A 56,522-nucleotide genomic window follows, 5' to 3' on the forward strand; every position below is an offset into this window, starting at 1 on the left:
ACTGCGAGACAGACACGTCGAGCAGGTACGAAAGTAGGTCTTAGTGATCCGGTGGTTCTGTATGGAAGGGCCATCGCTCAACGGATAAAAGGTACTCCGGGGATAACAGGCTGATACCGCCCAAGAGTTCATATCGACGGCGGTGTTTGGCACCTCGATGTCGGCTCATCACATCCTGGGGCTGAAGCCGGTCCCAAGGGTATGGCTGTTCGCCATTTAAAGTGGTACGCGAGCTGGGTTTAGAACGTCGTGAGACAGTTCGGTCCCTATCTGCCGTGGACGTTTGAGATTTGAGAGGGGCTGCTCCTAGTACGAGAGGACCGGAGTGGACGAACCTCTGGTGTTCCGGTTGTCACGCCAGTGGCATCGCCGGGTAGCTATGTTCGGAATAGATAACCGCTGAAAGCATCTAAGCGGGAAACTAGCCTCAAGATGAGATCTCACTGGAACCTTGAGTTCCCTAAAGGGCCGTCGAAGACTACGACGTTGATAGGTGGGGTGTGTAAGCGCTGTGAGGCGTTGAGCTAACCCATACTAATTGCCCGTGAGGCTTGACCATATAACACCCAAGCAATTTGCTTAACGGCGAATTGATGAGTGTGAAGACGAGACCGAAAGTTCGTCAAACTCGCGCAAGACTGTCTATCACAGACCCAATTAGGAGTAGCGCGTCAGCGACACTCCAGCCGAATTGCTTGACGACCATAGAGCGTTGGAACCACCTGATCCCATCCCGAACTCAGTAGTGAAACGACGCATCGCCGATGGTAGTGTGGGGTCTCCCCATGTGAGAGTAGGTCATCGTCAAGCTTAAATTCCAAACCCCCCAGTCGCGCAAGCGAGTGGGGGGTTTGTCTTTGTGCGCCGGAAAAGCAGCGCAGCGCTGCGTCAGGCCGGGCGCCCCGTGGGGGTGGCCTGAACACGCGGAGGTCGATAGGGTAAGCGCTCCATAAACCCCACCTACAAAAAGTAGGCTCCACTGACGAAGCTATGCTCCCGATTATTTTCAGGAGTAGCCGCCATGATGCGTCCCGACGCCAAGGTCGAAAAAGTCTACCTCTACCCCAAGCCGGTGGATTTCCGAAAGTCCATCGACGGACTGGCTGCTCTGGTTGAGTTGGATATCAAGGTGGCGGTGTTCGACCCGGTGCTATTTGTCTTCCTCAACAAAACTCGCAACCGAGTGAAGATATTGTATTGGGAACGCAACGGTTTCTGCCTGTGGCTCAAGCGCCTCGAGTCCGAACGCTTCAAAACTTCGCCCGAGCCCCGTGACGAAGCTATCGTGCTGACGGCTCAGGAGTTGAATTGGTTGCTGGACGGCTTTGATCTCTGGCGCAACCGTCCGCATCAGGTTCTGACGCCTAGATTTGTCGCGTAGTTGGGTATAATCCGGGCATGAATTTGATGCCCGAAAACCTCCCTGATGACCCCGTGCTGCTCAAGCAAATGCTGCTTGAAGCGCTTGGCTGCGGATTTCGGTGAACGTGACCGCTCATTTCGCTAACTCGTGACCGGTGTTTTCACCCCGGTTGTGCGGGTTTTGGATTGTAGTCGCATCGGTCACGATGCGGCTTCTTCCTCCGTGTTTTTCCGCCGCAGTGACTCGCCTTTCATCACGATTCGATAGGCGTTGTGCACCAGGCGATCGAGCAAGGCGTCGGCCAGCGTGGGGTCATTGATCCAGCCATGCCAGTGCTCGACGGGAAGCTGGCTGGTCAGGATGGTGGAGCGGCTGCCGGCGCGGTCATCGATCACTTCCAGCAGGTCATGCCGGGCATTTTCCTCCAGCGGAGCAAGGCCCCAGTCGTCCAAAATCAGCACCTCGACCTTGGCCAGTTGTTGCAGGGTGCGCCCGAAGCTACCGTCGCCGTGGGCGATGCGCAGTTGTTCCAGCAGGCGCGGGGTGCGCAGGTACAGCGCGCTGTAGCCCTGGCGGCAGGCCTGGTAGCCCAGCGCGCAGGCGAGCCAGGTCTTGCCGACGCCGGTCGGGCCGGTCAGCAGCAGGTTGTGCTGTTGGCGGAGCCACTCGCCACTGGCCAGGGTCGCGATCAGGCGCTCGTCCAGCGTGCGGCCACGGCGGCGATCGAGGTCTTCCAGGCAGGCACTGCTGTACTTGAGCTTGGCCTGTTTGCGCAGCCGCTCCAGGCGCTTGTTGTCACGCCAGGCCAGTTCGCGGTCGAGCAGCAGGCCCAGGCGTTCATCGAAGCTCAAGCTGTGGCTGGCCGGCAGCGTCCACTGCTCTTCCAGCGCTCGGGCCATGCCGTTGAGCCGCAGGTGGTGCAACTGGCTCAGGGTGTGTTGGGTCATCATCGAACAACTCCTCTTGGGTGTAGTAATCGGCGCCACGGACGTTCTCGTGGCTGCTGGGCGGCGCTGCCGGCGTCGCGGGCTTGGGCAGTGGTTGCTGGTCGAGCCCTTGCTTGAGCAGGTTGCGCACGCTGCGGCCGTTGAGTGCCCGCAGTTGCACGGCGCGGCTGGCCGCCGCCTCCAGGCGCGCATTACCGTACTGGCGCGCCAGCGAGAGCAGGCCCAGGCAGGCTCGGTAGCCCATCTCCGGGTGCGGTTTGTGGGTCAGTTGGTGCTCGACGATCTGCCGAGTGGACGGGCCGATCCGCTCGCCCCAGTCGAGCAGGCGCTGCGGCGTCCACTCGCGGTGCGCCTTGTGCGAGGCCGGCATGTGTTCGCTCTGGGTGCTGTAGGCGCCGCGCCGCGGAAGCCGCAGGTGGCTGGCGACCCGCCGGCTGCCGTGCAGGATCTCCACGCTATGCGCGCTCAGCCGCACGTCGACGCTCTGTCGGGCTAGGGCCGAGGGCACGCTGTAGAAGCCGCCGTTCACCTCGATGTGGTAGTCGATGTTGACCTTGCAGCGCTTGAAGGTCACCACCTCGTAGGGATGCAGCGGCAGCGGCCGCAGCACCGGCTGATCGAGCCGCTCGAACCACTCCCGGCGGCAGCCATCGAGCTTCTTGAACGGGCGCTGGTTCAAGTCCTCCAGCAACTCGGCAATCGCCTGGTTAAGCGCGTGCAGGCTGAAGAACTGCTGGTGCCGCAGCCGCGCCATGATCCAGCGTTCGACGACCTGCACCGCCACCTCGGCCTTGGCTTTGTCCTGCGGCTTACGCGGCCGCGCCGGCAGCATCACGCTGTCGTAATGCCGGGCACACTCCAGCGCGGCGCGGTTCAAGCCCGGCTCGTAGCGATCGGGATGGGCGATCAGGGCTCGAGGGTTGTCGGGCACGATCATCTCGGTGACGCCGCCAAAGTAGCCGAACGCCTGGCCCAGCGCGGTCAGCCAGTCCACCTGGGTTTCACCGGGCGTGGCGCAGGCATAGGTGTAGTTCGAGGCCCCCAGCGCCGCGACGAAGATATGCGCCCGGCTGATCTCGCCGGTGGCCGGGTCGATCACCGGCAGCGTCGGGCCGGCGTAGTCGATGAACAGCTTCTCGCCGGCCCGGTGCTGTTGACGCATCGAGCGTTTGAGGGTGCTGGCGTAGCGGCGGTAGTGCTCGACGAACTGGGTATAGCGGTAGGTCGGCTGCTCGGGATGGGCGGCGACGTACTCCTCCCACAGCAGTTGCAGGGTGACGCCCTTGCGGCGGAGTTCGCGGTGGATAGTGATCAGATCCGGCAGCACCCGCTCGCCGCGAGTCTGGCGCACTTTGGCAGCTGGCAACAGTGCTGCCGCCAGAGCGATCTCATCCAGCGCGGCCAGCGCCGGCCACTCCAGGCCTGTCTCGCTGGCCGCCGTGACGTACTTGCTGACGACGCCCTTGGACAGTTGCAAGGCCCGGGCGATCTTCTCGTGAGAGAGGCCTCCCTCAAACTTGAGGCGCAGACATTCTTTGATATTACGCATGGCTACTCGCTGCGCCGCCATTCCTCCACTCCCCAAAATCGGGCGAGGGTGACGGTCGCGTCAGGTCATGCGCAACGGGGTGGAAGGATTTCGCTAAGCCGTGACCGACGGTTTCGCTAAGTCGTGACCGCCTGTTTCGGAACAGGCTGGAAATCGGTCACGTTGATAGCGAAATGAGCGGTCACGCGTTAGCGAAATGGCCGGTCACGGTGGGCCGAAATACGCACTTGGCCGTCAGGCAGAAGTTGCTCAGGCTTTTCAAGTTCAGATAGTCGATCTGAAAGAGCAGATCAAGTTGCTTCGCCAACGCTTGTTCGGACGTAAATCCGAGCAGTCAGTTGACTCAGCCACTCCACAGTTGGCCCTTTTCAACGAAGCGGAAAGTGTCGCCATGCCGGTCACCGACGAGACTGGTGAAGAGGAAGTCGTTACTCCAGCCACACGCCGTGGCAAGCGCAAGCCGTTACCTGCCGATCTGCCGCGCGTCGAAGTCGTCCACGAACTGCCCGAGCATGAACTGACCTGTGCCTGCGGTTGCCGCAAGCACAGCATCGGCGAAGAAGTCAGCGAACAGCTGGAGATCGTGCCGATGCAGATCCGCGTGATCAAACACATCCGCAAGGTTTACGCTTGCCGCGACTGCGAAGCTGCACCGGTCACCGCTGACAAACCGGCACAGCTGATCGAAAAAAGCCTGGCCAGCCCCAGCGTGTTGGCGATGCTGCTGACCACCAAATACGTCGACGGCTTGCCGCTGCACCGGTTCGAAAAAGTCCTGGGCCGTCACGGTGTCGATATCCCGCGGCACACCCTGGCGCGCTGGGTTATCCAGTGCGGTGAGCACCTGCAACCGCTGCTCAACCTGATGCGCGATCGGTTGCTGGCAAGCCCTGTCATCCACTGCGATGAAACGCGGGTGCAGGTGCTGAAAGAACCTGATCGAGACCCGACTAGCCAATCCTGGATGTGGGTGCAAACCGGTGGACCGCCAGATAAACCGGTGATCCTGTTTGACTACTCGACCAGCCGAGCGCAGGAGGTGCCGTCGCGCCTGCTCGAAGGTTATCGCGGCTACCTGATGAGCGATGACTACGCCGGGTATAACGCTTTGGGTGCGCAACCGGGTGTCGAGCGTTTGGGCTGCTGGGCCCATGCACGGCGCAAGTTCGTCGAGGCGCAAAAAGTACAACCCAAAGGCAAGACCGGTCGGGCCGATATCGCGCTGAACCTGATCAACCAGCTGTACAGCATCGAACGCGACCTCAAAGAGGTCGGTGATGACCAGCGACTGGCTGGTCGTCAGCAACACAGCCTGCCAGTACTGGAGCAACTCAAAAGCTGGCTGGAGAAAACCCAGCCGCAGGTCACCGCGCACAATGCCTTGGGCAAAGCGGTCAACTACTTGGCCAGCAACTGGAGCAAGCTCGAACGCTACGTCGAAGCCGGACATCTGCCCATCGATAATAACGCCGCCGAGCGCGCCATCCGGCCCTTCGTCATCGGCCGCAAGAACTGGTTGTTCAGTGACACCCCCAGGGGTGCGACCGCCAGCGCCCAACTCTACAGCCTGGTGGAAACCGCCAAAGCCAACGGCCAAGAGCCTTATACGTGGCTGCGCCACGTACTCGAGCGCTTGCCACAGGCCACCTCGGTAGAGCATTACGAAACCTTACTCCCGTGGAACTGCACGCCAGAAATGCCACGGTAAATAGAAAGCCCATCCCTTAAAAGGTGGGGTTTATGGATCGCTTACGCTTAAGGTGCCAGTCCATGCGATAAATTGCATGCAATAAAAAGCCACCTTCCGGTGGCTTTTTCATATCGGCTGACAGGTCAGTCGCCGCGGTATTCGCAGCCGCTGGTACAGGTCTCATGTATGCGGACACGCGAGAGCTCTGGTAGCAAGGGCTTGAGCTGTTGCCAAATCCACTTGGAGAGGACTTCGCTGGTGGGGTTTTCCAGGCCGGGGATATCGTTCAGGTAGTTGTGGTCAAGCTGCTCGTAAAGCGGCTTGAAGATCGCTTTGATCTCGGAGAAGTCACGAATCCAGCCGGTATAGGGATCGACTTCGCCCTCAATGTAAATGGCTACACGAAACGAATGGCCGTGTAGGCGGCCACATTTATGGCCTTCCGGCACATGGGGGAGGCGATGAGCCGCTTCGAACATGAATTCTTTAAACAGTTCCACGGTGTTGCGCTCTGCAAAGGTACGAAAAATAGGAGGCAAGTTTAACAGTTCTACCGCGGCTTTACCCGCTGCAGAGCTGTCCTTGAAGTCAGCAAGGAGGAAGGGGGGTCTGGTTGGCCGCGGCCAGCGAGTTACTTGAGCGCTAACCGCCTGGCGAGCCGGTTCAGATTCGCGCGATCCAGCCCCAGTTCGCGGGCTGCAGCGGCCCAGCTGCCTTGGTGGCGCGCTAGGCAATCGCTAATTAAGAGACGCTGATAATTGTCTAGCGCTTGGCGCAGGTCGCCCGTGTCTAGCTGGCTTGGAGTCTGGTGCTGTTCAGTTATGACCTCGGCGCTCGTTTGGATGCTCTGCGGCAGCTCTAGGTCGATTGCATGAAGACTGAGGATTCGTGGGCGTTCGGGGCACGCTGCTAATGCCTTGAGGGAGGCTCGGCCGATCAAATGTTCAAGCTCGCGTACGTTCCCTGGCCACTGGTAGCCTACTAGGGCTGCCAGTGCGTCTGGCGCTAGGCGAAGGCTGCGCAGGCCCAGACGTGGACGGTTCTCTTCGAGAAAATAGCCCGCTAGTAAAATAACGTCGCGCCCACGCTCGCGCAGCGGTGGGACTCGAAGCGGATAAACGCTGAGTCGGTGATAGAGATCGGCGCGGAAGCGCCCGACTCTTACCTCTTCCGCGAGATCACGGTTAGTGGCGGCGAGCACGCGGACATTCACTTGGTGCTCACGATCCGAGCCAACCCGCTGCAAGTGCCCGCTTTGCAGGACGCGCAGTAGTTTGGCTTGTATGGGCAACGGTAGCTCGCCTAGCTCATCGAGAAATAGAGTGCCGCCATCAGCAAGTTCGAACTTGCCGCGTCGTTCACTGACAGCGCCGGAAAACGCGCCGCGGACATGGCCGAACAGCTCACTCTCCACCAGGGTTTCCGGCAAGGCTGCACAGTTGAGGCTGATCAGTGGTGACTGCGCGCGGGCAGACTGAGCATGAATGGCTTGAGCGACCAACTCCTTGCCGACACCGGTTTCTCCGCTAATCAGTACGCTCAGTTCACTGTTGCCGACCAGTGCGATTTCTTCAAGTAAGCGCTTATGCGCGAGGCTCTGGCCAATCATCTCGCGTGGGCGTAGCTGACCGGCAGCCTGTTTATAGGCCTCGGCTAACTGATGTTGATCTTCGGCTCGGCGGGTCAAGGTGTGTATGCGTTCGCTCGCTTTGACTGTAGCGGCGGCGAGGCTGGCGAAAGCCTCGAGGGTATCCAGATCGGCGGGGCCGAAGCGCTCCGGGTTGAGCGCATCAAGGGTCAATACTCCCCAAGGCCGCTCGTCGAGATAGAGCGGGCAACCGAGACAATCATGGACTTCAAGATGGCCATGATGCCCCTCGACTAGGCCGTCGTAAGGGTCGGGTAGCACGCAGTCGGCGGCAAAGTGGGTTGGGCGGGGATTATCCAACAAAGCCTGCAAGCGCGGGTGTTCTGCCACTTTGAAGCGCCGGCCAAGGGTATCTGCACTTAGTCCGTCTACTGCCAGCGGTACTAATTGCTCGCCATCCAACCGCAGCAATGCCGTCGCGTCGCAGGGCAGTAACTCACGCAAGGAGCCGAGCAGACGGCGGTAGCGCTCGCCTTCGGGCAGTTCGCGCGAGAGGTCGGCAACCAAAGGAAGTAGGGTAATAAGCAATGGATTTGTGGTCATTTTGACCCTTGTGGAGTCTGTTTGACTCTGATTGGCTGCTGTCTTTATGACTCTTGTTAAAGTTAAGTCATTGAAAAACATAGGCTTAATATATGGCATGAATACTGATTGTAAGTGTAGAAACCCTAACACGATTCAGGAGAGAACTCATGCTAAGCGCCGCGCAGACTGCTCTGATTAAAGCCACTGTCCCGTTGCTGGAGTCAGGTGGCGAAGCCCTGACCACACATTTCTACAAAATCATGCTGAGCGAATACCCAGAGGTGCGCCCGCTGTTCAACCAGGCTCACCAAGCTAGTGGTGCGCAGTCGCGGGCCTTGGCTAACGCAGTGCTGATGTATGCCAAACACATTGCTCGCTTGGAAGCACTGGGCCCATTAGTCGGTCAAATCGTGAGCAAGCATGTGTCTCTGCAGATATTGCCGGAGCACTACCCGATTGTTGGCGGTTGCCTGTTGCGTGCGATTCGCGAGGTGTTGGGCGCCGAGGTGGCAACCGATGAGGTAATTGATGCTTGGGCCGCGGCTTACCAACAGTTGGCAGGCTTGCTGATCGGCGCGGAGGAGCAAGTCTACGCCGATAATGCCAGCGCCGATGGAGGATGGCGTGGTGCGCGGCAATTCCGTGTGGCACGTAAGGTCGTAGAGAGTGAGGAGATAACGTCCTTCTACATGGTGCCGGTGGATGGCGGCACGCTGCTGAGTTTTGAGCCAGGCCAATACATTGGCTTGCGCCTTGAACTAGACGGTGAAGAGGTGCGTCGCAATTACTCTTTGTCTGCGGCCGCGAATCAGCGTGAGTACCGGATCAGCGTCAAACGTGAGGTGGGTGGCCGGGTTTCGAATTTCCTGCACGATCGCCTGGCAGAGGGCGATACCCTTGATCTGTTCCCGCCGGCCGGTGCGTTCGTCTTGCGGCCTTCAGACAAACCGTTGGCGCTGATCACCGCTGGCGTCGGCATCACGCCGGCACTGGCGATGTTAGAACAGGCGCTGGACAGTGGCCGTGAGATCCACTTCATCCACTGTGCACGACACAGCGGTGCCCACGCGTTTCGCGATTGGCTGGAGACTAAGGTGGCGGCGCATCCACAGTTGAAGCGCTTTTACTGTTACAGCGAGCCGCGTGCAGAGGATCACCACGTGACCAGCGGCATCCTGACCCCGCAGTTGCTTGATCAGTGGCTGCCGGCGCAACGCGACCTGGATGCTTACTTCCTGGGTCCTAAGCCTTTTATGACGCAGGTGAAGCGGCACTTGAGTGGGCTAGGGATACCGGATGCTCAGTGCCATTATGAGTTTTTTGGGCCGGCGGCGGAGTTGGAAGCCTAGGGCCCAAGCCATCGAGTAAAAAACGCCGGTCTGCACGCGCAGGCCGGAGCTATTTAAGGCCGCGATTGCCGTAATCGCTGTCGTTCTTGCTTGAGCCAGGGGCTGACAGCTACGTTTTGCCGGCGCAATTCACGCTTTAGGGCTGGCCGCTGAAGCTGCTTGCAGTAGCCGAACGGGCGATAAAGTCTTCTGCAGAGTCGACCAGATCTTTCTTTTCCAGATACTCCAACTTCTTCTGCAAATGGGCGCGTGCTTCCTGCGGGCTGTGCTCGCTGCCGTTGCGGACAAAACTGCAGCCACTGTTTTCGACAAAGGCGAGAAGGGCACTCACCTCCCTTTGAGCTTGTACATTCAGCGCAGCGTGTGTGGTGTCACTCAGCGCAAGCAGGTAGCAACTGACACAGATAATCCGCCACATAGGCATGAAACCGGGCATCGTCCCAATACTCCAGATGGCTCAGCGGTGTGTGTCTTTTGTACCAGGGACCGACCGGCATGGCGCGGTCCTCCAGCACCACTTCGGCGTAGTTCGGTAGTGGGCGTAGCGGGTAGCCGAGGGGATCGGCCGGTGCATAGAGATTTAGCCAGCGAGCCTGTTCGCGCACTTGGCCCGTCAGGCAGTGACCGGGAAAACGGATCGGCACCACCGGGTCGTAGGCGAAGGTGAACAGTGGGATGTTGCAGCCGAAGGTGACCAGTCCAGCCAGTGTCTCAAGGGCTAGGAAGGGGTCGCGCGGGCAGCTCGGAGTGGCGTTGAGTTTCTGCTGGTCCCAGACAAAGTTGGAGAAAATATGCCCGCCGAGGGAGTGCGCGAGCACCACCAATGGCGTGCTTGGGCCAACCTTTGCCCGTAGCGCGTTAAGACCATGGCGAAGGCTCTGGTGCACTTCTTCGTAGGTGGTGTCGTAGGCCTGGCTGACTTTGCGGTAACCGCTGGCATCACCGAGGAACAGGGTGACGATACGCCGCAACCAGCGCCAACTAACCGGTTCGTTGGCGAGCATGTCGAGGTAGGTCTGTTCGCGTTTATCCAGCACGCTGGCCCAGTACAGGCTTTGGAACGCAACGTGCTCCGCCTCGGCGCCGAGACGCCGGCGCAGGCTGCCGATAAGGTTTTGGGCGAAGGTGTGTTGGCCTTCCGCATCGCGCAGATCAGGCTGCGTGCCAATGCCGTGGATTACCGCTACTGCAAGCTTCATGAGCCCCTCCCTGGTTGCGCACGCGGCAGCCTAGCGCGCGATTGTCGTCGCTTCAATCGGCTTGCGGGATACGCTCAATTAGAGTGCTTGCAGCTGTGCGTCGAGGCGATCGTTATCCACCAGTTCGAGGAACTCATCGCCGAGCCGTCGGCTTTCATCCATCGCTTTGTGCCAGTAGCGTTCGCGACCGGCGTCGTCGCCCAGATAGCGGCTGAAATCCTTACGATCGGGCAGTTTGCCGTGGGGCAGACGTGCCAGGTATTCACGCGAGGGTGCGAGTAGCAGCACGTTCTGCAGGCGGGTGATATCGGCGCGGCGCCAAGGCAAGCCTTTGTCGAACCAACCGGGGATGACCTTGTCGGTGAAGTGCGGGTAGAGCACCACATCACTGCCGCTGTAAGGCAGGTCAAGGTGATAGTCGAGCAGGCCGCCGTCGCGATAAGTCCCGGCGCCAGCACCAGGGATGTCGCGCACACCTTCCATCACCATAGGGATGGAGCCGGAAGCCAGCAGGGCATGGCGCAGGTTACTGGTGTCCAGATGCAGGTAGCGCGAGGGAAAGTCGTTGAGTGCTGCCAGCGGTGGTGGCAAGCGGGCATCGTGCAGAATCACCCGTTCGAAGTGCTTGGCTAGGCGCGGGCGCCCGAGCAGATTGTTGCCGATGACCGAGGACAACCCCAGGCCAAGTGCGCCACGCCGATCATGGGCAAGCAAGCCGAGGCTCTTCACCACCATCACATTCAGGCGGTAGTGCGGGTTGCTGAGAATATGCGAGTCCTGACCATCGAGCAGTTCGTCGAGCATCCGGCTGCAGCTGCGTGACACCTCGGCCATGCTCACGCCCTTGGCGAAACGCTGCTCGGTGTACAGCTCACCGAGGCGGCGGATGCCCTGCGCGGCGTTCGGCAGGCAGGCGCTGGCGAAGCGCCAGGAACCGATCGAGGCGCCAATCAGTGCGCGCTCGCGGGGTGCCCGTGGCAGCCAGTCCCCGAACAGCGCCAAGTCCAGGCCTTGAATACCCAGCGCTTTCGGGCCGCCGGCCGCACCCGGCAAAATACCCACGTCTGCCGGGCGCAAACCTGTATCACGGATACGCGCAAAGGCCTGTGGGCCGGCTTTCAGGGTTAGGGCGGGAAACTTGATTTGAATAGCGCTCATGCTGGCCTCCATCACGCAAGGCAGCGATTATAGAGGCCCGCGCGGTCAGACCAAGTCGCTTCAGTGCATGAATCAGCACATGAATGATGTGCGCAGGGGTTGGGCAACACGCACAGGCTGGTCAGGAAGGCGCGCCACCAGGCTTCAGGTAAATTCAGCTTGAGTTAAGCCAGGCTAGGTATCTTGGGCTCCATCGAAAGTAAACAATCGCTCAAGGAGATTCCCCATGAATACATTTACCACCCTGTTCCTCGTTGCCGCCCTTGCCTTTGCTGCAGGTATCGCCCAAGCCCGTGACCTGGGCCCGGACGAGGCGCTGAAACTGCGTGACGCCGGCACCATCCTGTCCTTTGAAAAGCTCAATGCGGCAGCGATTGCCAAGCACCCAGGCGCCACAGTTGAAGAAACCGAGCTGGAACAGGAATACGGTAGCTACGTTTACCAAGCAGAACTGCGCGACGCCCAAGGTGTGCAATGGGATGTCGAGCTGGATGCTACTAACGGCCAAATCCTCAAGGATCATCAAGACAACTAATGAAATGGCTCACCCGCTATAGCGGCATCATCGTCCTGATCCCGGCGGTCTTGGCTCTGAGCCTTGAGGCACAAGCCCGTAATCTGGATCAGGACGAGGCCCTGCGCCTGCGGCAGGAGGGTGTCATCCAGCCGCTCGAACACTTGATGCAGCCAGCCTTGGGGCGCTATCCCGGGGCGACGCTGTTGGAGGCGGAGTTGGAGGAGGAAGACGAGGTCTTCGTTTATGAGATCGAACTGTTGACCGCCGACGGTGTGGTTCGCGAGTTGGAGTTGGATGCCAGCGATGGGCGGATCCTGAAGGACGAGGAAGACGACTGATGCGGCTGTTGTTAGTGGAGGACCATGTACCGCTGGCTGACGAGTTGCTCGCCGGCCTCGGCCGTCAGGGCTACGCCGTGGATTGGCTGGCGGATGGCCGCGACGCGGTCTATCAGGGCGCCAGCGAACCCTATGACCTGATCATTCTCGATCTTGGCCTACCAGGTAAACCAGGATTGGAAGTGCTGCGCGAGTGGCGCTTTGCCGGGCTGGCCACCCCGGTGCTGATCCTCACCGCGCGGGGTTCCTGGGCCGAGCGCATCGAGGGACTCAAGGCTGGCGCCGACGATTATCTGACCAAGCCTTTCCACCCCGAGGAGTTGCAGCTGCGCATCCAGGCACTGTTGCGGCGTTCCCACGGTTTGGCCAATCAGCCGCAGTTGGAAGCCGCCGGCTTGCAACTGGATGAAGGCCGCCAGTGTGTCGTCCGTGATGGCGTGGAGGTTGAGCTGACCGCGGCGGAGTTCCGTTTGCTGCGTTATTTCATGCTGCATCCGCAGCAGATCCTGTCAAAGAGCCACCTGGCCGAACACCTCTATGACGGCGAAACCGAGCGTGACTCCAATGTGCTTGAAGTGCACGTCAATCACCTGCGGCGCAAGCTTGGCCGTGCGGTGATTGAGACGCGCCGTGGCCAGGGTTACCGCTTCACCGGAGAAGCCGGATGAGGTCGATCCAGCGGCGCTTGAGCCTGGGCTTGATCAGCGTCTTGCTGGTGGTCGTCCTGCTGCTGGCGCAAACCAGTTTATGGCTATTCGACCTGGGCCTGCGCCGTTATCTCGAGGCGGTCTTGCGCGTTGAAGCGGAGAGCTTGCTGATCGCCCTGGTGCGTGGCCCGCAAGGCATCCAGTTAGATGAGCAGCGTCTGGCGCCGAGCTATCGGCGACCGTTTTCCGGGCACTATTTCCGCATCGACTTTGCTGAAGAGGTGTGGCGTTCCCGCTCCCTGTGGGATCTGGAACTGGCACGAGCGAATTCGCCAGGCTTGCAGGCCGATCTCGAAGATGGCCCGCGTGGCCAGTTGTTGCTGGTGTACCGCGGCGATTACCGGCGCTTCGGGCAGCAGTTGTCGATCAGCGTGGCCGAGGACTACAGCCCGGTGCTGGCGAGTTTTCGCCGTGCGCAATACCTCAGTCTGGGCCTAGGTTTGGGCGCGCTGGTGCTGATTCTGCTGTTACAACGGCTGACCGTACGCAACGCGTTGCGCCCGTTGGAGCAGGCGCGCCAGCAGATCGCCCAGCTCCAGCAAGGTCAGCGTGGTCAATTGGATAGCCAGGTACCGCAGGAGCTTGAACCGCTGGTGGCACAGATCAACCACCTGTTAGCGCATACCGAGGACACCTTGACGCGCTCGCGCAATGCCCTTGGCAATCTCGGCCATGCACTGAAAACCCCGTTGGCGGTATTGCTCAGCCTGGCTTCCCGTGAGGAGTTGAACGCCTACCCCGAGTTGCAGGCGACCTTGCGCGAGCAGTTGGCGCAGATCGAGCAACGCTTGAGCCGAGAGTTAGGTCGGGCGCGGCTGGCGGGCGAAGCGTTACCTGGCGCGCAGTTCGATTGTGCCAAGGAGCTGCCGGGACTGTTCGCCACGCTGGCAATGATTCATGACCGCGACCTCAAGCTGGCTTGGGAGGCCGCGCCCGGCTTGCGTCTGCCGTGGGATCGCGAGGATTTGCTGGAGCTACTCGGCAACCTGTTGGACAACGCCTGCAAGTGGGCCGAGTCCGAGGTGAGCCTGAGTATCACGGTTGAGCCCTCGGGCTTTCGCCTTTGGGTGGATGACGATGGCCCCGGCATCCTGGCGGACAACCGTGAAGCAGTGCTTGGCCGTGGCGCGCGACTGGATGAACAGGTCGCCGGGCATGGCTTGGGCTTGGGTATCGTGCGCGATATCGTTGAGGCTTGGAACGGGCGCTTGCAGCTGCTGAGCAGCCCGTTAGGTGGTTTACGCGTCAGTATCGAACTGCCATCACGGCCCGCTCGTAGCCGAGAATCTGCGCTGTAGGTTGGTGCGTAGGTTGGTGCTGAACGCAGTGATGCCCAACAAGGAGGCGCCTTGCGACTCCCAATGCTCGATCTCAATATTTAGAAGCCCGGCCTTGCAGGCCGGTTGTTGGGCATCGCCTTCGGTTCAGCACCAACCTACGCACCAACCTACAGGGTGTTCCTTGCCTACGGGGCTTGTTACATACCGTTGGCGAATGCCGGGTTAGTCATGTCGATGGCCTCACGCACAGGCTTTAGCGCCGCGCTGTACTTCGCCAAGACGTCCAACTCGTAATCGATCCGTGCGTGCAGGCGCTGCTCGTCTTCGCTGGCCGCTTCCGGGCTGTTCAGGACTTTCTCGACATGCCGCACGATCAGGTGTTCGGGGATGTAGCAGAGGCGGCAATTCTTGTAACTGGAAGAACGTAATTCGCTGATCGGGTATGCCCCGCCGACGGCGGCAGAAACACCGACCAGCAAACCTGGCTTGTGCGCCAGTTCGGCTTTGCTGGCGTAGATAAAGAAATTCTTGATCGCCGGGCAGGCCATGCCGTTCCACTCGGGGGCGATGATAATCACCGCGTCGGCAGCTTTCAGCTGCTGCGCGTATAGGCTCCAAGGGCCGCTATCTTCACTGGGCCATAGCGGCAGTGGGACGAGGCCGAGGTCGATCACGCTGCTAATGTCTTCAGTGGTCTGTTCCAGCCGGATCAAGCGCTGCTGGAGAAAGCGTGCGACTTTGCCGGACTGGCTATTGTTACGGCTGGAGCCAGCGACTATGGCGAAGTTGAGCATTACGGACTTCCGTTTCGAGTTCAAAAAATAAGTCCGCGCAGGCTAGCGGGGGCCAGCCTGCGCGGCAAGGAGGGAGGCGCCAGTCTGGCGCTCGGATAGCGCCAGCTCAGACGCGAAACTGATCCATCAGACTCTGTTGATGGTTGGCCAGGCGGTTCAACGATTGGCTGACCTGTGCCGACTCATCGGCCTGCACGGAGATTGATTCCGTCACGTCGCGGATTGAGGCCACGTTGCGGTTGATCTCCTCGGCGACGGAGCTCTGCTCTTCGGCAGCGCTGGCGATTTGCAGGTTCATGTCGGTGATCACGCCTACCGCATCACTGATCCGCCGCAGAGCGGTAACGGCCAACTCGACCTGGGAAACGCTGCTTTGCGCCTGGCGGTGGCTACTGCCCATAGTGCTGACCACTTCACGCGTGCCATTTTGCAGGCCTTCGATGACCTGACGGATTTCCTCGACCGAATCCTGGGTGCGCTTGGCCAGGTTGCGAACTTCATCGGCCACCACGGCAAAGCCACGCCCGGCCTCACCGGCACGGGCGGCTTCGATAGCGGCATTGAGGGCCAGCAGGTTGGTTTGTTCGGCGATTGAGCGGATTACCTCCAGCACCGAACCGATCTGCTGGCTGCTGTTCGCCAAGCCTTCGACTTCCTGCATGGCGACGTTCATTTCGCTGGCCAGCAGTTCGATGGCCGAGGTGGTTTTGTCGATCACGCCAAGGCCTTCACGGCTGGCTTCGTCGGCGCTGCGTGCGGCCTCGGCGGCCTGGGCGGCGTTGTGCGCGACGTCTTGGGCGGTGGCGCTCATTTCTTGGAAGGCAGTGGCCACCTGATCGACTTCGCGATACTGCTGCTGCATGCCAGCACTGGTTTGGCTGGCAATCGCGGCGGATTGGTCGGCTGTGCCGCGGGCGTCCTGCACCGAGCGTTTGACGTCGGCAATGATCGGTTGCAGCTTGTCGAGAAAGCGGTTGAACCATCCCGCCAGTTCACCCAGTTCATCCTGCTTGGCATATTCCAGGCGGCGGGTCAGGTCGCCTTCGCCGGTGGCGATATTTTTCAGCATGGCGGCCACCCCGAGAATCGGCCTAATCACGCCACGAGCGGTCAACCACATCAGCAGCAGGCCGGCGATCACCGCGAGCAGGCCGATGGCCAAGGCCATTGAGCTGTCTGCGGTGCGGCGGCTGTCCAATTCGCTTTCCAACTGACGTGCCGGGCCGACTAGTACTTGTTGCGGCACCTCGAGCAAAACGCTCCACGGTTTGGATTCAGGAATCGGCAGTAGCGGTTGCAGCACCCGCAACATCGCACCCTGGCGCAGCATCTCGGCTTGGCCGGTGCTGGTCAAACGAACCAGCTCGGCGCCTTGTTCGGGGTAGCCGGCAGTCAGCGGTTTACCGAGCAGTTTGCTGTCGCGGCTGTGGCCGGCGAGTAGCCCGGCAGGGCTGATGATGCTGACATGTCCCTGGCCGTCATAGAGTTCTTGATTGGCCTTGCTGCTGATCTGCTGCAGGCTCGCCAGGCTGATGTCGACGCCGAGTACACCGATCACCTTGCCATTCACTTCCAACGGAAAGGCGATGCTGGTCATCAGGGTCTGCTGGCCGTTGACCTCATCCAGATAGGGATCGAGTACGCAGGCCTGACGAGTATCGCGTGGGCAGGTGTACCAAGCGTTATAGGGGGCGCCGCTGGGGCCAGCGGTGGTGTCGCTGAGCATCTTCTCGTCCAGCACCTCGGGCTCCAGCTTGCCGGGCGTGCTCTGTGACCAATACAGCGCAAAGCGGCCTTTATCATTGCTGCCCAGCTCGGCTTGATTAGCGAAGAGTTCGTCTTTGCCATCCAGTGCGTTGGCTTCAAACACCACATACAGGCCAAGCAAGTCAGGGTTAGCCTCCAGCGCGCTGCGGATTTGCCGGGTCATGTCCTCGCGCATGTCGAAGGCATCCAGAAAGCGTTTCTCAGCCTGATCCTTCAGGAACAGCACCTGCCGGGAAAAACCTTTGCCGTATTGGTAAGAGTCCATGAAGTAACGCTGGATGCGTAAGGCCTGGGATTCCCCACGGGCAGCCATGCGTAATTGTGCGGACTCTTCGAGCATGCGCGAGCTGGATGCTTTGACCAACTCGGCACTGCGTTTGGATTGATACAGCGACGCGCCCACCAGCAGGGTCACGATAGCCAGCAAACAGAGACCGGCGAGCAAGGTGATTTTCCACTGGATGGAGAGGCGGTTGAGAAACATGCGGTGTTCCTTCTTATTATTCGTCGGACTACAAGACTCATATCGGCGCATCGGAGCCTTTCTTGACTCGATCTGGCGCAGCGATAGAGCGCTACCTGGGTGTTTATTAGAGCGGCAGATATGCAGGCAATAATTATGCACAGTCTGCTCGAAATTTCGCACGGAGTATTTTGGACAGCCCGGAGCGCTCCCGGCTGAGTCTGCGTTCATTTTTCTGGGGTGCGGCTGGCTAGCCGTCACTAGCGCTTTGTTTGGAGATGGCCGTGAACGCCGTAATTGCCGGAGTCGGCATCATGCTGACCCTCAGCCTGTGCCGGGTGGCCGCCGTACCGATGTCATGTTGCCAAACAAAAAACCCGGCACTTGGCCGGGTTTCTTGTGTCACGCAAGGGGTTAGCCCGCGGCGATCAGGCCTGCTTGCTGCACCAGATCCAGCAATGGCTGGGGGTACAAGCCAAGGACGAATGCCAGCAGCGCGATAGCCAAGAGCATGATGCCGCCGGTGCGTTGACCCCAGTTGAAGGGCGCATCGTGGCGACGCAGGTTGGGCTCGATCAGGAACAGCGTGACCATCACCCGCAGGTAGTAGAAGACACCTATGGCGCTGCCGAGCACCAGAGAACCGAGCAGCCACCACTGCTGCGATTGCACGCCGACGGCGATCACGTAGAACTTGCCGATAAAGCCGGCAGTCAGCGGAATACCTGCCAATGACAGCATCATCACCGCCAGCACTGCGGTCAGGTACGGGCGACGCCAGAACAGCCCGCGGTACTCGTACAAGGCATCGCAATCGCGGCCCTTGAAAGGCGTGGACATCAGCGTGATAACACCAAAGGCGCCGAGGCTGGTCAGCACGTAGGTCACCAGGTAAACGCCAATCGCCTCGACGGCCAGGCCTTTGCTGGCGATCAGGGCGATCAGCAGGTAACCGAAGTGGGCGATGGAGGAGTAACCGAGCAGTCGTTTGAGGTTGTTCTGCATCAGGGCCAGCAGGTTGCCGATCAGGATCGAGGCTATGGCGATCACGCTCAGCGCATCGTTCAGCAGGCCGCCGCTAGCCGCCGGAGACAGTTGGAACAGCCGCAGCAGCACCGCGAATACCGCGATCTTGCTGGCGGTGGCAAGGAAGGCTGCCACCGGTGCCGGAGCCCCCTCATAGACGTCCGGTGTCCACAGGTGGAACGGTACCAGCGAGAGCTTGAAGGCCAGGCCGACCAGCATCATGCCCAGGCCAATCTGGGCCAATGCGCTCTGCATACCAGTTGCCGCGAGCTTGGCGCCGATCCCGGCGAAACTCAGGCTGCCGGCGTCGGCATACAACAGCGCCATGCCGAACAGCAGGAACGTGGAGCCGGCGGCTGAGAGCACCATGTACTTGATGCCGGCTTCCAGCGAGCGCTTGTCGAAGAAGGCGTAGGCGACCATGCCGTAGACGGGCACCGAGAGCAGTTCCAGGCCGATGAACAGGCCAGCCAGATGCTGCGCGCTGACCAGCACCATGCCGCCTGCCGCAGCCAGCAGAATCAGCAGGTAGAGTTCTTCGCGGTTACCTGGATAGCCAATCTTCGCATCACCCATATAGGCATGCGCCAGCGTCACACAGGCCAAGGTGGCGACCAGGGTCAGCGCCATGTAGAAGCAGGCGAAGTTATCCACCTGCATCAGGTCGGTGACTGCCAGCGGGGCCACTTTGAGTGCCGGGATGATCGACAGCAATGCCAGGTTGAGACCGACTACCGAGAGAATGAAGGTCTGCGAGTGGTTACGGCGCCAGGCAATCGCCAGCATTACGACGACGATGGTGGCGCTGACGACCAATAGTGGCAGAAGGGCGATGAAGTGTTGAGTGGTGAATTCCATAGCGCAACTACCGGGCCGAAGCGAGTTGAGTGAAAGCGGCGCCGAGCCACTGCTGAACGCCATGCATGGTGGCGGCGGAGGTATCGAGCACCGGCTGCGGGTAAACCCCGAGCAGGATCAGCAACACGGCCAAGCCAATCACCATGAGCAACTCGCGAGCGTTCAGGCCACGCAGTACCTGCTCGGACTTGCTCGGGCCGAAGTAGGCACGGTGGATCATGATCAGCGAGTAAACCGAAGCGAACACCAGACCAGGGGCGGCGATAACGGTGATCCACGGCACGCTCTTGAAGATACCGAGCAGGATCAGGAATTCGCCAAGGAAGTTACCGGTTGCCGGCAGTCCCAATGACGCGGCAGCGAAGAACAGACTGACCCCTGGCAAGTAGGCGATGCGTGACCACAGGCCGCCCATCTCACGCATGTCACGGGTGTGGGTACGCTCATAGAGCTGGCCGCAGATAATGAACAGTGCTGCCGCGGACAGGCCGTGGGCGAGCATCTGCAGCACCACACCTTGCAGGGCCAACTGGCTGCCGGAGTAGATGCCGATCAGCACAAAGCCCATGTGTGCGACGCTGGAATAGGCGACCAGGCGCTTGATGTCGGTTTGCGCGAACGCCAGGATGGCGCCGTAGAAAACCCCGATCAGCCCCAGGGTCATGGCAAACGGGGCAAACTCGGCCGAGGCATTCGGGAACAGTGGCAGGGCGAAGCGCAGCATGCCGTAGGCCGCGGTTTTCAGCAGAATACCGGCGAGGTCGACAGAGCCGGCAGTCGGCGCCTGCGCATGCGCATCCGGCAGCCAGGAGTGGAAGGGCACCACTGGCAGCTTGACGGCGAAGGCGATAAAGAAGCCGAGCATCAGGATGTATTCGCTCGTCGGCGGCAGTTCAGCTTTGAGCAACTGGGTGTAATCGAAGGTGATCACGCCACTCTGACTGTAATTGACGAAGACCAGGCCGAGAATCGCCACCAACATGATCAGGCCGCTGGCCTGGGTGTAGATGAAGAACTTGGTCGCGGCGTAAATCCGCGACTTCTTGCCATCCGTTGCACTGTGACCCCAGAGCGCGATGAGGAAGTACATCGGCACCAGCATCATTTCCCAGAAGAAGAAGAACAGGAACAGATCGAGCGCGAGGAACACGCCGACCACGCCGCCGAGAATCCACATCAGGTTGAGGTGGAAGAAGCCAACGTGGCGCTGGATTTCCTTCCAGGAACACATGACCGAGAGCACACCGAGCAGGCCGGTGAGCAGGATCATCAGCAGCGACAGGCCATCCAGCGCCAGGTGCACGTTGATGCCGAAACGCTCGATCCACTGGAGCTTGAACTCAAGGGCCCAGGTCGGGTCGGCGCCAGGGGCGGGGGCCAGGTTGTAGTCGCCGGTGAACCAGAGCCAGAGGCCGAGTCCCAGCAATAGAACCATGGTCAACATGGCGATCCAGCGTGGTGCGGTGGTGCCGAAGCGCTCCGCTTGCCAGCACAACAGGCCGCCGATAAAGGGGATCAGGATTAGCCAAGGCAGAATCATGACGGGCTCAATTCCTTTCGCAAATGCGCAAATTCATTTCAGACAGTGACCAGCAGTACGGCGCCCAGCACCAGTACTGCACCGCCAGCGATGGAGGCCGCATACCAGCGCAGATTGCCGGTTTCGGTACGACTCATGAGCTTGTGCCCACCCCGCGTCAGGCGCGGAATCAAGCCAATGCTGTGGTCGATAGGGTCATGGGCGAATAACTGGGTCAGCCACATATAGGGTTTGACGAACAGCTTGTCGTATAGCCAATCGAAGCCCCAGGCGGCGAACCACCAGGCCGAGAGAAAGCGTCCCGGTGCACTGGCGGCTAGTGCGCTGGCGAAACGGCGCTTGCCGAGGAACAGCAGCGCAGCCAGCAGAATACCGGCCAGCGCGATGGCGCCCGAGGCGATTTCCAGGCTGTGTTTGGCTTCGCCACCGGCATGCCCGACGCTCTGCGGCAGTACGCCGGCGAGTGGCGGGGTGATCAGCGCGCCGACGAAAGTCGAGAGTACGATCAGCAAAGTCAGCGGTAACCAATGGCTGATCCCTTGGCCTGCGTGCGCTTCGGTCTTCACTTCACCGTGGAAGGTGATGAAGATCAGCCGGAAGGTGTACAGCGAGGTCATGAAGGCCCCGGCCAGACCGGCATACAGCAGCGGCTCATGGCCACTGGCGAACGCCTCCCAGAGGATTTCATCCTTCGAGTAGAAGCCCGCGGTCAGCAGCGGTAGAGCCGCCAGTGCGGCGCCACCGACGATAAAGCTCGCATAGGCCAGCGGCAGTTTCTTCCACAACCCGCCCATCTTGAAGATGTTCTGCTCGTGGTGGCAGGCGACGATCACCGCACCGGAGCCGAGGAACAGCAGCGCTTTGAAGAAGGCGTGAGTCATCAGGTGGAAGATCGCCGCGTCCCAGGCACCGACACCCAAAGCCAGGAACATGTAGCCGATCTGGCTCATGGTCGAGTAGGCGAGGATACGTTTGATGTCGGTCTGTACCAGTGCGGCAAACCCGGCGAGCACCAGGGTGATGCCGCCGACTATGCCGACCAGTTCGAGAATGCTCGGTGCCAGGGCGAACAGACCGTGGGTCCGGGCAATCAGGTAGACGCCGGCGGTAACCATGGTCGCCGCGTGGATCAAGGCGGAGACCGGCGTCGGGCCGGCCATCGCATCGGCCAGCCAGGTCTGCAACGGTAGCTGAGCGGATTTACCGACTGCGCCACCAAGCAGCATCAGCGTCGCCAGGACCATCCAGGTATCGCCGGCAACGAACTTCTGTGGTGCCAGGATCAGCAGCTCCTGAATATTCAGAGTACCGAGCTGGACGAACAGAATGAACAAGCCGATGGCCATGAACACGTCGCCGATCCGGGTGACGATGAAAGCCTTGAGCGCTGCGTTACCGTTGGGCACGTGCTTGTAGTAGAAGCCGATCAGCAGGTAGCTGCACAGACCCACGCCTTCCCAACCGAAGTAGAGGAACAGCAGGTTATCGCCGAGCACCAGGAACAGCATGCTGGCGATGAACAGGTTCATGTAGGCGAAGAAGCGCGAGTAGCCCTCTTCCCCGCGCATATACCAGGAGGCGAACAGGTGGATCAGGAAGCCAACGCCAGTGACCACGCCGAGCATGGTCAGCGAAAGGCCGTCCAGGTAGAGGGTGAAGTTCGGTGCGAAGCCATCCACCGACATCCACTGCCAGAGCAGTTGGGTGTACACGCCACCTTCAGGCGGGGCGACGTTGAATTGCCAGATGATCCAGACCGTGGTCAGCGCGGAGAGTCCGACCGAACCCACGCCGATCAGCGCCGAGAGGTTTTCCGACCATCTGCCACGCGAGAACGAGAGCAGCAGGAAGCCGAGCAGGGGGAATAGGCAGGTTAGAAATAGAAGGTTCATCCGCGCATCTCGCTGGCAGCGTCGATATCGAGGGTGTGGAAGCGGCGGTACAGCTGCATCAGGACCGCCAGACCGATACTGGCTTCGGCGGCAGCCAAGCTCAGTACCAGAATGAACATGACCTGACCGTCAGGCTGTGCCCAGCGGCTGCCGGCGACGATAAAGGCCAGGCCGGTGGCGTTCATCATGATCTCCAGGCTCATCAGCACGAAGAGGATGTTGCGGCGCACCATCAGGCCAACCAGACCAAGGCAGAACAGCACGCCCGCGACAGCCAGGCCATGCTCCAGGGGAATTGAGTTCATCATTGTTCCTTCGCCTCGTGACGGCCGAGGTGGAAAGCCGCCACTATTGCGGCCAGCAGCAGCATGGACGCGAGTTCGACGACCAGCAGATAGGGGCCGAACAGGCTGATACCGACAACCCTGGCGTCCACGGTAGTCTGGCCGATCGCGCCAGCACTCGGGTTACCGAACAGCACATACAGCAGTTCAGCCAGCAGCAGCGCCGAGAGCAGCGCGGGGCCGCCCCAGATACCGGGCTTGAGCCAGGCGCGTTCCTGTTCGGCCGCGACTGGGCCGAGGTTGAGCATCATCACCACGAAGACGAACAACACCATGATTGCGCCAGCGTAGACGATGATCTCCAACGCACCGGCGAATGGCGCGCCGAGGGCGAAGAAGGTCATCGATACCGCCATCAGCGAGATGATCAGGTAGAGCAGGGCGTGTACCGGATTGGTATTGGTGATCACCCGCAAGGTGGACACCACGGCGACGCCTGAAGCGAAGTAGAAAGCGAATTCCATCGTTCGTCCTTAAGGCAGCAAGCTTTTCACGTTGATGGGCTCGGCTTCATTCTGCGCGGCGCCTTTCGGCTTACCGGCGATGGCCATACCGGCAACGCGATAGAAGTTGTAATCCGGATTCTTGCCTGGGCCGGAGATCAGCAGATCTTCCTTCTCGTACACCAGCTCCTGACGATTGAACTCAGCCATCTCGAAATCTGGAGTGAGCTGAATTGCAGTGGTCGGACAGGCTTCCTCGCACAGGCCACAGAAAATACAGCGTGAGAAGTTGATCCGGAAGAACTCGGGATACCAGCGGCCATCCTCGGTTTCGGCTTTCTGCAACGAGATGCAGCCAACCGGGCAGGCGACGGCGCAGAGGTTGCAGGCTACGCAGCGCTCTTCACCGTCGGGGTCGCGGGTCAGGACGATACGGCCACGATAGCGCGGCGGCAGATACACCGGCTCTTCCGGGTATTGCAGGGTGTCACGCTTGCGAAACGCATGGGAGAAGATCATTACCAGGCTGCGAACCTGGGTATAGGTGCCATGCACTATGTGAAGGATTTCTTTGATCATCTTCGTCTCCTCACTGAGCCACGCCGGACGGGCTGTTGGACAACACCAGCGCCGCGGTCACCAGCAGGTTGATCAAGGTCAGTGGTAGGCAGAACTTCCAGCTGAAGGCCATCACCTGGTCATACCGTGGGCGCGGAATAGAGGCGCGCAACAGGATGAACAGCATGATGAAAAAGCCGGTTTTGAGTGCGAACCAGAAGAACGGAATCGATGGCAGGAGACCGAACGGGCCATGCCAGCCACCGAAGAACAGGGTCACCAGCAGCGCCGAGATCAGCACGATGCCGATGTACTCGCCAACGAAGAACATGCCCCATTTCATCCCGGCATATTCGATGTGATAGCCGTCGGCCAGTTCTTGCTCTGCTTCCGGTTGGTCGAACGGGTGACGGTGAGTCACCGCGACGCCAGCGATAAAGAAGGTACAGAAGCCGAAGAACTGCGGAATGATGAACCACAGGTTCTGCGCCTGGTAGTCGACGATGTCGCGCATATTGAACGAGCCAGCCTGCGCCACGATGCCCATCAGCGCCAGGCCCATAAAGACCTCGTACGACAGAGTCTGAGCCGAGGCGCGTAGGGCGCCGAGCAGGGCGAACTTGTTGTTGCTCGACCAGCCGGCGAACAGCACGGCGTACACCGACAGGCCGGCCATGGCGAAGAAGAACAACAAGCCGATGTTCAGATCCGCGACGCCCCAGGTCGGGGTGATCGGGATGATCGAAAAGGAGATCAACAAGGCGCTCATGGCCACCACCGGCGCCAGGGTGAAGATCACCTTGTCGGCGAACGGTGGTGTCCAGTCTTCCTTGAAGAACATCTTGACCATGTCGGCGGCGATCTGAAACATGCCGAACGGCCCGACCCGGTTCGGGCCGTAGCGATCCTGCCAGAGTGCCAGCAAACGGCGTTCGACCCAGCTCAACAGCGCGCCACAGATCACCACCGCGAGCAAAATCACGATGGCCCGGATCACGGCCAGGATCACGTCAAACACTTCAGGAGTCAGCCAATTCATCATTGCGCGGCCTCCTGCAGGGAGTCGGCGGATTTGCCGGCGAGTGCCGGTGGAATTCCAGCCAGGCCAACCGGCAAGGCCACCAGGCCGGCGCACAGCTCTTCGCTAATGCGTAGCGGCAAGCGCAGCGCCTGCCCGGCCACGTTCAGGCTGAGCATGGCACCGTCATTCACACCCAGACGATCCGCCTCGGATTTAGCCAGGGCGACATACGGCTGCGGAATGCGCTCTTGTACCGGCGCGGCGCGGGAAGAGTTCTCTTCGCTGCCGAACAGGTGATAGAACGGCACCACTTGCCAGGTACCCGGAGCTGGATTGAAAGGCTGCGGAGCGCTGGCAAACCAGGATAGGCCGTCGCCTTTCGGCTCGATCAGGCGTGCGCCCGGATCACCGGCGCGCAGATGACCACCGACTTCGGCCTGGAATTTGTTCCAGGCTTGCGGCGAGTTCCAGCCCGGCGACCAGGCAAAAGGAATCTGCTGACGCGGCTCGGCGGAACCCGAATAGCCTTCCATGGAGAAGGCGAACGCGGTGTCTTTGTCCTGCGAGGCACGCGGCTCATGCACGTTGATGTCGGCCCGCATGGCGGTACGACCGCTATAGCGCAGTGGCTCACGCGCGAGTTTCATGCCCTTGATGCGGAACGAAGCACTAGGGGCCGCATTGCGGATACCGGCCAGGAGCGCTGTGCTTGCCGCGGTGGCTTCCGTCACGTGGTCAAGCAACGTCCAGTCCACCGGCTGATCCAGCAAGGTGCTGCGCAGGGCGTGCAGCCAGCGCCAGCCTTCGTGAACCATGACATTGTCGTTGTAGTAGGCCGGATCGTAGACCTGGAAGAAACGCTGAGCGCGGCCTTCCTGGCTGACCAGGGTGCCGTCGCCTTCGGCGAAACTAGCGGCTGGCAGAACCAGATGGGCGCGGGCAGTGGTGGCGGTTTGCTGATGGTCAGCCACGATCACGACTTTGGCGGCCTGCAAGGCAGCATCGACCACAGCAGCATCGGCGCGGGTGTAGAGGTCATTTTCCAGAACCACCACGGCATCGGCCTTGCCGGCGATCAGCGCTTGCAGCGCAACGTCAGCCGACTCTCCACCCAGCATGGCCAGGCCGAGGCTGTTGGCTTCGGACACCACCAGGCTCAGCGAGCCATTCTTCTCACGCAGCTTGAGCGCTTTAGCGATGTTCGCCGCCGCCTCGATCAAACCTTTATTGCCCAGCGAGGTGCCGGCGATGATCAGCGGACGCTTGGCCGCGAGCAGGGTCGCAGCAATACGTTGAGCCAGTTCGGCCGCTTCAGGATCGAGGTTAGCCACGGCCGGCGCGCTGGCATCCAGCGCGTGAGCTACGGCGAAACCGATGCGGGCCAGATCGTCCGGCGCGGAATGCACGCACTCTTCGGCCACGTCGTCGAGGCGGGTAGCGTCCAGGCTGGCTATGAACAGTGGGTTCAGCGCGTGCTGGCCAATGTTCTGCACCGCAGCATTGAGCCAGGGCTGAATCTTCATGGCGTCGGCCATGTCCTCGGCTTTGCCTTTGACCGACTGGCGCAAGGCCAGGGCCATACGCGCGGCGGTCTGGGTCAAGTCTTCACCGAGCACGAATACCGCATCGTGCTCTTCGATTTCGCGCATCGTCGGAATCGGCAGCGGGCTGTTTTGCAGTACTTGCAGCACTAGGCGCAGGTTTTCCAGCTCATTGGCGCTAATGCCGGAGTAAAAGTGCTCGGCGCCGACCAGTTCGCGCAGGGCGAAGTTGCTTTCCAGGCTGGCGCGCGGCGAGCCAATACCGACGATGTTGCGCCCGCGCAGCAGTTCGGCGGCCTTGTCCAGGGCGCCATCCAGGCTCAGTTGGACGTTACTGCCAACCAGTTGCGGCTGGCGTGGGCGGTCTTCGCGGTTGACGTAGCCATAACCAAAACGACCACGGTCGCAGAGGAAGTAGTGGTTCACCGAGCCGTTGTAGCGGTTCTCGATACGGCGGATCTCGCCGTAGCGCTCACCGGGGCTGATGTTGCAGCCGCTCGAGCAGCCATGGCAGATGCTCGGGGCGAACTGCATGTCCCACTTGCGGTTGTAGCGCTCGGAGTGGGTTTTGTCGGTGAACACACCGGTCGGGCAAACCTCGGTGAGGTTGCCGGAGAATTCGCTTTCCAGGGTGCCGTCTTCGACGCGGCCGAAGTAGACGTTATCGTGGGCGCCAAATACACCGAGGTCGGTACCGCCGGCGTAGTCCTTGTAGAAACGTACGCAACGGTAGCAGGCGATGCAGCGGTTCATCTCGTGGCCGATGAACGGGCCGAGCTCCTGGTTCTGGTGGGTGCGTTTGCTGAAGCGATAACGGCGCTCGTTGTGGCCGGTCATTACCGTCATATCTTGCAGGTGGCAGTGACCGCCTTCCTCGCACACCGGGCAGTCGTGTGGGTGGTTGGTCATCAGCCATTCGACGACGCTGGCGCGAAACTGCTTGGCTTCCTCGTCGTCGATGGAAATCCAGCTGTTATCGGTGGCCGGAGTCATGCAGGACATGACCAGACGGCCGCGTTTATCGTTCTCGTCGCTGTACTGCTTCACCGCGCACTGGCGACAGGCGCCGACGCTACCGAGCGCCGGATGCCAGCAGAAGTAGGGGATGTCGAGGCCGAGCGAGAGACAAGCCTGTAACAGGTTGTCCGCACCGTCGACTTCGAGCGCTTTGCCGTCTACGTGGATAGTGGCCATGGTTCAGGTTTCTTCTTTAATCCGCCCGAAGGTGGACTTGGCTAATGGAATGCTTTTTCTCCCCTCTCCCCTTGGGAGAGGGGGCGGGGGTGAGGGGTAATGGCGCGCAATCGGCCAACTTCCCTCACCCCAGCCCTCTCCCGGAGGGAGGGGGGGTTCTTTACGCGCTGACCACTTCGGCCCGCACGGCCGGACTGCTCTGACGGGCGATACCCGCTTCGAACTCCGGACGGAAGTATTTGATGGCGCTGCCCAGCGGCTCCACGGCACCCGGCGCGTGCGCACAGAAGGTCTTGCCTGGGCCGAGGAAGTTGACCAGTTGCTCGAGGGTTTCGATGTCGCCGGGTTGCCCTTGGCCGCTCTCCAGCGCTCGCAGCACCTTGACGCTCCACGGCAAACCGTCGCGGCAAGGGGTGCAGAAACCACAGGATTCGCGGGAGAAGAACTCCTCCATGTTGCGCAGCAACGAAACCATGTTGACGCTTTCGTCCACCGCCATGGCCAGGCCGGTGCCCATACGGGTGCCGACTTTGGCAATCCCCGCGGCATACATCGGTGCGTCCAAATGTTCCGGCAACAGGAAGCCGGTACCGGCGCCGCCTGGCTGCCAGGCTTTCAGCTTGAAACCATCGCGCATGCCACCGGCGTAGTCCTCGAACAGTTCGCGAGCCGGCACGCCAAACGGCAGTTCCCACAGGCCAGGGTTCGTCACCTTGCCGGAGAAGCCCATCAGCTTGGTGCCCATGTCTTCACTGCCTGGGCGAGCCAGGGACTTGTACCAGTCGACGCCGTTGCCGACGATCGCCGGCACGTTGCACAGGGTCTCGACGTTGTTCACGCAGGTCGGCTTGCCCCATACGCCAACGGCGGCCGGGAAGGGCGGCTTGGAGCGCGGGTTGGCGCGGCGGCCTTCGAGGGAGTTGATCAGTGCGGTTTCTTCGCCACAAATATAACGCCCGGCGCCGGTGTGGACGAATAGCTCGAAATCGAAACCGCTCCCGAGAATGTTCTTGCCTAGCAGGCCGGCGGCCTTGGCTTCCTCGACGGCGCGATTGAGGTTGGTCGCCGCGTCGACGTACTCACCACGCAGAAAGATGTAGCCGCGATAGGCTTTCAGCGCGCGAGCACTGATCAGCATTCCTTCAATCAGCAGGTGCGGCAGCTGCTCCATCAGCATGCGGTCTTTCCAGGTGTTCGGTTCCATCTCATCCGCGTTGCACAGCAGGTAGCGGATGTTCAGCGATTCGTCCTTGGGCATCAGCCCCCACTTCACACCAGTGGGGAAGCCGGCGCCGCCACGACCTTTGAGGCCAGAGTCTTTGACGGTCTGGACGATGTCGTCCTGGGACATCTGGGCGAAGGCTTTACGTGCAGCGGCGTAGCCATATTTGGCCTGATACTCGTCGAGCCAGACCGGCTCGCCGTCGTCACGCAGGCGCCAGGTCAGCGGATGGGTTTCTGCCGTGCGGGCGATCAGGTTGGCGGGGCCGAAGGAGGTCAGGCGCTTGGCTGAGGTGGATGTCATGCGTAGGCCTCCAGCAGTTGGGCCACGTCGTCCGGCTGTACGTCGCCGAAGGTGTGGTCGTCGATCATCAGTGCCGGCGCCTTGTCGCAGTTGCCCAGGCAGCAGACTGGCAGCAGGGTGAAGCGGCCATCTTCGGTGGTCTGGCCGAGGCCGATACCGAGTTGCTGCTGGATGCTGCTGACTACGGACTCATGGCCACCGATGTAGCAGACCATGCTGTCGCAGACGCGAATGATGTGGCGGCCGACGGGCTGACGGAAGATCTGACTATAGAAGGTCGCAACACCTTCGACGTCGCTGGCCGGGATACCGATGATTTCGCCGATGGCGGCAAGGGCGCCATCCGGTACCCAGCCACGGGCGTTCTGCACGATTTTCAGCGCTTCGATGGACGCCGCGCGCGAGTCTTCGTAGTGGTGCAGCTCGTGCTCGATGGCCGAGCGCTCGGCATCACTGAGGATAAAACGGTCGGTTTGAATCAGCGTGCTGTTCATGGTCTGGGGCATATCAGCGGTCCACGTCGGCCATAACGAAGTCGATACTGCCCAGGTACGCGATCAAGTCCGCCACCATGCTGCCGCGGATCACCGAAGGGATCTGTTGCAGGTGTGGGAAGCTTGGCGTGCGAATCCGGGTGCGGTAGCTCATGGTGCCGCCGTCGCTCGTCAGGTAATAACTGTTGATGCCCTTGGTCGCCTCGATCATCTGGAAGCTTTCGTTGGCCGGCATCACCGGGCCCCACGAGACTTGCAGGAAGTGGGTGATCAGGGTTTCGATGTGCTGCAGCGTGCGCTCTTTCGGTGGCGGCGTGGTCAGCGGGTGGTCGGCCTTGTACGGACCTTCCGGCATGTTGCGCAGGCACTGGTCGATGATGCGGATGCTCTGACGCATCTCTTCCACGCGGACGATGCAGCGGTCATAGGCGTCGCCATTGTGGGCCAGCGGTATCTCGAACTCGAAGTTCTCGTAGCCGGAGTAGGGGCGAGCCTTACGCAGGTCGAAGTCCAGGCCGGTGGAGCGCAGGCCGGCGCCGGTCACACCCCACTCCAGCGCTTCCTTGGTGTTGTACTGGGCGACGCCTACGGTGCGGCCTTTGAGAATGCTGTTCTTCAGGGCGGCCTTCTCATACTCGTCGAGGCGCTTGGGCAGCCAGTCGACGAAGTCCTTGACCAGCTTGTCCCAGCCGCGCGGCAGGTCGGCGGCGACCCCGCCGATGCGATACCAGGCCGGGTGCAAGCGGAAGCCGGTGATGGCTTCGATCACCGTGTAGGCGCGCTGGCGGTCGGTGAAGGTGAAGAACACCGGCGTCATGGCGCCGACGTCCTGGATATACGTACCGAGGAACAGCAGGTGGCTGGTGATGCGGAAGAACTCGGCGAGCATCACGCGGATAAAGTCCACCCGGTCCGGCACCTTGATCCCGGCCAGCTTTTCCACCGCCAGCACGTAGGGCAGGTTGTTCATCACCCCGCCGAGGTAGTCGATCCGGTCGGTGTAAGGAATGAAGCTGTGCCAGGACTGACGCTCGGCCATCTTCTCGGCACCACGGTGGTGGTAGCCGACTTCCGGTACGCAATCGACGATCTCTTCACCGTCCAGTTGCAGGATGATGCGAAAGGCACCGTGAGCCGAAGGGTGGTTCGGCCCGAGGTTGAGGAACATGTAGTCCTCGTGCTCACCGTAGCGCTTCATGCCCCAGTCTTCCGGCTTGAAGCGTGCGGCTTCTTCTTCCAGGTTTTGTTTGGCGAGCGAGAGGCTGAACGGATCGAATTCGGTGGCGCGCGCCGGGTAGTCCTTGCGCAGCGGGTGACCTTCCCAGGTCGGCGGCATCATGATTCGGGTCAGATGCGGGTGGCCGGCAAAGGTGATGCCGTACATGTCCCAGACTTCGCGCTCGTACCAGTTGGCGTTGGGCCAGATGCGGGTGGCGGTTGGCAGGTTCAGGTCGCCCTCGGATAAGGCCACCTTGATCATTACGTCACTATTACGCTCGATCGACAGCAGGTGGTAGAACACACTGAAGTCGGCGCCGGGCAGGCCGCGACGCTGGGTGCGCAGGCGCTCATCGACTCCGTGCAGGTCGTAAAGCATGACGTAAGGCTTGGGTAGCTGACGCAGGAAGGTCAGGACTTCGATGAGCCGTTCACGGGTAACCCAAAGTACCGGCATGCCGGTACGGGTCGCCTGGACGGTGAAGGTCTCAGCGCCAAAGCGGGAATTCAATTCAACGACGACGTCTTGGTCGTCGGCCTTATAAGGCGGGATGTACAGAGCGGTGTCTGCAGTCATGGTCTCGGTCGCTTTCAGTCAACGTAAAGAGTGAATCTGGCTTTCTTTTGGAAAGGGCTAGATCACACTTCGTCGGGGCTGCGCAGGTTGGTAACCTGAATACGCTGTTCGCGGCGCGCATCCTTTTGCGACGGCATGTCGGCGCGATAAACGCCTTGATCACCGACGACCCAGGAAAGTGGGCGGCGCTCCTGGCCAATCGATTCCTGCAACAGCATCAAGGCTTGCAGAAAGGCTTCGGGGCGTGGAGGGCAGCCAGGTACATAGACGTCCACTGGGAGGAATTTATCGACCCCCTGGACTACCGAGTAAATGTCGTACATGCCGCCTGAGTTGGCGCACGAACCCATGGAAATCACCCACTTGGGTTCGAGCATCTGCTCATAGAGACGCTGGATGATCGGCGCCATTTTGATGAAGCAGGTACCGGCGATCACCATGAAGTCAGCCTGACGTGGTGATGCACGAATCACTTCGGCACCAAAGCGGGCGATGTCATGGGGGGCGGTGAAGGCGGTGGTCATCTCCACGTAGCAGCAGGACAGGCCGAAGTTGTACGGCCATAGAGAGTTTTTACGCCCCCAGTTGACCGTCGAATTCAGCACGTCCTGCAGTTTGCCCATATAGATGTTGCGGTGGACCTGGCCTTCTAGCGGATCGGGAACTGTCTCCCGCTCGCCGATCGGATACTGCTCATTAGGCGCATCCGGGTCGATCCTGGTGAGTTTGTATTGCATCGCCAAAGCCTCATTGTTTTAGCTTCGCCTGCCGCTTGCGGCGACCTTCGGGAGCCCAATCGAGCGCCCCGATCCGCCAAAGGTAGACAAGACCTGCCAACAGAATTGCTATAAAAATTGCAGCTTCGATAAAGCCGGCCCAACCGCTTTCGCGAACGGACACCGACCAGGCGAAGAGAAAGAGGGCTTCAACATCGAAGATCACGAAGAGCATCGCGACCAGATAGAATTTTGCCGACAAGCGCAGACGAGCACTGCCAGTAGGGAGCATCCCGGATTCGAAGGGCTCGTTTTTGCTGCGCCCCCAAGCCTTGCTACCAAGCAGGCTGGATACGCCGAGCATGAAGGCGCACAGGCCTACGACACCCAACAGGAAAATAGCGAAGCCCCAGTTGTGGGACATAGTGACGACAGCTTCAGCAGGCATGCCGGTACTCCTTAGACAAGGAACGGCGATTTCATTTAAAAAGTGGAAGTTGCCGGTAGCTAATGCTTAGCCTGCAATCTATCCCTCTAATTTTATGCGTGTCTGCCTTAGTAAGTAAATTTTTCCTTAAAAAAAATTAACTTAGCGGCCAGGTTATGGTCTTTTTGCTCGGCTATAGCCCAGAGATGGCGGGCTTCTGCGGCGGTCTACGGCCTTAGTCGTACATTCACGAGCTATGGGCTTATGAGGAGGAGATTTCATGAGGATGATATTCATTATTATTTATAGGCTTCCGGTCTTGCTGCAAATCTCGAGTTACCGACTTGTATCCGCGTTGCAAATAGATGTTCCGGCTCGGTGCTGAGCCTCTACCCCTAATCAATGTTGCGGTAAAACTACCGTGTGGCCAGCCATCCGGGGGATGGTGTGACGTTTCCTTCTGTCGCATTCAAAGGAATGGCTGGGCTGCATAGTTGCTGCCTTCCGTGTGAGTGAGAGGTGCGACTTAGCGTTTCTTGCTCACCCAGGCCCAGACCATTTCACACTGGATAGGTTGGATACCAGTTTCGTCGGTAACGCTGACGGCTACCGTCACTTCGCCTTTGTCCTGGGTGCGGATAGCCTGGATTTGCTCCGAACTAAGACTGGCAATGGCCTGCAGGGCACCGCTGGCGCGCTTTTGGTAGTCGACCTCTGTAGGAGCGGATTTATCCGCGAACAAGAGCGACTCGGTGCTGCCCCATCGCGAATAAATTCGCTCCTACACTCAGTAATGCCATAGCCGCCGCGTGCACGCCTTTGATGTGGTTTTGTACCTTGCGCTGGTTGGTGATGCTCATGACTGCGCGAGTCTGAGTCAGTTCATGTACACGTATCTTGGCGGTGCCGGCGAATTTCACTTGCGAGCCGAACACCAAGGACAGTGCTGGACTGTGCAGGATCTTGGGGAGCTTGTAGATGGTTGCGACGACGCGACTCAACCGGTTGGTGGCGGGCATTGCGGGCTCTGTTGAGATGGTCGAAGTGTAACTGGCGGCGAATCTGTCACAGGAAAAAGTGACCGGCCAGGGCTGGCCGGTCACGCGTATTTGGCATTTCGGCCAGTCTGTTAGAGCAGGCGGCGATTGTCCTCGCGGGTGATGATTACCGTCGCAGAACGTGGTCGTTTGCCTGGGCCGTCCGGCCAGGTGCCGAGCAAGTTGCTGGCGGTCGAGCCTTCACCTGGGTGCTGGATGTTGATGAACAGCGTGCGAAAGTCCGGAGTGGCGGCGATGCCGGTCACCTCGGCGCCCTGCGGGCCGACCAGAAAGCGTTTCATCTCCCCGGTTTTTGGGTCGGCCACCAGCATCTGGTTGTTGCCGAACGGTCCGGTGCTCAACTGGCTGCCGCTCATATCGGTCTGAATCCACAACCGGCCTTCGTCGTCAAACCAGAGTCCGTCCGGGCTGGCGAGGATGTTCGAGGCATCCAGCGGCGCGCCGTTCGGAGCGCGGCTGTTCGTTTCCGGGCCAGCGAGGAGGAACAGGCTCCAGGTGAAGCGGGTGCCGGCGTGGCCGCGGCCTTGTTCGTTCCAGCGGATGATATGGCCGTAGGCGTTGGCGGGGCGCGGGTTGGCGGCGTCGGGGGTGGTGCGCGAGCTGTTGTTGGTCAGGGTGAAGTAGACCTCGCCGGTATCCGGATGCACGGCACCCCATTCCGGGCGGTCCATCTTGGTAGCGCCGACGATATCGGCGGCCAGACGGGTGTTGATCAAGACTTCTCCCTGGTCGGCGAAACTCACGCCGGCGCTGGCGCAGGCGGCCTGGAAGGAGGCATCGGCGATATCCAACGGCAGCCATTCGCCGCTGCTATCGGCGTTGAAGCGCGCCACATAGAGCGTGCCCTCATCCAGCAGGCGGCCATCGCTGCGGCCGGGGCGGTATTTGTCGCGGCTGACGTACTTGTAGATGTATTCGTTCTGCGAGTCGTCGCCGGAATAGCAGACCACGCGTTTACCGGGTTTTACCGGTGCGAAGATCAGGCCTTCGTGGGCGAAACGGCCAAGGGCGGTGCGTTTGACGGGCACGGAGTCCGGGTCGAAGGGGTCTATCTCGACGATCCAGCCGAAGTGATTGGGCTCATTGCGATAATCGCCACTGGCATCGGCGGCCTTGCGGGTCGCATCGAAGCGCTCGAACTCATCACCTGGCAAGGTATCCCAGCCGAAGCGGCTGGTACTGCGCAGGCCATAGCGCTTCAGCTCGCGGGGTAGTTCGGCATCGCGGGTGGCGAAGTAGCCGGCCCAGTTCTCCTCGCAGGTCAGGTAGGTGCCCCATGGCGTGAAGCCATTCGAACAGTTGTTCTGGGTGCCGCGGGTGGCTTTGCCTTCGGGGCTGTAGCGGGTGCGCAGCAGGGCATGGCCGCCAGCAGGGCCGCGGATCTGCATCGGCGTGGCGGCGGTAATGCGGCGGTTGCGCGCGCTGGGCAGGACTTCCCAGTCGCCGCGTACATTGCGCCGAATTTCTACGACCGAAACGCCATGGGCGTTGATTTCCTTGCGAACTTCCTCGGCGCTGACCCGCTTGCCGTTCACGCTGGTTGGGCCATTGGGGTGCAGCAGCGGCGCGTCGATGTATTCGTGGTTGAGGACCAACAGACCGTGGTCGCTCTTGTGACCGCTGCCGCGCTGAGCGTCTATCGGGAAGAAGTGCATGCCGTCGTGGTGCATGCCGATTTGTTCCGCCTGGTCTTGGGCGCTGTTACTGGCGTCATCGAGAAACGCTGGGTAGCGGCCGGTAATTGGCGTGCCCCAGGGGATAAAAGGGGTGGCCCTGTAACCCGCGGGCACCGTGATGCTGTCGGCGCGGCTAATGGCCACGGGGGTAAAGGGCAGGCGCGTGCGCGGCTTGAAGGGAAAACCTAAAGCTTTGCTGGATTGTTCGGCAGCCTGCGTGGTGCCGGGAAGGCTGACTCCGAGGAAAGCTAGAGCGCCGAGCGCTGCGCCGCCTGCGAGCACCTGGCGACGGCCGAGGTCTGCGATCAGCTCGTTGATATGTGGGTTGCTGGAGTGGTTGCTGGGTAGCTCATCACCGCTACCAAACAGCGCGGTGTCTTTGTTGTCAGGGTTCAAGATTGGGCTCCTCAGGGCAAGTTGACGGAGCCTTGACACTAACGAGGTAAAACGACGAAGTAATGACAGTGGTTGTGCGGTTTTGCACAAAAACAAAAAGCCGCGCGAAGGCAGGGTTTCTGATCAGGCTGGTAACTATTTCTGAGTCAAGCCGATTAGCGTGGCCGCTCATGGTGAATCAGTCGTCCTGGCAGGCCTCCACAAACAAGCCTCTAAGTCGTGGTCATGAGTCATCAGGCACAAAAAAGGCGAGCCGAAGCTCGCCTTTTTCTAACACCTTAAGCCGAAGCCTAATGAATCAATCCAAGCCAACTCTAAGAAGAATTAGTGGAATTGGTTCATGGTGTTGTCTTTACCGCTGGCCTTCAGGGCAGCTTCGCCGGCGAAGTACTCTTTGTGGTTGTCGCCCAGGTCGGAACCAGCCATGTTCTGGTGCTTCACGCAAGCGATGCCCTGACGCAGTTCTTGACGTTGAACGCCTTTCACGTAGGCCAGCATGCCCTGGTCTGCGAAATACCCTTTGGCCAGGTTGTCGGTGGACAGCGCGGCGGTGTGGTAGGTCGGCAGAGTGATCAGGTGGTGGAAGATGCCCGCTTCGCGGGAACCATCACGCTGGAAGGTACGGATCTTCTCGTCAGCCACTTGAGCCAGTTCGGTTTCGTCGTAGTCGACGCTCATCAGCTTGGCGCGGTCGTAGGCGGAAACGTCTTTGCCTTCGGCTGCGAACGCATCGAACACTTGCTGACGGAAGTTCAGGGTCCAGTTGAAGGACGGGCTGTTGTTGTAAACCAGCTTGGCGTTCGGAATGACTTCGCGGATGCGGTTAACCATGGCGGCGATCTGGCCAACGTGCGGCTTCTCGGTTTCGATCCACAGCAGGTCGGCACCGTTCTGCAGCGAGGTGATGCAGTCCAGTACGCAGCGGTCTTCGCCAGTGCCAGCGCGGAACTGGAACAGGTTGGAAGGCAGACGCTTCGGACGCAGCAGCTTGCCGCCACGGTTGATCACCACGTCGCCGTTGCCCAGGTCGGCAGCGGAAACTTCTTCGCAATCCAGGAAGGAGTTGTACTGGTCGCCCAGGTCGCCCGGTTGCTTGGTCACAGCGATTTGCTTGGTCAGACCGGCGCCCAGGGAATCGGTACGAGCAACGATTACGCCGTCGTCAACACCCAGTTCCAGGAACGCGTAGCGAACAGCGTTGATCTTGGCCAGGAAGTCTTCGTGCGGAACGGTTACTTTGCCGTCTTGGTGGCCGCACTGCTTCTCGTCGGAAACCTGGTTTTCGATCTGGATGCAGCAAGCACCGGCTTCGATCATTTTCTTGGCCAGCAGATAGGTGGCTTCCGGGTTACCGAAGCCAGCGTCGATGTCGGCGATGATCGGTACTACGTGAGTTTCGTAGTTGTCGACTTTGGCCTGGATCTCAGCGGCTTTGGCGGCGTCGCCAGCAGCGCGGGCTGCGTCCAGATCGGTGAACAGCAGGTCCAGCTCGCGAGCGTCTGCTTGACGCAGGAAGGTGTACAGCTCTTCGATCAGGCCGGAAACGGCTGTTTTCTCGTGCATGGACTGGTCGGGCAGCGGGCCGAAGTCGGAACGCAGCGCGGCAACCATCCAGCCGGACAGGTAGAGGTAGCGCTTGTCGGTGGTCTTCAGGTGCTTCTTGATGGAGATCATCTTCTGCTGACCGATGAAACCATGCCAGCAGCCCAGGGACTGGGTGTACACAGACGTGTCGGCATCGTACTCAGCCATGTCTTTGCGCATGATGGCTGCAGTGTACTTGGCGATATCCAGACCGGTTTTGAAGCGGTTCTGAGCGCGCATACGGGCGACAGACTCAGGGTTGATAGCGCTCCAGCTGCTGCCTGCGACTTCTTTCAGGGCGGCAACTGCTTTGATGTCGTTTTGATAAGCTGACATGGTCAATCCTTCAAAGTTGATGATTGCTTGAGCACGAAACTTCCCGTCCAAAACCTAACTGCAGAAAAGTTTTGTCGCGGGCGGTATAACCGCAGGCGCCGAAATGTCGACGGAGACGAGATTGAAACCAAGGAGGGGGATGAAGAGACGAACAGTTCGATGACGACAGCTGCTGTGGATGACCGAAGTCACTTGACGCTTACCGGCTCGTGGATGCCGTTGGGCGACTCAGTAGGCTGAATCTGTCTATCTGGCTGATACGCTAAAACGCTTCCCCGTCCCTCAGGACAACTTCGTTCCAGTCGCAATCTCGTCGAACTGCCTTGTGAGCGGTAAAACACGGATCGGATCTACGGTAAGTAGAGCTCGGTCCGGAGGCCCATGCCAGGGCCCCTGATTAGCGGGAGCAGGGCAATAATGCCCTCCGCAAACAGCTTCGTCAAACGTTTTGTAGTGGTTTTTTTTCACTACTACATAATTGCCAAAGGGTGACTGTGCAGTCAGGCGCAGGGCATCACTAATCCATCGTCTCGACCTTCAGCCGTAGCGTCATGTCTTCGCGACCCTGGGTCGAGCGATGTTGTAGAAACTCGCGTTGATCAGCCTGTGAGTCCTCGTTGACGCCGCCAATGGTTATCCATTCGCCGAGGCGGCCGGTGACCCGGGTATCGGTGCTTTGCACGTTGATCGCGCCAGGCTGGGTTTGGCTGAGGCGGTCATTGTTGTTGCTGATGCTGACATGCACCAGATCACCGGTAAGGCTGGCGGTGACGTAAAAGCCACGGGTGACATCGCGGTATTCGGTGTTGTTGTAGACGCCCCCGTAAGGGTCGGTAGTGGTGGTGGTCAGCGGTACGCTTTGGCCGACCTGAATCAGCGCCGGATAGCCCTCGGTGGTCTGTACCTGCTGGGTGCCGCCGCCACGGCTCGCGGTGCTGCGGCGAATGATGCGCACCTGGTCGCGGCCGTTGATTTCGCCTTCGCCGGCCTGGATGTCCACACCGCCGGCGCTGGCTGAGCCATTTACGGAGTATCCGCGGTCATTCTGGTAGTTCGACTCGCTGGTATCGACGCTGATAAGCAGCCGTCTGGGCTGGGTGTCCAATTGCTCGAGCAGGTCACGCACCTCCTGGATCTTCGTCGCTGGCGCGTTGACAACTAATTGGTTGCCATAGGTGCTGACCCGGCCCTCATTGCCGAGTACCGACTGCACTACGGACAAAACCTCTTCGGCGGTGCGGTAGTTCAGCGCAATGACCTCGGTCGCGGCCAGCAGCGGCAGGCTGAAGACAAGCAGCAGGGCGGCGAGTAGGGTGCGTGGGGTCATAACAGAAAGCTCCGCAGATCGGGGTCGGTGATGCTGGTGTCCCAGGCTTGGTCGAACTGCGTTTGGCGCAAGCGGACGCGAGCAGGGTCATGGTAGAGAGCGTAGCCAGCGTATTGGTCGAGTTCCGGGCGCAGTAGCAGGCCGTTGCCGTCAGCCAGCAGGAAGGCGATCTCTTCGCTTGGGTAGCTCGGGTGTAGCTTGCGGATCTGCAGGTTGCTGGGTAACCGACGCGCAAGTTGCAGCAAGCGGTGGCCTTCTTTCACTGCGCGAGTAGGGTCGCGCAAAAGGATGCGCAGACGGTTTTTCGGATGAGCCAGGAGGAAGTGTGTGCAGGCTTCCTGAACGCTGCTGTGGTGATAGAGCCAGGGTTCGAGATCAGCACTGTAGAGGCACAGCCTGCGCTGGGCCTGCTGTAATAGCGCCAGGGCATGGGCGCGGGCATCTGCCGGCTGGCTAAAACGCTCCATTGGCTGGTGGCTGCCAAGGATGAAGGGGGCAGGCTCCCTGCGTTCGGCTTCAGGCAGCGCTGTTTGCGGGTTATGCACAGTAAAACGCCCCGGTGACTGGAATTCGATGGCCGGCAGCTCTACTGGTTCGGCGTCGTTTTCAAGTGACGGGGCGTTTTCGTCGTTCATCGTGACCTCTAGGAGCCTGTCTGGCTTAGGGCTACCCTACTGCGAAAGCCTGGATATTGGCTGTTTTTCCCACTCAAGCTCGTTAAATAGAATGACTATTCGCCTCACCTGAGTGAAACAAACATCTCAATCCCAGACTTTCTCGCTACGGGCGCCAAAGTCAGACAGGCTCCTGGCTGCTGTGGCGCACCATGTCCACATGGGGAATGCCGGCGTCGAGAAATTCGCCGCTGACAATGGTAAAGCCTAGGCGTTCATAGAAGGGTGAGGCATGTACTTGGGCGCTGAGCATTTGCTGTTTCAAGCCGCAGCGCTCGGCTTCGGCAATCACTGCATTCATCAACGCATCGCCAACCTTCAAGCCGCGCCAGTCTTTCAGGACTGAAACTCGGCCGATGTGGCCGTCCGGTAGCAAGCGGGCCGCGCCTATTGCATAGTCGCCATCCAGTGCCAGAAAGTGCACGGCGCTGGCGTCTTCGGCATCCCATTCGAGTTCCGGTGGTACGGCTTGTTCAGCGATAAACACCGTTTCACGAATACGGCGTAAATCGGCTTTGTCCTTCTGCCAGTCGGCAATACGCACGTGGATTTGGCTACTCATCGGCAAACTCCAGGCTTCCCTGTTTGACTAATTCCAGCAACAGATTACGCCCCTCGTCGTCGGCCAGCCATTGGCCGAGGTTGTCGATATGCAGCGCTTCGGCGGCGCAGATCAGCTTGAGCAGTTCGCGCAGGCTGGCCGATAAGAGGCGGCTCTGGCCGCTGGCGAACAGCACCAGGTCCTCGCCCACCTCGGACCAGGCTAGGCGAGCGCTGGGGTTGCGCACTAGGACGGCGCCATCTTCCAGGCTACCGAGCAGTTCTTCTTCGCTCAGCTCAGTGCCAGCGACCAGCTCGGGGTAGCGCGGTTCGGTCATGAACTGGCCAAACCAGGTCATCAGCAGGCGCTCATCGCCCATGTGTTCGGCGAGCAGGGCCTTCAGGCGATCCAGCGAGTCACGTTGAATCTGGTGTGGGTCGCTAGCTGGCGCGGTACCAGCGTCGCTGTAGCGTTCTTCATCGGGCAAGAACTGGCCGAGGAAGTCGGTGAAATGGGTCAGTACTTCGGCGGCGCTGGGTGCGCGGAAGCCCACGGAATAAGTCATGCAGTCGTCCTCGGCAATGCCGTAGTGAGCCAAACGTGGCGGCAGATAGAGCATGTCGCCGGGCTCCAACACCCATTCGTCGGTCTGTTCAAAGTTAGCCAGGATGCGCAGATCGGCGTGCGCCAGCAGCGGACTGTCGGCATCGCACATCTGGCCGATTTTCCAGCGCCGTTGTCCTTGGCCCTGAAGAAGAAATACATCGTAGTTGTCGAAATGCGGGCCGACACCGCCGCCAGGCGTGGCAAAACTGATCATCACATCGTCGATGCGCCAGCTCGGCAGAAAGCGAAAATGCTGCAGCAGTTCGGCAACGTCCGGCACAAACTGGTCGACCGCTTGCACCAGCAAGGTCCAGTCGCGCTCGGGGAGGTTTTTGAAGTCGTCTTCACCGAAGGGGCCGCGACGCAACTCCCAGGGGCGCTCGCCGTGTTCGATGACCAGGCGCGCTTCGACTTCCTCTTCCAGGGACAGGCCGGCCAGTTCGTCTGCGGAAATCGGGCTTTCAAAGTCCGGCAGTGCTTGGCGAATCAGCAGCGGCTTCTTCTGCCAGTAGTCGCGCAGGAACTCGCGCGCCGTGATGCCGCCTAGAAGTTGCAGAGGAATATCAGGATTCATGTCTAAGCCCTTGAAATAGATCTAAGCCCTTAAATAAAAACGCCCGGCACAGCCGGGCGTGCACAAGGGCGGTAGCGGTCAGATACGCTTGGCCTGAGCCGCGGCATTGCCCGCGTAGCCGGCTGGAGTCAACGCTCTGAGTTGCACTTTGGCTTCACCTGGAATGGCCAGACCGTCGATAAAGCTTTGCAGGGCTTCGGCGCTGATGCCTTTGCCGCGGGTCAGCTCTTTGAGCTTCTCGTAGGCGTTCTCCACGCCGTAGCGGCGCATTACGGTCTGGATCGGCTCGGCCAGCACTTCCCAGCAGGCATCCAAGTCTTCAGCAATGCGTTGAGCATTGAGCTCCAACTTGCTGATTCCTTTGAGGCTGGCTTCGTAAGCGATGACGCTATGGGCGAAACCGACGCCGAGGTTGCGCAGCACAGTGGAGTCAGTCAGGTCGCGCTGCCAGCGGGAGATTGGCAGCTTGCTGGCCAGGTGCTGAAGCAGTGCGTTGGCGATACCCAGGTTGCCTTCGGAGTTCTCGAAGTCGATCGGGTTGACCTTGTGCGGCATGGTCGACGAGCCGATTTCGCCGGCGATGGTGCGTTGCTTGAAATAGCCGAGGGAGATGTAGCCCCAGATATCGCGGTCGAAGTCGATCAGGATGGTATTGAAGCGGGCAACTGCATCGAACAGTTCGGCGATATAGTCGTGCGGCTCGATCTGCGTGGTGTAGGGGTTGAAGCCCAGGCCCAGCTCTTGTTCGATGAATTCACGGGCGTTGGCTTCCCAGTCGACGTCCGGGTAGGCCGACAGGTGCGCGTTGTAGTTGCCGACGGCGCCATTGATCTTGCCCAGCAGCGGTACGCTGGCGACCTGGGCGATTTGTCGCTCCAGACGATAAACCACGTTGGCCAGTTCTTTGCCGAGGGTGGTCGGCGAGGCTGGCTGGCCGTGGGTGCGGGAGAGCATGGGTACATCGGCGAAGCGCACGGCGAGGTCGCGGATGGCGTCCGCCAGTTGGCGCATCAGTGGCAGCAGTACGCTGTCGCGGCCTTCACGCAGCATCAGGGCGTGGGACAGGTTGTTGATGTCCTCGCTGGTGCAGGCGAAGTGAATGAATTCGCTGACGTTGGCCAGTTCCGGCAGCTTCGCCGCTTGTTCCTTGAGCAGGTATTCCACGGCTTTAACGTCGTGGTTGGTGGTGCGCTCGATTTCCTTGACGCGCTCGGCGTGCTCCAACTGGAAGTCTTCGGCCAGCGTGTTGAGCAGGGCGTTGGCTTCGGCGGAGAAGGGCGCGACTTCCGGGATGCCGGCATGCGCGGCCAGGCGTTGCAGCCAGCGGACTTCGACCATGACGCGAAAACGGATTAGGCCATATTCGCTGAAGATTGGGCGCAGAGCGCTGGTTTTGCTGGCGTAGCGGCCATCAACAGGGGATACCGCGGTGAGCGAGGAGAGCTGCATGGGGCGTTCTCGGACAGTCGGGCGACGAAAAGGGGCGCGAATTATACATGAAAAAACGCTCGGACTCGTGCTGGCCGATCAGCGTCAGGCGCGCCGCCGAGGGATCGCTAGCAGGCTAGCGGTAAATATCAGGCTCGCACCGAGCAATGAGGTCAGATCCGGCGCTTCGCCCCAGCGTAGCCAGGCGATGATTCCGGCGAAGACGATGGCCAGGTAGGCAAAGGGTCCTATCAGGCCTGGTGGCGCCAGGCTGTAGGCTTTCGACATGATGATCTGGCTGGTGGTGGCGAGTAGGCCGATGATCAGAAGCAACCCCAGGTCATGGGGCTGCAGGGGCTGCCAGGACCAGGTCAGCGGTAGCGCGGAGATCAGGGCGCTGAACAGCGAAAAATAGAACACGATGCGAAAGGCGGGTTCGGTGTCGCTCATCTCGCGGATCGAGACAAAGGCGAACGCGGCCAAGATGCTCGCGGCAACACCTATCAGTACCTGGCTGTCGAGCAGTGCTGCGGAGGGTTTTGCCACCAGCAGGACGCCGATCAAACCGACGCTGGTGGTCAGTAGCATGCGTTTGGTTAGTGGTTCTTTCAGCCACCACCAGGCGATCAACGGGGTGAATACCGGGGCCGAGTAGGTGAAGAGCATGGCGTCCGCCAGCGGTAGATGGGCGATGGCGTAGAAGAAGCAATACATCGCCGCGAGGCCGTAGGTGGTGCGCCACAGGTGCGACTTCAGGCATTGGGTTTTCAGCGGGCGAATTCCGCGAAACAGGATCAGCGGCAGGAAGAGCAGCACGCCAATCAGGTTGCGGAAGAACACCACGGACTCGTTGTTGACGCTGCTGGAAACTTCACGGATGCCGACACCCATCAACGAAAATAACAGCGCCGACAGCGCCAGTAGCGCAGCGCCCTGTACGAGCTTGACCGCGCGGCTGGCGATTGGGGTGGTCATGCCTTAGCCGCGTAGCAGTGGATAGAGGTCTTTGAGCAGCTTGCGCCGGCTGAATACCAACTGCCAGCGATGGCCGCCGAGTTGGCGCCACAGGCGTGCGGAGCGGATGCCGGCGAGCAGCAACGCGCGAATTTTCGAGGCGTTGCTCGGTTGCTGCAGGTTGCGCATGTCGCCATGTACCTGAATGCGCTGACGGAAGGTGCTTAATGTGTCTTGGTAGAGGCTGCCGCTAGCGGCAATGACGTTCTCGTGCACCAGGCCGAAATGCTGCACCTGTTGTTGGATCTGATCGAGACGGCTGCCGATAATCTGTAGCAGGTCATCGCGCTTGGCTAATTGTCGCTCGAGGCCGAGCAGGGCCAGGGCGTAACGAAGTGGCCCGCGCTGCAGGCTGGCGGGGTCACGTTCCAAAGCGCTGATTAGTGCGCGGTAGCCATTGCGTAGGTTGAGATCGTCGCCACCATAGACATCCAGGGTGTTCTTTGGGTCGCGCACCATCAGGCTGCCCAGCATGCAGGCGAGCGAGGCCTCACTGATCTGGCCAGTGCGAGCGATCTGGTCCACCAGGAAGGCGGCTTCGAACACGCCCCCGAGGGCGATCAGTTGTTCCTGTGTCGGCGTCATACGCGTTTTTCCTTGCTGCTCCAGGGCTCGGCTGTTTCGATCACGCCGCCACCGAGGCAGACTTCGCCGTCGTAGAACACCACGGACTGGCCGGGCGTAACCGCGCGCTGGGGCATGGCAAATACGGTGCGATAGCCGTTCGCGGTTCTTTCCAGGGTGCAGGCCTGATCGCTCTGGCGGTAGCGCACTTTGGCCGTCAGTTGCCGCGGGCTGCTCAGGTCGACGGGGTTGACCCAATAGATTTCCGAGCACAGCAGAGCGCTGGAGAACAGCCACGGATGCTCATTGCCTTGACCGACGACCAGCACATTGCGTTCGAGATCCTTGATCAGTACATACCAGGGCTCTTCGCCGGCGTCCTTGAGGCCGCCGATACCGAGGCCCTGGCGCTGGCCAATGGTGTGGTACATCAAACCGTGGTGGCGACCGATGACTTCGCCTTCGGTAGTCTCGATGTTGCCGGGCTGGGCCGGTAGATATTGCTTGAGGAAGTCGCTGAAGCGGCGCTCACCGATAAAACAGATGCCGGTGGAGTCCTTCTTCTTTGCGGTGGCCAGGTCGTGCCTCTCTGCGATGGCTCGAACGGCGGGCTTCTCCAATTCGCCGACCGGGAACAGGGTCTTGGCGAGCTGCTCGCCACCGACCGCGTGCAGGAAGTAACTTTGGTCCTTGTTCGGATCGAGCCCTTTGAGAAGCTCGGTGCGGCCGTCGATATCGCGGTGACGCACATAGTGACCAGTGGCGATCAGGTCGGCGCCGAGCATCAGGGCGTAATCGAGGAAGGCTTTGAACTTGATCTCACGGTTACACAGGATGTCCGGGTTCGGCGTGCGTCCGGCCTTGTATTCGGCGAGGAAGTGCTCGAATACGTTGTCCCAGTATTCGGCGGCGAAGTTGGCGGTGTGCAGCTTGATACCAATCTTGTCGCAGACGGCCTGAGCGTCGGCCATGTCGTCCATGGCGGTGCAGTATTCGGTGCCGTCGTCCTCTTCCCAGTTCTTCATGAACAGGCCTTCCACCTGATAACCCTGCTCCAGGAGCAGAAGAGCGGAAACGGAAGAGTCGACGCCGCCGGACATGCCGACGATCACACGCTTTTGAGTTGAATCACGCATAGGGATTTAGACGAGTGACTTCGAAAAAACGCAATTCTATCAGGCGAGGTTGCCAAACGGCGATTTAAGCCGAGCCGCGCAGCAGGGTGAGCGGGAAGCGCTCGCCAGCCAGATAATCGTCAATGCAGCGCAACACCAGCTCGCTGCGCCAGCGTTCCGGCTGGGTGGCCAGTTCAGCGCGAGTCAACCACCGTGGGCCGATGATGCCGTCATCCAGAGGATGCTCGGGACGCTGCTGCAGTGGCCGCCCGGCAAAGCAAATGCGCTGGTAGGTCACGCCATTGCTCGGGGCGGTGTACAGGTAGATGCCAGTCACCGCGGTTAGCTCTATGTCCCAGCCGGTTTCTTCGAGGGTTTCACGCAAAGCAGCTTGCATCAGACTTTCGTCGGCTTCCAAGTGGCCGGCAGGCTGATTAAATACGGCGCGGCCGTTAGCCATTTCCTCGACCAGCAGAAAGCGTCCTTGATCTTCGACTACTGTGGCGACAGTGACGTGGGGAGTGAAGCGCATGCGAAGCTCCTTAAAAATTGGCGCGCAATGTTAGCGAGAGCGCTGGCAAACGGCGAGAAAAAGGCAATCCGAAACTGAGCTGCTAGGATAAATTGCGCCTTACTCGAAGGGGGTGTGTAGCGCTTTTGTAGTTTGACTACAAAGCTGCGCTGGGGGCTGGCTTGACGCGGCCTACGGCGGGTATTCACTCCGCCAAATGATGGAAAAGTGCGTGACTTTCTGTAGAAAAACTACAAGAATGATCCGCCTTTCCGAGACCCATAAAGATCGATCCGGCGCGCCATCCGCGCGGCGGGATGTCAGACCACGAGAGCAACGGAGTCCAGCATGGGATACCAAAAGATCCAGGTGCCAGCAACCGGTGACAAAATCACCGTTAATGCCGATATGTCCCTGAACGTACCGAACAATCCGATCATCCCTTACATCGAGGGTGACGGCATTGGCGTTGATATCAGCCCAGTCATGATCAAAGTGGTAGATGCTGCTGTGAGCAAGGCTTACGGCGGCAAGCGCAAGATCTCCTGGATGGAAGTCTACGCCGGTGAGAAGGCTACCCAGGTTTACGATCAAGACACCTGGTTGCCGAAGGAAACTCTGGAGGCCGTGCGCGATTACGTGGTGTCCATCAAGGGCCCGCTGACCACGCCTGTTGGCGGTGGCATCCGTTCGCTGAACGTAGCGCTACGTCAAGAGCTCGACCTGTACGTCTGCCTACGTCCGGTGCGTTGGTTCACCGGTGTGCCCAGCCCGGTCAAGAAGCCGCAAGACGTCGACATGACCATCTTCCGCGAAAACTCTGAAGATATTTACGCCGGCATCGAGTGGAAAGCCGGTTCGCCGGAAGCGGAAAAGGTCATCAAGTTCCTCAAAGAGGAAATGGGCGTCAAGAAAATCCGCTTCGATACCGATTGCGGTATCGGCATCAAGCCGGTCTCCAAGCAGGGCACCCAGCGTCTGGTGCGCAAGGCGCTGCAGTACGTGGTCGACAACAATCGCGACTCGCTGACCATTGTGCACAAAGGCAACATCATGAAGTTCACCGAAGGTGCCTTCAAGGATTGGGGCTACGAAATCGCCAAGAACGAATTTGGCGCGGAACTGCTGGATGGCGGTCCTTGGATGCAGTTCAAGAACCCGAACACCGGCAAGAACATCGTCGTCAAGGATGCCATCGCCGATGCCATGCTGCAGCAGATCCTTCTGCGCCCGGCTGAATACGATGTGATCGCGACCCTGAACCTCAACGGTGACTACCTCTCCGACGCCCTGGCGGCCGAAGTTGGCGGTATCGGCATCGCTCCGGGTGCCAACTTGTCCGACAACATCGCGATGTTCGAAGCCACCCACGGTACCGCACCGAAATACGCCGGCAAAGACCAGGTGAACCCGGGTTCGCTGATCCTTTCCGCGGAAATGATGCTGCGCCACATGGGCTGGCTCGAAGCTGCCGACCTGATCATCAAGGGCGTCAATGGCGCGATCTCGGCCAAGACCGTGACCTACGACTTCGAGCGCTTGATGGAAGGCGCCAAGCTGCAGTCTTGCTCGCAGTTCGGCGATGCCATGATCACTCACATGTGAGCTGATTGGCGGTAACAAAAGAAGCCGGTCATTTGACCGGCTTTTTTATGCTTTTGAACTTTACCTGAAGTCAGGCTTCAGTCGTGGCGCCTTGCGACTGGCTGACAGTGCTGGGCGTTTCAGTCGATAGCGAGATTGAACTGATATTGACGGCGTGTAGCCCCTTGGGGCCCTGAATAATATCGAAGCTTACCGGTTGGCCAGCTTTAAGCGTCTTATAGCCGTCCATCTGGATAGCCGAGTAGTGGGCGAACAGGTCCTCATCTCGGCCGTCAGCCAGGATAAACCCATAGCCCTTGGCGTTGTTGAACCACTTGACCTTACCGCTAAGCATGCTGATATCCCTCTGCAAAGAACCCCATCACTGGGGTATCATCCACTTCGACTCCGCGCGCGAATCAACCAGTTTTGGCGAGGGCGCGGAACCCCTTTTACCCCGAAGGGGTATCTTCTGTTTGTAACACCGTTTTGCTGATAGTCAAGGCAATGCTGTGACCGCCTGAGAAGTCGGTCAAAATCTGTCTAGCATCCCAGTCATTCAACTACGAACCTTTTATTCCAGCATGCGTGTAAGTAGCCAGATTCGACTAACATTCAATCAGGATCATCCTGCATCACATGAGGATGACTCTACGGGTTTGGCTGTGCAGGAAGCCAAGCCGGCGCTGCAGGCGCCACCTATGTATAAGGTGGTTTTGTTTAATGATGATTACACGCCGATGGATTTCGTGGTCGAAGTGCTCGAGGTGTTTTTTAACCTGAATCGGGAGCTGGCGACCAAGATCATGCTGACCGTCCACACAGAGGGGCGCGCAGTATGCGGAGTGTTTACCCGCGATATCGCCGAGACCAAGGCTATGCAGGTCAACCAATACGCGAGAGAAAGCCAGCATCCACTACTCTGTGAGATCGAGAAGGACGGTTAATTCCGACTGCTTGGGTATGAGGTGAAGCTATGTTAAATCGAGAGCTCGAAGTCACCCTCAATCTGGCCTTCAAGGAGGCCCGCACCAAGCGCCATGAGTTCATGACGGTTGAGCACCTCCTGTTGGCGCTATTGGACAACGAAGCCGCTGCCAGTGTCCTGCGCGCTTGCGGCGCCAACCTAGATAAGCTGCGGCATGATCTGCAGGAATTCATCGACTCCACCACGCCGTTGATTCCTCAGCATGATGAGGAGCGTGAAACTCAGCCAACACTGGGCTTCCAGCGTGTACTGCAGCGCGCGGTTTTCCATGTGCAGAGTTCAGGTAAGCGTGAAGTAACCGGTGCCAATGTGTTGGTGGCGATCTTTAGCGAGCAAGAGAGTCAGGCCGTATTCCTGCTCAAGCAGCAAAGTGTTGCCCGTATCGATGTGGTCAACTTCATTGCTCACGGTATCTCCAAGGTTCCAGGGCATGCCGATCATTCGGAAAGTGACCAGGAAATGCAGGATGACGAGGGTGGTGAGTCTTCCTCCTCGGGCAATCCGCTGGATGCCTATGCCAGCAACCTGAATGAGTTGGCGCGCCTGGGTCGTATTGATCCTCTGGTCGGGCGTGAGTTGGAGGTCGAGCGCGTTGCGCAGATCCTCGCGCGGCGGCGTAAGAATAATCCACTGTTGGTGGGTGAGGCTGGTGTTGGCAAGACGGCCATCGCCGAAGGTCTGGCTAAGCGTATCGTCGATAATCAGGTGCCGGATTTGCTCGCGGATAGCGTGGTGTATTCCCTTGATCTCGGCGCTTTATTGGCCGGCACTAAGTACCGTGGCGACTTCGAGAAGCGTTTCAAGGCCTTGCTCAACGAATTGCGCAAGCGGCCGCATGCGATCCTGTTCATCGATGAGATTCACACCATCATCGGTGCTGGCGCGGCGTCTGGGGGCGTGATGGATGCGTCCAATCTGCTCAAGCCGATGTTGTCTTCCGGGGAAATCCGTTGCATCGGCTCGACTACGTTCCAAGAGTTTCGCGGAATCTTTGAGAAGGATCGCGCGCTGGCGCGGCGCTTCCAGAAAGTGGATGTGAGTGAGCCATCGGTGGAAGACACCATTGGCATCCTTCGCGGTCTCAAGGCGCGTTTCGAGCAGCATCACAGTATCGAGTACAGCGATGAATCGCTGCGAGCTGCGGCCGAACTGGCGTCGCGCTATATCAACGATCGTCATATGCCGGACAAGGCTATCGACGTGATCGATGAGGCTGGCGCTTACCAGCGTCTACAGCCGTTAGACAAGCGTGTTAAGCGCATAGAAGTGGTGCATGTTGAGGACATCGTCGCGAAAATCGCGCGTATTCCGCCTAAGCATGTCAACACTTCGGATAAGGAGTTGCTGCGTAATCTGGAGCGCGACCTCAAGTTGACGGTGTTTGGCCAGGATGCTGCGATCGACTCTCTATCCACGGCTATCAAGTTGTCCCGCGCTGGGTTGAAGTCACCGGATAAGCCGGTGGGTTCCTTTCTTTTCGCCGGGCCTACGGGCGTCGGCAAGACTGAAGCTGCACGGCAGTTGGCCAAGGCGATGGGTATCGAGTTGGTGCGTTTCGACATGTCCGAGTACATGGAGCGCCATACGGTTTCGCGGCTGATCGGTGCGCCGCCGGGCTATGTCGGTTTCGATCAAGGCGGCTTGCTGACCGAAGCCATCACCAAGATGCCGCATTGCGTGCTGCTCTTGGATGAAATCGAGAAGGCGCATCCGGAGGTCTTTAACCTGCTGTTGCAAGTGATGGATCACGGCACTCTGACCGACAACAACGGACGCAAGGCGGATTTCCGCAACGTCATCCTGATCATGACTACCAATGCTGGCGCGGAAACCGCGGCGCGGGCTTCTATCGGCTTCACCCATCAGGATCACTCCACGGATGCCATGGAAGTGATCAAGAAGAGCTTTTCGCCAGAGTTCCGTAACCGTCTGGACACCATTATCCAGTTTGGTCGCCTGAGTCACGAAGTGATTAAGAGCGTGGTGGACAAGTTCCTCACCGAGTTGCAGGCGCAACTGGAGGATAAGCACGTCACGCTTGAAGTTAGTGACGCGGCGCGCGGTTGGCTGGCTGCTGGTGGCTATGATTCACAGATGGGTGCTCGACCAATGGCTCGCCTGATTCAGGATAAGATCAAGCGCCCACTAGCTGAGGAAATTCTCTTCGGCGAATTGGCTGAGCATGGCGGTGTCGTGCACATCGATGTGAAGGATGGTGAGCTGAGCTTTGACTTCGAGACCACGGCTGAAATGGCGTAGTCATCAACTGTCGAGAAATGAAAACGCCCGGCAATTGCCGGGCGTTTTCATTGGGACTGGCTTAGCGCGCGCGGTAAGTAATGCGGCCCTTGCTCAAGTCGTAGGGCGTCAATTCAACACGTACTTTGTCACCGGTCAGGATGCGAATGTAGTTCTTGCGCATCTTGCCGGAAATGTGCGCGGTTACGACGTGCCCATTTTCCAACTCCACACGGAACATGGTGTTGGGCAGGGTGTCGACGACAGTGCCTTCCATTTCGAAGCTGTCTTCTTTCGACATGCAGTAAAGCCCTCGGTATCCAATGAATGGCCCGGTGCAACTGGCGCCAGGCAAAAGCGGCGTGCATTGTGCCCGAAAATAGGTCTGCCCGCCAAGGTAATTAGGCTCTGTCGAAGTTTAATGACGAGCCGCGTTGTCGCCTGAAAGCGCGCCAGGCAAGGCGCAGGCCGCAGGCAATGGTTATTCCCTTGCCAAGGACTGCAACACAGCATGGCACGTTTTCAGGCACAACCCGAAGGGTCCGCGCGGCCGTCATTAAACATCAACAGAGCCTAGGAGAGGGTTATCCAGCGCTGATTGACGAACAGCTCAATGGGGCGGTATTGGGTCTTGTAGTTCATCTTCCGGCAGCTCTTGATCCAGTAACCAAGATAGACAGCTTCTAAGCCTAGGCGAACGGTTTCGCCAATCTGCCAGAGGATGGCATAACGGCCCAAGCTGCGGCGCTCCTCGTCAGGATCGTAGAAGGTGTAAACCGCGGAAAGACCATTGGGCAGTACGTCGGTAACTGCGACGGCGAGCAAGCGACCGGACAGCCGGAACTCGTAAAAGCGGGAAAAAGGCAGGTCACGCACCAAAAAGGTGGCGAATTGATCGCGATTGGGTGGATACATGTCGCCATCGGCGTGGCGCTGTTCGATATAGCGCGCGTAGAGAGCGTAATACTCTTCACTGAAGGTTGGGCGTACGGCGTGAACCTGAAGCTCTTCGTTGCGTTTGAGGATTCGTCGTTGCTGGCGGTTGGGTGTGAATTGCGCCGCAGGAATGCGCGCCGGCACGCAGGCTGTGCAGCGCTGGCAATGTGGGCGATATAGGTGATCACCGCTGCGGCGAAAACCCATTTCCGAAAGCTCGGCGTAGACCTCCATATCCATTGGCTGGCTGGGGTCAAGAAACAGCGTCGTGGCCTGTTCCTCGGGCAGATAGCTGCAGGGATGCGGCTGAGTGGCGTAGAACTTAAGGCGAGCCAGCTCGGTCATGATTAACCCTCAAGAGAGGCTTAGAGTAAGTGTATGCCAGCCTGCCGAACTCGCCTAGGCAAGCCAGTCCGCCGTATTTGCTTGATTCAGGTGACGAGCCAGGTAGCCTGCGAACTCCGTGCGAGGAATGGCGCGGGCGCCAAAGCTCTGCAGGTGCGGAGTGGGCATTTGGCAGTCGACCAGCACGAAGCCCCAGGCCTTGAGGTGTTCGACCAGCGTGATAAATCCCACTTTGGAGGCGTTATCGGTTCGACTGAACATGGACTCACCGAAAAACAGCTGCCCCATCGCCAGCCCATAAAGCCCGCCAACTAGCTCCCCGTTGAGCCAGACTTCGACCGAGTGGGCAATGCCGCGCCGATGCAATTCCAGATACGCGGCTTGCATGCTGGAGGTGATCCAGGTGCCCTCGGAATAAGTGCGCGGAGCAGCGCAGGCGTGGATTACGGCAGCGAAATCCCGATCAAAGGTTACCTGGTAGCGGGCTTGACGCAGGGTCTTGTTCAGGCTGCGTGAGATGTGAATTTCGCCCGGAAATAGCACGGTGCGTGGATCCGGTGACCACCAGAGAATCGGCTGGTCGTCCTGATACCAGGGAAAGCAACCGTGACGGTAAGCCTGGATCAGGCGGTCAGCGCTCAGGTCGCCGCCGGCCGCGAGCAGGCCGTTAGGTTCGCGCAAGGCTTTCTCGAGAGAGGGGAAGTCCAGGGAGTCGCGCTGTAGCCAGGTCAGCATGATGGGCTATGACCGAGAGGGTAGGGCGAAGGTGGGCGCTGGGCGCCCACCTGTAGGGCTCAGTTGCCGATATCGAGGAACTTTTCGACATCCAGTGCGGCCATGCAGCCCGCGCCTGCCGAGGTGATGGCCTGGCGGTAGACATGGTCGGCGACATCGCCGGCGGCGAAGACGCCCTCGATGCTGGTAGCGGTGGCATTGCCTTCGCTGCCGCCCTGAATCAGCAGGTAGCCATTACGCATCTCCAGTTGGCCCTGGAATAGGTCGGTGTTGGGTTTGTGGCCGATGGCGATAAACACGCCGGTCAGCGGCAATTCTTCGGTCGCGCCGTTGTTGGTGTCTTTCAGGCGCACGCCGGTGACACCGGAGGCGTCGCCCAGCACTTCGTCCAAGGTTTGGTTCCAGTGCAGGCGGATATTGCCGTTGGCGGCTTTTTCGAACAACTTGTCCTGCAGGATTTTCTCCGAGCGCAGCTTGTCGCGACGATGCACCAAGTGCACTTCCTTGGCGATATTGGCCAGATACAGGGCCTCTTCCACGGCTGTGTTGCCGCCGCCGATCACTGCGACCACTTGGTTGCGATAGAAGAAGCCGTCACAGGTGGCGCAGGCGGACACGCCCTTGCCGGCAAAGGCTTCTTCCGATGGCAGGCCGAGGTACTGGGCAGAGGCGCCGGTGGCGATAATCAGTGCGTCGCAGCTGTAGGTGCCGCTGTCGCCCTTGAGGATGAAGGGGCGCTGCTGCAACTCGGCGGTATGAATGTGGTCGTAAACGATCTCGGTGTCGAAGCGCTCGGCATGCTTCTGCATGCGGTCCATTAGTACCGGGCCGGTCAGGCCTTCGATGTCACCTGGCCAGTTGTCCACCTCGATGGTGGTGGTGAGCTGGCCGCCGGGCTGGATGCCGGTGATCATCAGGGGCTTGAGGTTGGCGCGGGCGGCGTATACAGCAGCGCTATAGCCGGCAGGGCCGGAGCCCAAGATGATCAGGCGTGAATGCTTGACTTCGCTCATAAAAACACCTCATAAGCCTTTGTCACAAAAGAGAATGCGTGCTCCAATTGAGCCGCACGGAAGATGCTGTTGGCTATGCTACACCGAAGCGGGAGAGGCCGGCAAAACGCGCCATAGGCATGTCGCGTGACGTGGCATCAGGCAGGCAAACCCGTACAATAGGCCAAGTTTTCGCCGTCAATCGATTGTTGGGCGCGCCGTAGGCGCAGGAAAAGACGCGTTTTGAAGAACTCCACCACTACCGCTCAAGCACCAGTTTGGCGTCAGCAATTGCACTACCGGCTCAAGGAAGGTGCGCTGATCGCGCTGGGTGCGCTTTGCCTTTATCTTTGGATGGCGCTGCTGACCTATGATCAGAATGATCCGGGTTGGACCCATACCAGCAATGTCGTGCAGGTTCAGAATGCCGCTGGCCGTGCCGGTGCGTGGTTTGCCGATATCTTATTCATGGCCCTCGGTTATTTCGCCTACCTGTTTCCACTGCTTTTGGCGGTGAAGACATTCCAGGTCTTCCGCGGCCGTCACCAGCCCTGGCAGTGGAGCGGCTGGTTGTTTTCCTGGCGGCTGATTGGTTTGGTGTTTCTGGTGTTGTCCGGCGCGGCCTTGGCCTATATCCATTTCCATTCCGGTTCCAGCTTGCCCGCTTCGGCTGGCGGTGCGCTAGGTGAAAGCCTGGGGCAGTTGGCCGTTGCTGCGCTGAATGTGCAGGGCAGCACGTTGCTGTTTATCGCGTTGTTCCTGTTTGGCCTGACGGTGTTTAGCGACCTGTCCTGGTTCAAGGTCATGGATTTGACCGGCAAGATCACCCTAGACCTGTTCGAGCTGATCCAAAACGCCACCAACAATTGGTGGAGTGCGCGGGTCGAGCGCAAGCAATTGGTAGCCCAGTTGCGCGAAGTCGATGATCGCGTCAACGAAGTAGCCGCACCGATGGTGCATGACCGGCGTGAGCAGGCGAAGGTCAAAGAGCGCCTGATCGAGCGTGAAGAAGCCCTGAGCAAGCACATGAGCGAGCGCGAGAAGCGCCCCGCACCGGTGATTACTCCGCCTGCTGCACCTAAAGCCGTTGAGCCGAGCAAGCGCGTACAGAAAGAGAAGCAAGCGCCGCTGTTCGTCGATAGCGCGGTCGAGGGCACCTTGCCACCGATTTCCATCCTCGATGCGGCCGAGAAGAAGCAGAAGAAATATTCCCCTGAGTCCCTAGAGGCCATGTCGCGTCTGCTGGAGATCAAGCTCAAAGAGTTCGGTGTCGAGGTCATCGTCGAGTCCGTGCATCCGGGGCCGGTGATTACCCGTTTCGAAATCCAGCCAGCTGCCGGGATCAAAGTCAGCCGCATCTCAGGTTTGGCCAAGGACTTGGCGCGCTCGTTGGCGGTGATCAGCGTGCGCGTGGTGGAAGTTATCCCAGGCAAGACCACTGTGGGTATTGAGATACCTAACGAGGACCGCCAGATCGTGCGCTTCTCTGAAGTGTTGTCCTCGCCCGAGTACGACGAGGCCAAGTCGCCGGTAACCCTGGCGCTGGGGCATGACATCGGTGGCCGTCCGGTGATTACCGACCTGGCGCGGATGCCACACCTGCTGGTCGCCGGTACCACCGGTTCGGGTAAGTCGGTGGGCGTGAATGCCATGATCCTGTCGATTCTGTTCAAGTCCGGACCAGAAGATGCCCGGCTGATCATGATCGACCCCAAAATGCTTGAGCTATCGATCTACGAAGGTATTCCGCACTTGCTCTGCCCAGTCGTGACCGACATGAAAGAGGCTGCCAACGCCCTGCGTTGGAGCGTTGCCGAAATGGAGCGGCGCTATAAGCTGATGTCGAAAATGGGGGTGCGAAACCTTGCCGGCTTCAATCGCAAGGTGAAGGATGCAGAAGAGGCGGGAGAGCCGCTGGTCGATCCGCTGTATAAGCGCGAAAGCATCCACGACGAAGCGCCACTGCTGAAGACCCTGCCAACCATCGTGGTGGTGGTCGACGAATTCGCCGACATGATGATGATCGTCGGCAAGAAGGTTGAGGAGCTGATCGCGCGTATCGCACAGAAGGCGCGGGCTGCGGGTATTCACTTGATCCTTGCCACTCAGCGGCCGTCGGTGGATGTAATCACCGGCTTGATCAAGGCCAACATCCCAACGCGTATGGCGTTCCAGGTCTCCAGCAAGATCGACTCGCGGACCATCCTCGACCAGGGCGGCGCGGAGCAACTGCTCGGCCACGGTGACATGCTTTATCTGCCGCCGGGCACTGGCCTGCCGATCCGCGTTCACGGCGCCTTCGTTTCCGACGAAGAGGTTCATCGTGTAGTCGAAGCCTGGAAACTGCGTGGTGCGCCCGACTACATCGAGGACATTCTCGCCGGCGTGGAAGAGGCTGGCAGCGGCTTCGACGGTGGCAGTGGCGAAGGTGGCGGCGAAGGCAGTGAGGACGATCCGTTGTACGACGAAGCCGTGCGTTTCGTTACCGAGAGCCGCCGCGCTTCGATTTCCGCTGTACAGCGCAAGCTGAAAATTGGCTACAACCGCGCCGCGCGGATGGTCGAAGCCATGGAAATGGCCGGCGTAGTGACGTCTATGAACACCAACGGCTCCCGTGAAGTGATTGCGCCGG

At 59.8% G+C, this 56,522-nt stretch carries 51 protein-coding genes, 2 rRNA genes and 1 pseudogene (2 of these 54 cut by a window edge); 13 read left to right on the forward strand and 41 right to left on the reverse strand.

The annotated features are described in order from the left end of the window. The 3 genes from D3879_RS00025 to tnpB all read left to right on the forward strand — a co-directional run. Window positions 1–559 (forward strand): 23S ribosomal RNA (locus D3879_RS00025) (it extends 2,331 nt beyond the left edge of the window). A gap of 135 nt (window positions 560–694) precedes the next feature. After that, window positions 695–810, forward strand: a 5S ribosomal RNA gene (gene rrf / locus D3879_RS00030). Between the two features lie 211 nt (window positions 811–1,021). Further along, window positions 1,022–1,381 (forward strand): IS66 family insertion sequence element accessory protein TnpB, encoded by a 360-nt coding sequence (gene tnpB / locus D3879_RS00035; RefSeq protein ID WP_238474187.1) that lies wholly within the window; start codon window positions 1,022–1,024, stop codon window positions 1,379–1,381. A gap of 182 nt (window positions 1,382–1,563) precedes the next feature. Here the strand turns inward: tnpB and istB are convergent, their stop codons facing one another. Together istB and istA are read right to left on the reverse strand one after the other, a co-directional pair. Continuing rightward, a complete protein-coding gene (gene istB / locus D3879_RS00040) occupies window positions 1,564–2,313 on the reverse strand; it encodes an IS21-like element helper ATPase IstB (protein ID WP_119952108.1) in 750 nt (249 codons plus the stop codon). Beyond that, a complete protein-coding gene (gene istA, locus D3879_RS00045) occupies window positions 2,201–3,880 on the reverse strand; it encodes an IS21 family transposase (protein WP_119952109.1) in 1,680 nt (559 codons plus the stop codon). Before istA ends, istB begins: the two co-directional genes overlap by 113 nt. Before the next feature lie 175 nt (window positions 3,881–4,055). Between istA and tnpC the strand changes: the two genes are divergently transcribed. After that, entirely contained in the window at window positions 4,056–5,567 is a 1,512-nt protein-coding gene (tnpC, locus tag D3879_RS00050) for an IS66 family transposase (RefSeq protein ID WP_177412334.1), read from the forward strand. A gap of 125 nt (window positions 5,568–5,692) precedes the next feature. On the opposite strand, the gene queD is transcribed toward tnpC, so the two are convergent. Then, window positions 5,693–6,049, reverse strand: a complete 357-nt coding sequence (gene queD, locus D3879_RS00055) for a 6-carboxytetrahydropterin synthase QueD (protein WP_119952110.1) — start codon at window positions 6,047–6,049, stop codon at window positions 5,693–5,695. A gap of 131 nt (window positions 6,050–6,180) precedes the next feature. Next, window positions 6,181–7,740 carry a nitric oxide reductase transcriptional regulator NorR gene (gene norR / locus D3879_RS00060; protein ID WP_119952111.1) on the reverse strand — a complete coding sequence of 520 codons (1,560 nt, stop codon included), beginning with the start codon at window positions 7,738–7,740 and terminating at the stop codon, window positions 6,181–6,183. A 149-nt stretch (window positions 7,741–7,889) separates the two neighbouring features. Between norR and hmpA the strand changes: the two genes are divergently transcribed. Next, a complete protein-coding gene (gene hmpA, locus D3879_RS00065; RefSeq protein WP_119952112.1) occupies window positions 7,890–9,071 on the forward strand; it encodes an NO-inducible flavohemoprotein in 1,182 nt (393 codons plus the stop codon). Between the two features lie 136 nt (window positions 9,072–9,207). On the opposite strand, the gene D3879_RS00070 is transcribed toward hmpA, so the two are convergent. From D3879_RS00070 to D3879_RS00080, 3 genes are all read right to left on the reverse strand, one after another. After that, the gene (locus D3879_RS00070; protein ID WP_238474188.1) at window positions 9,208–9,402 is read right to left on the reverse strand and encodes a DUF5329 family protein; all 195 of its coding nucleotides are present in this window, start codon (window positions 9,400–9,402) and stop codon (window positions 9,208–9,210) included. A gap of 40 nt (window positions 9,403–9,442) precedes the next feature. Beyond that, entirely contained in the window at window positions 9,443–10,270 is an 828-nt protein-coding gene (locus D3879_RS00075; RefSeq protein ID WP_119952113.1) for a hypothetical protein, read from the reverse strand. A 78-nt stretch (window positions 10,271–10,348) separates the two neighbouring features. Beyond that, window positions 10,349–11,428 (reverse strand): patatin-like phospholipase family protein, encoded by a 1,080-nt coding sequence (locus tag D3879_RS00080; RefSeq protein WP_119952114.1) that lies wholly within the window; start codon window positions 11,426–11,428, stop codon window positions 10,349–10,351. Between the two features lie 226 nt (window positions 11,429–11,654). Between D3879_RS00080 and D3879_RS00085 the strand changes: the two genes are divergently transcribed. The 4 genes from D3879_RS00085 to D3879_RS00100 are packed head-to-tail and all read left to right on the forward strand — an operon-like array spanning window position 11,655 to window position 14,288. After that, window positions 11,655–11,963 carry a PepSY domain-containing protein gene (locus tag D3879_RS00085; protein ID WP_119952115.1) on the forward strand — a complete coding sequence of 103 codons (309 nt, stop codon included), beginning with the start codon at window positions 11,655–11,657 and terminating at the stop codon, window positions 11,961–11,963. Then, window positions 11,963–12,283, forward strand: coding sequence for a PepSY domain-containing protein (locus tag D3879_RS00090; protein ID WP_119952116.1), 321 nt, complete (start codon window positions 11,963–11,965; stop codon window positions 12,281–12,283). The genes D3879_RS00085 and D3879_RS00090 overlap by 1 nt, the downstream gene beginning before the upstream one ends. Further along, window positions 12,283–12,951, forward strand: coding sequence for a response regulator transcription factor (locus tag D3879_RS00095; protein ID WP_119952117.1), 669 nt, complete (start codon window positions 12,283–12,285; stop codon window positions 12,949–12,951). Before D3879_RS00090 ends, D3879_RS00095 begins: the two co-directional genes overlap by 1 nt. Further along, the gene (locus D3879_RS00100; RefSeq protein ID WP_119952118.1) at window positions 12,948–14,288 is read left to right on the forward strand and encodes a sensor histidine kinase; all 1,341 of its coding nucleotides are present in this window, start codon (window positions 12,948–12,950) and stop codon (window positions 14,286–14,288) included. Before D3879_RS00095 ends, D3879_RS00100 begins: the two co-directional genes overlap by 4 nt. A 179-nt stretch (window positions 14,289–14,467) precedes the next feature. Here D3879_RS00100 and D3879_RS00105 read toward each other — a convergent pair whose 3' ends face one another. From D3879_RS00105 to D3879_RS00235, 29 genes and pseudogenes are all read right to left on the reverse strand, one after another. Continuing rightward, the gene (locus D3879_RS00105; RefSeq protein ID WP_119952119.1) at window positions 14,468–15,064 is read right to left on the reverse strand and encodes an NADPH-dependent FMN reductase; all 597 of its coding nucleotides are present in this window, start codon (window positions 15,062–15,064) and stop codon (window positions 14,468–14,470) included. Window positions 15,065–15,170: 106 nt separating this feature from the next. Then, window positions 15,171–15,926 (reverse strand): methyl-accepting chemotaxis protein, encoded by a 756-nt coding sequence (locus D3879_RS27725; RefSeq protein ID WP_420800889.1) that lies wholly within the window; start codon window positions 15,924–15,926, stop codon window positions 15,171–15,173. 102 nt (window positions 15,927–16,028) lie between these two features. Further along, a pseudogene (locus D3879_RS27730) lies at window positions 16,029–17,525 on the reverse strand (methyl-accepting chemotaxis protein); the annotation flags it as partial. A gap of 183 nt (window positions 17,526–17,708) precedes the next feature. Beyond that, entirely contained in the window at window positions 17,709–19,178 is a 1,470-nt protein-coding gene (gene nuoN / locus D3879_RS00115; RefSeq protein WP_119952121.1) for an NADH-quinone oxidoreductase subunit NuoN, read from the reverse strand. A 7-nt stretch (window positions 19,179–19,185) separates the two neighbouring features. Continuing rightward, window positions 19,186–20,718, reverse strand: a complete 1,533-nt coding sequence (gene nuoM, locus D3879_RS00120) for an NADH-quinone oxidoreductase subunit M (RefSeq protein WP_119952122.1) — start codon at window positions 20,716–20,718, stop codon at window positions 19,186–19,188. Window positions 20,719–20,756: 38 nt separating this feature from the next. Then, a complete protein-coding gene (gene nuoL, locus D3879_RS00125) occupies window positions 20,757–22,610 on the reverse strand; it encodes an NADH-quinone oxidoreductase subunit L (RefSeq protein ID WP_119952123.1) in 1,854 nt (617 codons plus the stop codon). Continuing rightward, a complete protein-coding gene (nuoK, locus tag D3879_RS00130) occupies window positions 22,607–22,915 on the reverse strand; it encodes an NADH-quinone oxidoreductase subunit NuoK (RefSeq protein WP_119952124.1) in 309 nt (102 codons plus the stop codon). Before nuoK ends, nuoL begins: the two co-directional genes overlap by 4 nt. Further along, the gene (nuoJ, locus tag D3879_RS00135) at window positions 22,915–23,418 is read right to left on the reverse strand and encodes an NADH-quinone oxidoreductase subunit J (RefSeq protein WP_119952125.1); all 504 of its coding nucleotides are present in this window, start codon (window positions 23,416–23,418) and stop codon (window positions 22,915–22,917) included. Before nuoJ ends, nuoK begins: the two co-directional genes overlap by 1 nt. 9 nt (window positions 23,419–23,427) lie before the next feature. Next, on the reverse strand, window positions 23,428–23,976 hold the full coding sequence (gene nuoI, locus D3879_RS00140) for an NADH-quinone oxidoreductase subunit NuoI (RefSeq protein WP_119952126.1): 549 nt from the start codon (window positions 23,974–23,976) through the stop codon (window positions 23,428–23,430). A gap of 10 nt (window positions 23,977–23,986) precedes the next feature. Continuing rightward, window positions 23,987–24,994 (reverse strand): NADH-quinone oxidoreductase subunit NuoH, encoded by a 1,008-nt coding sequence (gene nuoH / locus D3879_RS00145; RefSeq protein WP_119952155.1) that lies wholly within the window; start codon window positions 24,992–24,994, stop codon window positions 23,987–23,989. Beyond that, on the reverse strand, window positions 24,994–27,711 hold the full coding sequence (gene nuoG / locus D3879_RS00150; RefSeq protein WP_119952127.1) for an NADH-quinone oxidoreductase subunit NuoG: 2,718 nt from the start codon (window positions 27,709–27,711) through the stop codon (window positions 24,994–24,996). The genes nuoH and nuoG overlap by 1 nt, the downstream gene beginning before the upstream one ends. 160 nt (window positions 27,712–27,871) lie before the next feature. Next, entirely contained in the window at window positions 27,872–29,236 is a 1,365-nt protein-coding gene (nuoF, locus tag D3879_RS00155; RefSeq protein ID WP_119952128.1) for an NADH-quinone oxidoreductase subunit NuoF, read from the reverse strand. Beyond that, entirely contained in the window at window positions 29,233–29,730 is a 498-nt protein-coding gene (gene nuoE / locus D3879_RS00160; protein ID WP_119952156.1) for an NADH-quinone oxidoreductase subunit NuoE, read from the reverse strand. The genes nuoF and nuoE overlap by 4 nt, the downstream gene beginning before the upstream one ends. Window positions 29,731–29,743: 13 nt before the next feature. Continuing rightward, window positions 29,744–31,525: an NADH-quinone oxidoreductase subunit C/D gene (gene nuoC, locus D3879_RS00165; RefSeq protein WP_119952129.1), complete on the reverse strand. Its 1,782-nt coding sequence runs from the start codon at window positions 31,523–31,525 to the stop codon at window positions 29,744–29,746. Window positions 31,526–31,587: 62 nt separating this feature from the next. Further along, window positions 31,588–32,262, reverse strand: a complete 675-nt coding sequence (locus tag D3879_RS00170; protein ID WP_119952130.1) for a NuoB/complex I 20 kDa subunit family protein — start codon at window positions 32,260–32,262, stop codon at window positions 31,588–31,590. Window positions 32,263–32,272: 10 nt separating this feature from the next. Next, the gene (locus tag D3879_RS00175; RefSeq protein WP_420800890.1) at window positions 32,273–32,665 is read right to left on the reverse strand and encodes an NADH-quinone oxidoreductase subunit A; all 393 of its coding nucleotides are present in this window, start codon (window positions 32,663–32,665) and stop codon (window positions 32,273–32,275) included. A gap of 529 nt (window positions 32,666–33,194) precedes the next feature. Continuing rightward, window positions 33,195–33,410: a DUF4442 domain-containing protein gene (locus D3879_RS27410; protein WP_274381345.1), complete on the reverse strand. Its 216-nt coding sequence runs from the start codon at window positions 33,408–33,410 to the stop codon at window positions 33,195–33,197. Next, window positions 33,397–33,687, reverse strand: a complete 291-nt coding sequence (locus D3879_RS27415; protein WP_274381346.1) for a DUF4442 domain-containing protein — start codon at window positions 33,685–33,687, stop codon at window positions 33,397–33,399. Before D3879_RS27415 ends, D3879_RS27410 begins: the two co-directional genes overlap by 14 nt. A 110-nt stretch (window positions 33,688–33,797) precedes the next feature. Then, window positions 33,798–35,798, reverse strand: a complete 2,001-nt coding sequence (locus D3879_RS00185; protein ID WP_119952132.1) for a PhoX family protein — start codon at window positions 35,796–35,798, stop codon at window positions 33,798–33,800. A 324-nt stretch (window positions 35,799–36,122) separates the two neighbouring features. After that, entirely contained in the window at window positions 36,123–37,718 is a 1,596-nt protein-coding gene (locus D3879_RS00190; RefSeq protein WP_119952133.1) for an isocitrate lyase, read from the reverse strand. A gap of 517 nt (window positions 37,719–38,235) precedes the next feature. After that, entirely contained in the window at window positions 38,236–39,045 is an 810-nt protein-coding gene (locus D3879_RS00195) for a secretin N-terminal domain-containing protein (RefSeq protein ID WP_119952134.1), read from the reverse strand. Continuing rightward, window positions 39,042–39,680 carry a DUF7931 domain-containing protein gene (locus D3879_RS00200; protein ID WP_119952135.1) on the reverse strand — a complete coding sequence of 213 codons (639 nt, stop codon included), beginning with the start codon at window positions 39,678–39,680 and terminating at the stop codon, window positions 39,042–39,044. Before D3879_RS00200 ends, D3879_RS00195 begins: the two co-directional genes overlap by 4 nt. 160 nt (window positions 39,681–39,840) lie before the next feature. Further along, the gene (locus tag D3879_RS00205; protein ID WP_119952136.1) at window positions 39,841–40,281 is read right to left on the reverse strand and encodes a GNAT family N-acetyltransferase; all 441 of its coding nucleotides are present in this window, start codon (window positions 40,279–40,281) and stop codon (window positions 39,841–39,843) included. After that, on the reverse strand, window positions 40,274–41,440 hold the full coding sequence (locus tag D3879_RS00210) for a ribosomal protein uL16 3-hydroxylase (RefSeq protein ID WP_119952137.1): 1,167 nt from the start codon (window positions 41,438–41,440) through the stop codon (window positions 40,274–40,276). The genes D3879_RS00205 and D3879_RS00210 overlap by 8 nt, the downstream gene beginning before the upstream one ends. 78 nt (window positions 41,441–41,518) lie before the next feature. After that, complete coding sequence (gene purB / locus D3879_RS00215; RefSeq protein ID WP_119952138.1) at window positions 41,519–42,889, reverse strand: adenylosuccinate lyase; 1,371 nt, start codon at window positions 42,887–42,889, stop codon at window positions 41,519–41,521. A gap of 84 nt (window positions 42,890–42,973) precedes the next feature. Next, a complete protein-coding gene (locus D3879_RS00220; protein WP_119952139.1) occupies window positions 42,974–43,843 on the reverse strand; it encodes a DMT family transporter in 870 nt (289 codons plus the stop codon). A 3-nt stretch (window positions 43,844–43,846) separates the two neighbouring features. Continuing rightward, window positions 43,847–44,467, reverse strand: coding sequence for a high frequency lysogenization protein HflD (hflD, locus tag D3879_RS00225; RefSeq protein WP_119952140.1), 621 nt, complete (start codon window positions 44,465–44,467; stop codon window positions 43,847–43,849). Continuing rightward, a complete protein-coding gene (mnmA, locus tag D3879_RS00230; RefSeq protein WP_119952141.1) occupies window positions 44,464–45,582 on the reverse strand; it encodes a tRNA 2-thiouridine(34) synthase MnmA in 1,119 nt (372 codons plus the stop codon). Before mnmA ends, hflD begins: the two co-directional genes overlap by 4 nt. 64 nt (window positions 45,583–45,646) lie before the next feature. Next, window positions 45,647–46,093, reverse strand: a complete 447-nt coding sequence (locus D3879_RS00235) for an NUDIX hydrolase (RefSeq protein ID WP_119952142.1) — start codon at window positions 46,091–46,093, stop codon at window positions 45,647–45,649. A gap of 327 nt (window positions 46,094–46,420) precedes the next feature. On the opposite strand from D3879_RS00235, the gene icd reads away from it, so the two are divergent. Next, the gene (gene icd, locus D3879_RS00240; protein WP_119952143.1) at window positions 46,421–47,677 is read left to right on the forward strand and encodes an NADP-dependent isocitrate dehydrogenase; all 1,257 of its coding nucleotides are present in this window, start codon (window positions 46,421–46,423) and stop codon (window positions 47,675–47,677) included. A 70-nt stretch (window positions 47,678–47,747) separates the two neighbouring features. On the opposite strand, the gene cspD is transcribed toward icd, so the two are convergent. Further along, entirely contained in the window at window positions 47,748–48,011 is a 264-nt protein-coding gene (cspD, locus tag D3879_RS00245) for a cold shock domain-containing protein CspD (RefSeq protein WP_119952157.1), read from the reverse strand. A gap of 229 nt (window positions 48,012–48,240) precedes the next feature. Here cspD and clpS point away from each other — a divergent pair, with 229 nt between their 5' ends. Together clpS and clpA are read left to right on the forward strand one after the other, a co-directional pair. Continuing rightward, window positions 48,241–48,603: an ATP-dependent Clp protease adapter ClpS gene (gene clpS, locus D3879_RS00250; RefSeq protein ID WP_119952144.1), complete on the forward strand. Its 363-nt coding sequence runs from the start codon at window positions 48,241–48,243 to the stop codon at window positions 48,601–48,603. A gap of 29 nt (window positions 48,604–48,632) precedes the next feature. Then, window positions 48,633–50,903 (forward strand): ATP-dependent Clp protease ATP-binding subunit ClpA, encoded by a 2,271-nt coding sequence (gene clpA / locus D3879_RS00255; RefSeq protein ID WP_119952145.1) that lies wholly within the window; start codon window positions 48,633–48,635, stop codon window positions 50,901–50,903. A 61-nt stretch (window positions 50,904–50,964) separates the two neighbouring features. Here the strand turns inward: clpA and infA are convergent, their stop codons facing one another. The 4 genes from infA to trxB all read right to left on the reverse strand — a co-directional run bounded on the left by infA (window position 50,965) and on the right by trxB (window position 53,911). Beyond that, a complete protein-coding gene (gene infA / locus D3879_RS00260) occupies window positions 50,965–51,183 on the reverse strand; it encodes a translation initiation factor IF-1 (protein ID WP_002553999.1) in 219 nt (72 codons plus the stop codon). A 272-nt stretch (window positions 51,184–51,455) separates the two neighbouring features. Next, window positions 51,456–52,163, reverse strand: a complete 708-nt coding sequence (locus D3879_RS00265) for an arginyltransferase (RefSeq protein ID WP_119952146.1) — start codon at window positions 52,161–52,163, stop codon at window positions 51,456–51,458. Between the two features lie 54 nt (window positions 52,164–52,217). Beyond that, window positions 52,218–52,898 carry a leucyl/phenylalanyl-tRNA--protein transferase gene (aat, locus tag D3879_RS00270; RefSeq protein WP_119952147.1) on the reverse strand — a complete coding sequence of 227 codons (681 nt, stop codon included), beginning with the start codon at window positions 52,896–52,898 and terminating at the stop codon, window positions 52,218–52,220. Window positions 52,899–52,957: 59 nt separating this feature from the next. Beyond that, window positions 52,958–53,911, reverse strand: a complete 954-nt coding sequence (gene trxB / locus D3879_RS00275) for a thioredoxin-disulfide reductase (RefSeq protein ID WP_119952148.1) — start codon at window positions 53,909–53,911, stop codon at window positions 52,958–52,960. Window positions 53,912–54,091: 180 nt separating this feature from the next. Between trxB and ftsK the strand changes: the two genes are divergently transcribed. Then, window positions 54,092–56,522: the 5' portion of a DNA translocase FtsK gene (gene ftsK / locus D3879_RS00280; protein WP_177412340.1), read on the forward strand. Its footprint extends 17 nt past the window's final position; the window shows 2,431 of its 2,448 coding nt (coding positions 1–2,431); its start codon is at window positions 54,092–54,094; its stop codon lies off the right edge, out of view.

The organism is Pseudomonas cavernicola, assembly GCF_003596405.1.
Classification (GTDB): Bacteria; Pseudomonadota; Gammaproteobacteria; order Pseudomonadales; family Pseudomonadaceae; genus Aquipseudomonas; species Aquipseudomonas cavernicola.

Coding starts and splice junctions, on each gene's coding strand:
- tnpB (WP_238474187.1), top strand. CDS start 1,022: ATGATGCGTCCCGACGCCAAGGTCGAAAAAGTCTACCTCTACCCCAAG.
- istB (WP_119952108.1), bottom strand. CDS start 2,313: ATGATGACCCAACACACCCTGAGCCAGTTGCACCACCTGCGGCTCAAC.
- istA (WP_119952109.1), bottom strand. CDS start 3,880: ATGGCGGCGCAGCGAGTAGCCATGCGTAATATCAAAGAATGTCTGCGC.
- tnpC (WP_177412334.1), top strand. CDS start 4,056: ATGGCCGGTCACGGTGGGCCGAAATACGCACTTGGCCGTCAGGCAGAA.
- norR (WP_119952111.1), bottom strand. CDS start 7,740: ATGACCACAAATCCATTGCTTATTACCCTACTTCCTTTGGTTGCCGAC.
- hmpA (WP_119952112.1), top strand. CDS start 7,890: ATGCTAAGCGCCGCGCAGACTGCTCTGATTAAAGCCACTGTCCCGTTG.
- D3879_RS00075 (WP_119952113.1), bottom strand. CDS start 10,270: ATGAAGCTTGCAGTAGCGGTAATCCACGGCATTGGCACGCAGCCTGAT.
- D3879_RS00080 (WP_119952114.1), bottom strand. CDS start 11,428: ATGAGCGCTATTCAAATCAAGTTTCCCGCCCTAACCCTGAAAGCCGGC.
- D3879_RS00085 (WP_119952115.1), top strand. CDS start 11,655: ATGAATACATTTACCACCCTGTTCCTCGTTGCCGCCCTTGCCTTTGCT.
- D3879_RS00090 (WP_119952116.1), top strand. CDS start 11,963: ATGAAATGGCTCACCCGCTATAGCGGCATCATCGTCCTGATCCCGGCG.
- D3879_RS00095 (WP_119952117.1), top strand. CDS start 12,283: ATGCGGCTGTTGTTAGTGGAGGACCATGTACCGCTGGCTGACGAGTTG.
- D3879_RS00100 (WP_119952118.1), top strand. CDS start 12,948: ATGAGGTCGATCCAGCGGCGCTTGAGCCTGGGCTTGATCAGCGTCTTG.
- D3879_RS00105 (WP_119952119.1), bottom strand. CDS start 15,064: ATGCTCAACTTCGCCATAGTCGCTGGCTCCAGCCGTAACAATAGCCAG.
- D3879_RS27725 (WP_420800889.1), bottom strand. CDS start 15,926: ATGCAGCAGCAGTATCGCGAAGTCGATCAGGTGGCCACTGCCTTCCAA.
- nuoN (WP_119952121.1), bottom strand. CDS start 19,178: ATGGAATTCACCACTCAACACTTCATCGCCCTTCTGCCACTATTGGTC.
- nuoM (WP_119952122.1), bottom strand. CDS start 20,718: ATGATTCTGCCTTGGCTAATCCTGATCCCCTTTATCGGCGGCCTGTTG.
- nuoL (WP_119952123.1), bottom strand. CDS start 22,610: ATGAACCTTCTATTTCTAACCTGCCTATTCCCCCTGCTCGGCTTCCTG.
- nuoK (WP_119952124.1), bottom strand. CDS start 22,915: ATGAACTCAATTCCCCTGGAGCATGGCCTGGCTGTCGCGGGCGTGCTG.
- nuoJ (WP_119952125.1), bottom strand. CDS start 23,418: ATGGAATTCGCTTTCTACTTCGCTTCAGGCGTCGCCGTGGTGTCCACC.
- nuoI (WP_119952126.1), bottom strand. CDS start 23,976: ATGATCAAAGAAATCCTTCACATAGTGCATGGCACCTATACCCAGGTT.
- nuoH (WP_119952155.1), bottom strand. CDS start 24,994: ATGAATTGGCTGACTCCTGAAGTGTTTGACGTGATCCTGGCCGTGATC.
- nuoG (WP_119952127.1), bottom strand. CDS start 27,711: ATGGCCACTATCCACGTAGACGGCAAAGCGCTCGAAGTCGACGGTGCG.
- nuoF (WP_119952128.1), bottom strand. CDS start 29,236: ATGACATCCACCTCAGCCAAGCGCCTGACCTCCTTCGGCCCCGCCAAC.
- nuoE (WP_119952156.1), bottom strand. CDS start 29,730: ATGAACAGCACGCTGATTCAAACCGACCGTTTTATCCTCAGTGATGCC.
- nuoC (WP_119952129.1), bottom strand. CDS start 31,525: ATGACTGCAGACACCGCTCTGTACATCCCGCCTTATAAGGCCGACGAC.
- D3879_RS00170 (WP_119952130.1), bottom strand. CDS start 32,262: ATGCAATACAAACTCACCAGGATCGACCCGGATGCGCCTAATGAGCAG.
- D3879_RS00175 (WP_420800890.1), bottom strand. CDS start 32,665: ATGTCCCACAACTGGGGCTTCGCTATTTTCCTGTTGGGTGTCGTAGGC.
- D3879_RS27415 (WP_274381346.1), bottom strand. CDS start 33,687: ATGCCCGCCACCAACCGGTTGAGTCGCGTCGTCGCAACCATCTACAAG.
- D3879_RS00190 (WP_119952133.1), bottom strand. CDS start 37,718: ATGTCAGCTTATCAAAACGACATCAAAGCAGTTGCCGCCCTGAAAGAA.
- D3879_RS00195 (WP_119952134.1), bottom strand. CDS start 39,045: ATGACCCCACGCACCCTACTCGCCGCCCTGCTGCTTGTCTTCAGCCTG.
- D3879_RS00200 (WP_119952135.1), bottom strand. CDS start 39,680: ATGAACGACGAAAACGCCCCGTCACTTGAAAACGACGCCGAACCAGTA.
- D3879_RS00205 (WP_119952136.1), bottom strand. CDS start 40,281: ATGAGTAGCCAAATCCACGTGCGTATTGCCGACTGGCAGAAGGACAAA.
- D3879_RS00210 (WP_119952137.1), bottom strand. CDS start 41,440: ATGAATCCTGATATTCCTCTGCAACTTCTAGGCGGCATCACGGCGCGC.
- purB (WP_119952138.1), bottom strand. CDS start 42,889: ATGCAGCTCTCCTCGCTCACCGCGGTATCCCCTGTTGATGGCCGCTAC.
- D3879_RS00220 (WP_119952139.1), bottom strand. CDS start 43,843: ATGACCACCCCAATCGCCAGCCGCGCGGTCAAGCTCGTACAGGGCGCT.
- hflD (WP_119952140.1), bottom strand. CDS start 44,467: ATGACGCCGACACAGGAACAACTGATCGCCCTCGGGGGCGTGTTCGAA.
- mnmA (WP_119952141.1), bottom strand. CDS start 45,582: ATGCGTGATTCAACTCAAAAGCGTGTGATCGTCGGCATGTCCGGCGGC.
- D3879_RS00235 (WP_119952142.1), bottom strand. CDS start 46,093: ATGCGCTTCACTCCCCACGTCACTGTCGCCACAGTAGTCGAAGATCAA.
- icd (WP_119952143.1), top strand. CDS start 46,421: ATGGGATACCAAAAGATCCAGGTGCCAGCAACCGGTGACAAAATCACC.
- cspD (WP_119952157.1), bottom strand. CDS start 48,011: ATGCTTAGCGGTAAGGTCAAGTGGTTCAACAACGCCAAGGGCTATGGG.
- clpS (WP_119952144.1), top strand. CDS start 48,241: ATGCGTGTAAGTAGCCAGATTCGACTAACATTCAATCAGGATCATCCT.
- clpA (WP_119952145.1), top strand. CDS start 48,633: ATGTTAAATCGAGAGCTCGAAGTCACCCTCAATCTGGCCTTCAAGGAG.
- infA (WP_002553999.1), bottom strand. CDS start 51,183: ATGTCGAAAGAAGACAGCTTCGAAATGGAAGGCACTGTCGTCGACACC.
- D3879_RS00265 (WP_119952146.1), bottom strand. CDS start 52,163: ATGACCGAGCTGGCTCGCCTTAAGTTCTACGCCACTCAGCCGCATCCC.
- aat (WP_119952147.1), bottom strand. CDS start 52,898: ATGCTGACCTGGCTACAGCGCGACTCCCTGGACTTCCCCTCTCTCGAG.
- trxB (WP_119952148.1), bottom strand. CDS start 53,911: ATGAGCGAAGTCAAGCATTCACGCCTGATCATCTTGGGCTCCGGCCCT.